This window comes from Hymenobacter sp. FMD4 (genome assembly GCF_058932745.1).
This window is the reverse complement of sequence record NZ_JBZYWH010000024.1, coordinates 1-56,656: the sequence shown is the minus strand read 5'-3', so window position 1 is coordinate 56,656 and position 56,656 is coordinate 1. Positions and strand designations below refer to the sequence as shown.

Genomic DNA, 56,656 nt, shown 5'->3' with positions numbered 1-56,656 from the left:
GCTGAAGCTGGTGGCCGATAACGACACGCTGGTGAGCTTCCCGGATGGGAACATCCTGGCCATCCGGCAGGTGCGCAACGGCGAACCGGAACCGCTGGCCGAATGGACCGCCCGCGCCACCCAAGTAGCCGAAGCGCACTACGTGGCCGAAGGGCAGGATGCCAAGTGGCAGGGCGACTACATGGACTGGCTGCGCGAAACCCAGCGCGTCAACATCGGGGATATCCTTCGCTACCACATCGATCAGGCCCAAAAGATGGGCAAGTTCGTGCGCCTGCCATGATCCTGACCTCATTAGACGGCCGCTACCTCATCGGTTTGGTAGTGGTCGGCATGCTGGCCGTAGTCGGCCTGCTGCTTTATCGGGTCCTCAAAGCCCGCCGACGGTAAGCGGTTCCGTCCTACTGGCCAGCGAGGCATCAGGCTAGCATTGTGTACCGATTAAGCCCGGTACACAATGCTCGACCTGATTAGCGGCTCTGCGTGGGCCCTTGAAACCCGCTACTACAACCTGGCCAAAGAGCGCATTCTGACGCGCTTAGGCAAAGGCCTGCCGGCTCTCTCGCAAGCCGAAGTCGTACCCCGCCGCTACCCGCACGTGGATGCCAACGGCTTCCCCGCCATGTGGGTCACGCAGGCCGGGGAACTGGCCGGCCTCGACGTGAAGCCCCAGGGCCACGGCCTGAACATGGCCACGGCCATGAGCCAGCTGCTGGCCGGCTCCGGCCGCAGCCGCGAAGCCAACACCAGCGGCTCGAAAGTAGCCGTCATTCCGGTGCAGGGCTCGATCCAGAAGCGCGGCGGCATGTGCTCACTCGGTACCAAGGACTTGCTGCAGTCGCTGGCCCAGGCCAACCGCGACCCGGAAATCTCGGCCATCGTGCTCGATATCGACTCGCCCGGGGGCCAGGTCGACGGCACCGAGGAATTCGCCAACGCCGTGCGCACCTCCGGCAAACCGGTGGTGGCCTACATCGACGGCCTCGGCGCATCCGCCGCCTACTGGGTGGCTTCGCAGGCCTCCTACATCTACATCAATTCCGAGACGACCGGCTTTGCCGGCAGCCTCGGCGTGCTCTGCGTGCACGTGGACCAAACCGGGTTCCTCGAAAAGCAGGGCCAGAAGGTCAAGATTCTGCGCTCCAGCCGGGCTACGGACAAGGCACGGTTGAATTCGGTAGAGGCGCTCACGCCCGAGCTGGAAGCGCAGATCACGGCCGAACTCGATGCCATTGCGGCCACCTTCATCAGCACCGTAGAGCGCGGCCGCGCCGGCAAGCTCTCGGCCAAAGAAGACGTGTTCACCGGCAAGGTGTACCCGGGCGCGGAGGCCAAAAAGCACGGCCTCGTCGATGCCATCGGCTCCCTGCAGGATGCGGTGAACAAAGCCGCCTCACTCGCCCGCTCCGGCATCGGGGGCGGCAACTCAGCTACAACCCTCACTTCATCATTTTCCAACGCATGGCATTCGAACTGAAAAGCCTAGCCGCTGCCCTCGGCCTCAAATCGGCAGACGCTACCATCACTGAGGCCAACCTGAAACAGGCCAACGACACCATCGAGGCACTGGAGCGCGACAAAACCGGCGCGGAGCAGCGCGCCCAGACGGCCGAAGCGGACCTCAAAAAAGCCACCGACGAGTTGAAGACCGTCAAGGCTGACCTCACCACGGCTAACGCTGATCTGAAGAAGGCTACCGATAAGGTGGCCACGCTGGAGCAGTGGAAGAAGGAGCAGAAAGCTACCGACGGCCGCGCAGAGGACGCCAGCAACGACCTCGACGACGAGGACAAGCAGCCACTGGCCGGCTTCGAATTGGCTACGCAGCAGGCCGTGAACCGCGTGAAGGCCAAGGTCAACAAGAACAAAGGCAAGTAGCCATACCTGCCCTCAGTAAGTCAACTTTTTCCCACACAACCTTTCCAGGATAACTACCATGGCAGGTATGGATTTCTCGGCACTGCCGAGCCGTTTAAAGGACCACACGGTCCGCGAGTCAGAGAACATTCTGACCGAGGTGCTCATCGACGGGCACTCGTTTCTGGAGTACGTGAACTTGATTCCGGACGTCACCGACGAGATTGATCTGATGCAGATGTACATCGACTCGGTGCTGCAGCCCGGTGGCAAGGATACCTTCGACCCGAAGGGCACCTTCAAGTTCAAGAAGCGCACCGGCAAGGTGCGGGACTGCAAAATCGACTTCACGCTGACCCCGAAGCAAATCAACTCGATGTGGAAGTCCTTCATGGGCCGCATCAAGAAGGCAGCGGCCCGCGGCGACGTGTACGACGTGCCGTTCTGGGGCTTCATCATGGAGACGCTGGCCAAGAAGGGCAAGCAGGAACTGCACCTGGATGCCTTCTTCAAGGGCGTGCACAACGAAGACTCGACCCGCGCCGACCGCGTGTTCGACGGCATCCTGCCGCTGATGGCCGTGGCCGGTGCCATCCCGGCTGGCAACATCTACACCGGTGCGCCCATCACGCAGACCAACGCCATCGACCAGCTCGAAGGCCTGGTGGACAAGGTGCCCTCGCACATGCTGCAGTGGGACATCGTGGCCCTGGTGGAGCCCGAGGTGATGAAGTTCTACAACCGCGACTACCGCGCCACCTACGGCGGCCTGAACTACAACAACGAGTTCAAGCACACGATGCTCGACGGCACGAACGTGACGCTGGTAGCTGAGCCGGGCCTGGCCCAGACCAACGCCGTTATCATGACGCCCCGCGAGAACATCACCTGGCTGACCGGCGAGCTGAATAACTCGGACTCGTTCATCGTGGAGAAATCGAAGCGCACCATCAGCATCATGATGGACTTCCAAGCCGCGCCGGACTTCGCCATTGGCGAGCAAATCTGGACCAACGACCTGGCCCTGACCAAGGGCGCGGCCCTGCGCGCTGCCGCCGCTGCCGAGTAGTCTTCCCTGAACTGACTGAACATTCCCGGTGGCCCCGCGGCCACCGGGAAATTCTTCCACCTGCGTCTTCACTTTCTCAATCCAATGAAATCCTTTATGCTTCGCGCATTGCAGCTGACCGGCATGCTCATGCTGGTGCTGCTGGCGGCCCACACGGTGGCCCCCGCCGAAACCCTTCACGCGTTTCAGGCCGTGCCCTTCGGCCTGGCTGCGCACACGGCCCTGTTTGCCCACGCCTCGGGCATGCTGACGGCCGGCGTCTGCTTGCCGCTGGCCAGCATCGTAGCCGAAGATTGCGGCTCGAACCCGGGCGGCACCACGGAGTTGTTCGCCATTCGCCGGCGCGACATCCAGACCTTCCCCGAACCGGCAGAAGGCAACGTGGTGATTACCACGCCCATCGTACCCAAAGCCGGCAAGGGCTTTGTGCGCTGGGACCACGCAGCCGATACCGGCGACGTAAACCACAAATCGGCTGGCGACATCGGCAACCAGTCGATATCGGTCGAGCAGAACGTGTACATTCCCCGCGGCAACCCGGCCATCGACAAGGTGATTAACGGCGCCTTGAACGGTGACTACGTGTTTATTTCGCGTGATTCGCTGGGCCAGCTGCGCGTGCTCGGCAACAAGTACCGCGGCATCAAGTTCGATTACGACTACAAGTCGGGCAAGAAAGGCACCGACAAGAACGGTTCGGACTTCAAGCTGACCGGCGAGGGTTTCGGCCACGTGCCCTACTACTACGAGGCGGCCATCCCGATGCTCAACGAAGGCGGCGCGGCGTAGCCGTAACGCACCTTATAGTTCGCTTCTGCCCGGTTTCTCAGCCATTTCCCTCTCTCTTTGTTTTAACGATTCCCGATCATGCTTCAGAACTTTAGGCTGGTAAACACGGACGGCATCGGTTCGGTGAACTACGACGGCACCGACTACCCGCTCGACCAGATCGACGACACAATTGCGGCCAAGCTGTACGGCAAGACGCATATCCTGGAAAAGGTGGCCGACGTGGCGGCAGAGGCCACCCCGGTAGCCGACGGCGAAGCCGCCCCGGCTACCACCAAGCGCGGTAAGTAAGCCGCCCTGCTTGGAATAAAAGCCCCCCTCCTCGTTTGAGGAGGGGGGCTTTTTGTTGCTACCTTCGCCACGCGAACACACTCTGGTTTTACTTACCCGAAAGCTCTCGGCCGTGCCATCTGGAAACGGCCGGGGAGTAGAGCGGGGGCATGACCCGTATACTTAGGTCTTTCGGGCCAGAGGTGTTCGCAGCGATTTCCCCGGCTTGTCGCCGGGCGCTGCGTATGCCGGAAACCTCCCTGCCTTCCATCGCCGATACCTTGGCCCGCCACGGCATTAAGCTGAAGGCGCTGGTGAAAGCCATCGACGAGCACGTGGACTTAAGCCACGAGGTGCTGCACGAGCAGGACCCGCACACCGCCCCTTACGATTGGCTCCAGGAGAGCGACCGGCACGAGGTGCTGGTGGCGTTTCTGGACTACCTGCGCCGGGCCTAGTTCCGTCCTATTTCCGCCTGCCGGCCCCCGGTAGCTTCGAGTCCTTATTCACTTGAAGCACCGATAACGCCGCCCGTATGGAGGACATCGTTCAGTGGTTGGAGGCAGGCGCCTCCGCCGATTATGACACTGGAGTGCAGCTGCTGCGCCGGCACTCCAAGAACCGCATCCTGGTGGGCCACCTGGCCAAGAAGGAATCCGCCAACAACCGCGAAAAGCTGACCTACGAGCTGATCAAGCTGGGCGTAGGCGGCGACATTCAGGCTGTGGTAGAAGCCACGAACCTGCTGGCGGCTACCCATGCTGAAAACGCCGCGGCCGTGCAGGCAGCCGTGCCGCAGCCCCAGCCGCAGCCGCAGGCCACTAAGCCGGAGCCGGAAGAGGAGTTGCCGTTGGAGCAGCTGCCTGATGAGGTGCGTGCCAAGGTGGAGGACATCACGCGGCTGATGACCAAAGTGTGGGCCGACCGCTGCGGCTTGTCCAACCAGCTGGCCACGGCCGCCGACGAGCAAGGCGCCGTGCTGGTGCCCGAAATCCTGAAGCTGCAGCAGCAATACAGCGCCATGGCCGTGCGCCGCAAGCAGCTGGCGACCGGCGAGGCCACCGGTGCACCGGACAGCGTATCCGCTCAGCCGGATACCGCGCCCGCCGTAGTCTCCGCCGAAGTGCTGGCCCTGGGTGACGAGCTGCGCAACCTACGCTCCCGGCTTAGCAAGGCCAAACGGAAGCTGGCGAGCAAGCCCGACGACATCGAGCAGGAGCAGAAGGTAGCCAAGCTGGAAATTGAAAAAGACCAGCTGGAACTCAAGCTAAAGCAGCTGAGCGCGTGAGCCACGTGCTGCACCAGCGTGGGCGGGTAACCGGCGTGTTGCTCGCTCTGGTGGGAGTATTAGCGGCCGTGGTGGTGTTGGTCCTGGCGGCCGGCTGCACCTCGGCCGCGCTACCCCACACCCTGCGCCAGGAACGAATTGAACACCGGCAGCGCGCTCAGCGGGCCCGCCGCGGCCGGGTGTCCCCCCAACCCTTGCCTCATTACCGCCGCACATGGAAAAGCAAACCCTAGCGCCGCTGCAGTGGCGCTCCGAGCGGCGTCGGCTCGACACGCTCACGCCCCTCGAAAACAACCCGTTCGGGAAAAATACTGCAGACAAGCGCTGGCGTCAGAGACTGAAGCTCCAAGGGGGCATGATCAATATCCAACCGTTGGGAGCGCCGGTTTAGCACTAGCGTCCTATTACTGCCCCGTGGCTGAGCCGAGTTTGTCGGCTCAGCCATTGTTTTTATGACCAGAAAACTCAAACGGGGCGATAAGCTAGACAAGTACCGCGACCACCTGCTGATCGGGGCCGAACTGAAGGAGGACGAGATACAGATGCTGGCCAAGTACCGCAAAGCTCACAGCCTGCTGTGCATCGGCTACTCCAAGAACCAGGTACTGGCCGCGCTGGAGAAAGAATTCGACGAGTTGAGCACCTCGCACCTCTACGCCGTCATCCGCGACAGCGTGGGGCTGTACGGCAGCATCGAGGAGGTGGACCGCAAGGGGGAGCGGGTCATTGCCATCGAAAACTACAAGCTGCTGGCCAACCTGGCCCGCAAGGCCGGTGACTTCAAGGCTGCCATTCGGGCGCAGGAGCTGGCCGACAAGCTGCAGGGCCTGTTCGAGGCCGAGCAGGGCGGGCTTGATCCGAAAGCCTTCCTGGTGCCGGTGTCGATGATGTTCACCACCGACCCCGCGCAGCTGCGCATCCAAGAGCAAAACGACGAAACGGAGGATGCCGACTATGAAGAGGCGGAGTAATTACGTCGAGGAGCAGCGGCGCATCTACGTGAACGAGAAGCAGCGGCAGTTCCTGAGCACCCGGGCGCCGCGCCGCACCTTCGTGGGCGGGCGCGGCTCGGGTAAAACCACCGTGGCCGGCCACCAGACCCGGCTGGAGATGAACTACCTGCCCAGGGCCAAATTCTTCCTGGCGGGCCTCACCTACAACCAGCTGCTGACGAACACGCTGCCGGCGATGGAACTGGCCTGGCAGAACCACGGCCTGCGCGAGTACAATCCCAAAACCAAGTTCGGGCATTACGTCATCGGCAAAACGCCGCCCGCGCACTGGTACAAGCCGCACATTGCCCCGCGCAACTACGAGAATGCCGTTACCTTCCTCAACGGCTACACCCTACAGCTGCTGAGCATGGACCGGCCCGACGCGGCCCGGGGCGGCAGCTACGACGGCGGGCACATGGACGAATCGGCCCTGCTCAAGGAGGAGCACGTGACGCGCATCCTGATGCCCATGATCCGGGCCAACCGGCTGCGCTATACCCACTACCTGCACCACGGCCTGAGCGACTACACCTCGGTGCCGTGGTTGCCCTCAGGCCAGTGGGTGTTCAAAACCGAGGAGAAGGCCAAGGAGAATTCCGAGGAGTACTTCTACCTGGAATCCACCGCTTACGACAACGTGGACGTGCTGGGGCAGAAGTACCTGACCAACCTGCGGGAGGGCATGACCAAGCTGGAGTGGGACGTGGAGGTGATGAATGTGCGCCTGGCCAAGGTGCCCAATACCTTCTACCCCGACTTCAACGCCGAGAAGCACAGCTGCTGGGATTTGTACTCCTACGAGTACGACGACGTGACCGGGCTCACCCTCCCTACCAAACAGTTCCGCATCGGCAAGAAGCCGCTGGAGGCCAGCTTTGACTTCAACGCCAAGTTCACGTCGATGATCGTGTGCCAGGAGCACAACGACGAATTCCGCTGCATTGATGCGCTGTCGGTCACGCCCTCCGAGGCCGAAACCAACGTGCTCGATGCGCTGGTGAAGAAGTTCTGCGACGCGTACGAGAAGCACGAGAACAAGCTGCTCTACATCTACGGCGACCGGAACGGCAACAACAAGCAGACCAACAGCAACCTCACGTTCTACGAGCAGATCATCCAGGAGCTGCAGAAGCGCGGCTGGGCGGCTATCCTGATGACGGACGGCCTGGACCCCGACCACCGCCTCAAGCACATGATGATTAACGCCATGCTCTCCGAGCGCGATGCGCGCATGCCCAAGGTGCGGATGGATAGGGAGGCCTGCAAGTACCTCATCATCTCCATCAGCCAGTCGCCCATGGACCCGGACTTCAAGAAGAACAAACGCAGCGAGGCCAACCTGGTGGACCAGCGCCTGGCTACCCACTTCTCGGACTGCTTTGACAACATCGTGTACCGTAAGTACGCGCACCTCTACGGGGCGCAAGTAGTAGCGTACCAGGTGCGCTTCTTGGGGCGCGGCTAGGCAGCGGTCGGCAATTGCCACGCGAAAACCCTGTTTCCACGTTGGGAACAGGGTTTTTTGTTGTCCAGACCCCCGTTCATATAACCCAGCAATTGCCGCCTTGGCAATTGCCAAACGCTAAAGGGCGCACTCTCGACTGCGCGTTGGGCCATAAAAATCGGTGGCAATTTTTGGCTAACTGCTTGATTTCGTTTGGCGTCGGTCGAAAACACGCAATAATCGGGGCGCGGTGCTTTTCCGTCCTACCGGGCGGGAGACCAGCGCGGCAATTTGGAGGCAAAACAACCCCTCCGCGCAATGATCCACTGGAAGAAAGTGCTCGACGATATCGACCTGCGTCAGCACGCCGGCGTGCCGCACGTGTTTTCCCTCAGCTACTGGAAAACCAACGGCACGCGCGGCAGCAAAGCCCGCTGCCGCAAGGGCGGCAAGTACGCCCACCTAGGCGAGGTGAAGAATTCCGGCAAGTTCCGCTACCACGTGCAGCACACCGGCGTGCTGCAACTCATCGACGACGCGACCGGGCAACCCTTCGGCGTGAAAATCGCGCTGCTGACCCACTACAACGGTATCCCAATCGAGCACAGCTAAGATGAAAGACAACATTCGTCACCTGGCCGAGGGCGTGTACGTGCTGCGCGGTGCGAAGGCAGTCGTGGAATTTACGGGCGGCAAGGGCCAAGACGTCAACAACGGCGCCGAGGAACTCAAATCGGGCGGCATTGTGATTGCGCCTTGGGGCAAAAACAACCTGCTGCCGCAGGAAATGCTTAAGCTGTACTACGGCAACCACCTCAAGCCGCAGCTCCTGATCACGGCGCGGGATTTCCTGCTCGGGGCCCGCGTGGGCGTGTTTGAGCCCAAGATTGTCGGCGGTAAGCGGGTGCTGGAGCCGGTCCTTGACCCCGAAATGGAGGCGTTTTACGACTTCATCGACGGCGACATGCTCATGCGCTCGACCGCCTTCAACCTCGAATTCAGCGGAAACTACTTCACGGTGTTCGAACTGGAGAACAAAACCAACCTGGCCAGCGTCGATTCCTTCGATTGCACCGACGTGCGAGCCTGCGTGACGCAAAAGCGCTACCCCGAGAAGTACGCCCTGCACCCGAACTGGGCCAATTTCAAAGCGGCGGAGGTGAAAATCCTGCCGGCTTACGACAAAGCCGATCCTGGGCGCTTCGGGCAGTTTTTGTATCACGGCCGCGACTGGACGCCCGGCCAGAAGTACTACGACTACCCGGCGCACTGGGGCGGCAAAGCATGGACCGAGGTCAGCAACAAGGTGCCGAAGTTTCACATCAGCGGCCTTGAGAACGAGTACGGCGTGCGCTGGCACATCAAGATTCCGAAGGACTATTTCCTGCAGTTCGGCGACGCTAAGGCGCAGCAGCAGGCGGAGGACGACTTGCTGGAGGAGATGGACAGCTACCTGGCCGGGGCGGAAAACGCCGGCAAGGCCTTCGTGAGCAAGTACGACAAGGGCGGGGATGGCAAGCCGATGGGCGGGTGGATCATCGAGCCGATTGACTCGAAGATGAACAACCAGGCCTACGAGTCGGTGAACCAGCAAGCCAACATTGCCCACGTCAGTGCGCACGGCATCGACCCCTCGCTGGCCGGCATCGACACCGGGGCCAAGTTCGGCGGCTCGGGCTCAGAGAAGCGCATCAGCTACCAGCTGCACATCGCCCAACGCACGCCCAACAAGCGCAAGATTCTGCTCGAGCAGCTGAACGTGGCCAAGAAGATCCAGGGCCTGAACCCGAACCGGGTGTTCGGCTTCGAAGACATGGACATCACCACCCTGGCGGAAACACCGAAGGGGCAGAAAGAAAAAACCAATCCGCAGTAGCTATGCTGTTTACAAGCACCGACGAGCTAAAGCAGCACTTTAGCACCCTGCACCAGAACCTGAACTTCGAAACCATCCTCTCGCACGTCGAGCAGGCCGAAGCCACGCACCTGGCCCCGTTCGTGGGCCTGGAATTGCTCGAAGAGTTGGCCCAGGTCGACCTGAGCCCGGCGCAGCAGGCCTTGCGCAAGCGGCTGCGCGACCCGCTGGCCTACTACGCCGTGCTCGATGCGGCGCCGTTTCTGGCCATCAGCGCCGGCGAGCTGGGCATGATGGAGCAGCGCACCGACAACGCGGCTCCGACCCGGCAGTGGGTGTACCACAACTTCGTGGATGCCGCGGCCGACAACGGCGATAGGCTGCTGGATGCCGCCCTGGTGTGGTTGGAGTTCAAGGCTGATGACTTCCCGACGTGGCGCGATTCGGACCTGGCTCGGACCAGCCGCGAGCTACTGATCCAGAACGCGCACGAGCTGAGCAAGCACGTGGGCATTCAGGAAAGCCGCCGCACGTTCTGCGCCATGCTGCCGGCGTTGCGCCAAGTGGAAGATCTGGAAATCCGCCCGCTGCTCGGTGACGAAGCCACCGACGCCCTCAAAACCGCCTTGGCCGAGCGCCGGGCGCTGACGGAGGAGGAACGCACTTTGCTGGGGCTGATCCGGCCCGCGCTGGCCTACCGGGCGTACGCCGAGGCCTTGCCGCAGCTGGCCGTGAGCGTGACGGCCCGGGGCATCCGCCTGCTGAGCGAAAACGACGGCATCCGGCAGCGCCTCGCCGCCAAGCCGGACGTGGTGGCCATCCTGGCTAACAAAGCCGACGGCGTGGCCACCCAGTACCTGGAACGGCTGAAGCGCCACGTGGACGCCGGCCGTCCCAATGTAGAACCGTGGGCCGTGGCCCAGCACAGTAACGAGGGCAAGAAGTCCTTCCGCATCCGATGAAAACCCGCGTATCTGGACTGGAAATTGGCAGCGCCTTGCTCGCGGCCGGGTGCGCTTATGCCACCCAATTTGTGGAGGCGCACATCTGGTCGCCCGCTTACACCTACTACCTGCTCATGCTGCTGGTATCGGTGGAGAGCTTCGTGCTGGCCCACCTGGAGCGCAGGCGCTTTCGCCCGGTGCGCCTGGTGCTGCAGCTGCTGGCCTACACGCTGATCCTGGCGTTTGCCCACGGCTTTGCCAAGCACGAAGTGGGGCTGGTGTGGCTGGCGCAGCTGGCCCTGGCGCCGTTCGTGGTGTTTCACCTGCGCCGCCTCATCATCAGCCTCGGCAAGCTGGGTCTGGTCGACAGCGACGTGGCCACGCTGCTGCAGATGCGCATCGGCCAGCGGGCCGACCGCGAAGAAGCCAAACAAGAAACCGCCGACCCGGCTCCTGTGGTGCAGGAGCCGGTACCGGCCGAAACCGAAGCCGCGCATGAAGCAGTTCCGGCTTAACGACAAGCCCTACCAGCTGCCCACCACGTGGGCCGAGCTGACGGCCGCGCAGGTGCTGGCCGTGGTGCCCTACCTGTACGCCGATCCCAACAAGGCCGCGACCCGGCTGGCCGTGCTGCAGAAGTTGTGCACGGTGCCGCCGCGGCGGTTGCGCCAGCTCACGCCCGAGCAGCTGCGCGACCTGTGCCAGCTGGTGCTCTGGGTGTGGACCGAGGAGCCCACCACCACGGCCGTCACCTCGTTCCAGCACCGCGGCCGTACGTACCTGCTGCCAGCCCCCATGCTGGAAGATGCTGTCGCGCTGGAGTACGCCATGGCATCGGTGCATTTCCAAGCCTTCGCCCATCCCAAGCAGCCCAAGCCGCACAAGCTCGATGAGCTGGTGGCCACGCTCTGCCGGCCGGAGCGGGCCGATCTGGACGAAACCGACCCGCATTGGGACGGGCAGCGCCGCGAACGGTTCAACGCCAAGCTGGCCGAGGCCCGGGCCAAGGAGCTGGCCGATCTGCCGGTGGAAATCAAAATCGTGGTGCTGCAGCAGTTCCTGAGCGCCCAACGCTTCATTCACCGCAATTACCACGAGCTGTACCGCAACCAGGGTCCGCAGCGCCGGGGCGCGCCGCCGGCATCCGATGGAACGGAAGTGCTGCAGCTGATCCACACGCTGGCGCAGGAGGGCACCTATGGTACCTACGAGGCCACCGCTTACACCGGCGTGCACACCATTTACTTCAACCTGGCCAAGCAGGCCAAGCGTCGGCGCGAAGAGAAGGAAGATTAGCTAGTAAAGTGATCTTCGTCATCTTACATATGGACGCGCTTGCCGTAACTTGTTGGTAATTTGTGTTAGACCAAATTGTAATGATTACCGCAAAGCAAGTTCCTTTTCCTCCTGGCTCAGCCGAGCATACCTCTCGTTCGCGCTTTGCATTCTTTGCCATAGCGTTTGCCAGGGGCACTGCTATTGAACCCTGTGCTTATGAATTGACTTTGCTCAACCTGTTTGTGGAAGGTATATTGAGCATTGAGCAAGTAAACGTTCGGCTAGACCAGTGGCGTATTAGCCGCGAATACCAAGAGGCCGTTAGGTACTAGTTTCTCGTCCTACGCGCCGGTGCCCATGGGCTGCTGATTGGAGTGATTCACTTCAATCCTCAACCCCATGAGATATTTAGTCCCAGTTCTGGCAATAGCCCTGTTGGGTGCCAGTTGCACCACGGCCTACCACTCCCAAACCCGCGCACCCCGGCCCGAGCCGGTGGCAGATTCCACCGCGGCCCGGCGTGATTCGCTCACGGCCAGCATTGCAGACTCCCTCAAGCAGGTTGAGGCTGATGCCATCCGGCCCACGCTGCTGCAAAAGCTGGGCTTCGGTGCCCCCAGGGCTGCCGGCAGCCGCAAAGTCAAAGACAAGAGCCGCACCACCATCAACGTCTACAACGCCCCCGCCCAGGTGAAGGGCGGCAGCCAGGTCGTCGTGGGCAACAATAACACGCAGGCCGACAACACCAAGGCCCGCGGCCCGGTCGCGGTGGGCGACTCCAGTACCGCCGTCGACAACACCAAGGCCGGGCAGAAAGGCGGCGCCGCGGCCACCGGTGCCGGCAGCACGGCTGCCGTCGTCAGGCCCGATGAGGGCCTGCCCATTTGGTTCTGGTTTGTGGCGGGCTACATCGCCGGCGCGGTGTCGGCCATCCTGGTGGGCGTGTGGTACCTGGTCCGCCGCGCCCGCCGCTACGACCACATCACGCGGCCGTGAGTGAGTTCGATGCTTCGTTTCAGCAGATAATCAACGAGGAGCTAGGCAACTACTCCCGCCTGGTGCTGGAGATGCTCTCGGCGCAGCTGCAGGCCAAGAAACTCGTGCTCAGTCAAGACCTGCTCAACTCGCTGGCCGCCGAAACCACGGCGGCCAGCGAGCGGCACATTGCCGAAATGCGCGTGGGCTTCGAGCAGTACGGCCGCATGAAGGAAATGAAGCGCCTGAATTACACCAAGGGCGCGCCGGTGGAGGAGATGGAAAAGTTCGTGCGCAAGGTCGGCGTGGGCAAGTTCGACTACGTGCCGGGCTACAAGCGCGGGCAGTTTCCGCTCACCCAGGACCAGGCCGTGAACCGCATTGCGTGGGGCCTGTCGCGGGCCAAGAAACGCGACGCCGGCAAGCACAAGCCCAAGGGCTGGTACGCCAAAACCTTCTACCGCTCCCTCAACCGCTTCATCGACGCGGTAACCACGCGCTACGCCGACCAGGCCGGGGTGCAGGTGGCCGCGTCCATTCAGATCTAAGTTATGGCAACCGTTCGGACGGACAACGTCCAGATCAAGCTCGACATCGACGGCTCGCAGTCGAAAACCGAACTCGACAACCTGACCCGCAAAGCCCAGCTGCTCAAGGAGGACATGAAGGGCCTCAAGAAAAGCAGCCAGGAGTACATCGACGCCAACAAGCAGCTGTCGGAAGTCAACGGCCGCATCGAGGAGCTGCGCACGGAGTTGGGGCTGTCGGCCATGAGCTACAACCAGCTCAGCACGCTCTCGCGCCAGCTCAACCGCGAATTGCGCGACCTGACGCCCGGCACCGAAACCTTCATCCAGAAGTCCAAGCAGCTGGGCGAGGTGACGGCTCAGCTGGACAAGGTGCGCGACGAAATCAAGGAAATCGGGGCCGAGATGGGCCAGAGCACCGAGGAGTTCGATGACTTTGTGAAAACCCGCGACAAGCTGGGCCTCGTGGGCCTGACCATTACCCAGCTTAAGGGCCTCACCAGCCAGCTGCGCGAGGAGCTGGGTGACCTGACGCCCGGCACTGAAGCCTTCGTTAACAAATCGAAGGAGTTGGCCCAGGCCGAAAACCGGCTGGAGGAAGTAACCGAGGAAGCGAAGCGCGTAGGGGAGGCCCTGGACAAGTCCGGCAACGGCTTCCTGGACTTCGTGAAAAAATCGGCCACGTTCGCGGGGGTGCAAATCGGGGTAGAGGCCGCCGTGGACAGTATCCGCGAGTTGGGTCGCGAATCCATTGAGGCTGCGGCCAAGGGCAGCGATTCCATTGCCGACATGGAGAAGTCGCTGAACCTGACCACCGAGGAGGCCAGGGCTCTGCGCACTCAGTTAGAAGGCATCGACACGCGCACCAGCCAGGAAAACCTGGAAGGCATCGCCATTGCGGCCGGCCAGCTGGGCGTCGCTGCCGACCGGGCCGACGAATTCACGCAGGCCGTGGACCAGGCCGTGGTGGCGCTGGGCGACGAGTTTACGGGCGGTGTGGAGGACGTGACCAAATCCATCGGCGGGCTGCAGAAGCTGTTTAAGGAAACCAAGGAGCTGGAGCCCGATGTGGCCATCACCAAAATCGGCTCCGCGCTGAATGCGTTGGGGGCCGATGGCAGCGCCACGTCGCCGGTGATTGCCGAGTTCACCAGCCGCATCGGGCAGCTGGGCGACCTGGCTCCGGAAATTTCGCAGACCCTTGGCTTGGGGGCTGCTTTCCAGGAGTTGGGCCTGTCGGCAGAAATTTCATCGGGTGGCCTCACGAACGTGCTGCTGACGGCCTCGAAGGATACGGCGGGTTTCGGCAAGCAGCTGGGCCTGACCAAACAGCAGTTTGAGGAGCTGATCAACAACGACCCGAACGAGGTCATCCTGCGCCTGGCAGAATCCTTCAAGGGCGCCAGCAACACCGAAATTACCAGCACCCTCGACAAGCTGGGCATCAAGTCGCAGGAGGCCACCAAGGTCATGTCGCTGCTGGCCTCCCAGACGGACTTCGTGCGTCAGAAGCAGGAGTTGGCAGCCGTGGAGATGCAGAAGGGGACCAGCTTAACGGAGGAGTTCAACAAGAAGAACACCAACGCCGCGGCAGAGCTGGAGAAGGCCGAGAAGAAATTCGCGCAATACCGGCGTGAGCTTGGGGAGCAGCTGCTGCCGGTGTATATCCGGGGTACGCAGCTGCTGGGCCTGTTCATCGAAGCGCTGCGCGCCGCGCCGGAGTTCCTCAGTGAAAACCGGGGGCTGCTGCTGGGCCTCGTGGTGGCGGTGGCCACGCTCAACGCGGCCAACATCCGCGCCACGGCCAGCACCCTGCTGCAGGTGGCTACCGAGAAAGGCCGGGCCGTGGCCACGCGCGCCAGTGCCGCCGCACAGTGGTTGCTGAATGCAGCCATGACGGCCAACCCCATCGGCCTCGTGGTGGCCGGCGTCGCGCTGCTCATCGGCGGGTTTGTGACCCTCTACGACAAAAGCGAGCGGGTACGGGCCACGGTAGCGGGGCTGAGCGCCGTGTTCCGCAGCGTGTTTACCAACATTAAAGACGTAGCGCTGGCCAGCTTAGGCGGGTTGGCGGATCTGCTGCTGGGCATCGTGACCATGGATAAGGGTCGCATCACGAAAGGCCTGGCATCCCTGCAGGGCGTAGGTACGCAGATGGCCGAAGCCTACCACAAAGGCTATGCGGACCAGACCGCCAAAGAGCAGGACAAGCAGGATAAGCGTGAAAAAGAGCACCAGGAGCAGAAAAAGAAGCAAGAAGAAACCAAGGCCAAGGAGCGGGTAGAAGCCGAGCGGCAATCGGAACTGGAGCGGCTGCGCATCCGGCAGGCTGGCTTGGAGCAGCAGCTGGCCCAGGCCGAGGAGGGCAGCCGGCGCGAACTGGAGCTGAAAAAGCAGCTGGTGCTTGTAGCCCGCGACATCGAGCTGCAGGACGAGAAGAAAACCGCCGGTGAACGGGCCGTCATTCGGTCCAAAGCCCAGGTGGATCTGAACAAGCTCAATCAGGAGTTTGCCAAAAAGCAGGCAAAGGAGCAGCTGGAAGTAGATGAAAAAACGGCTCAGTTGCGGGCCGCGCTGGAACAGGACGAGACTGAGAAGCGCATTGCGCAGCTGCGGGCCGCGGCGGAGAAAGAGAAGGCCACCGTGAAGGGCACCGAGGAGCAGAAGGCCGAGCAGCGCAAGCTGATTCAGCAGAAGCTCGATCAGGACATTGCCGAGGAGCGTCGCAAGCAGGAGCAGCGTGACCTGGAGTCGTCGTTGGACATCGAGAAGCGCCGCAACGCGCTGATCATGGACGAATGGGAGCGGCGGGCCGCGGAGTTGCGTACGGCAGCCAAAGCCGAGGCGGCGAAGATCCTCGATACCGACCGGGATGCAGCCGAGAAACGCCGGCTCATTGCTGCGAAGCTCACCCAGGACTTGGCGGCGCTGACCAAGGCCCGCGCCGACCAGGAGGCGGAAGCCGCCCGGCGCGTGGAGCAGCTGGATGCGGACCTGGCCCTGCGCAAAATCGAAAGGCGCCGGCGCGTCGCCGAAGCCACCGACCCGCTGTCGCCGGCCGCCGTGGCCGCGGCCGAGGCTGAGAAGCAGGCGCTGCTGGCCCGGCTGGAGCAGCAGTTGAACGACGAGTTGGCCAGTGAAAAGCTGACCATCAACGAAAAGCTGGCGCTGATCCGGCAGTACCACCAGGACAAGTCCGACATCGAGGACGAATTTGCCGGCCAGGCCCGCGAGCGGAACCAGGCCGGAGCCGAGTTTCTGCTGCAGGCCACGTCGAGGGGCATTCAGGCCCTGGGGGATTTCTCCAAAATCGCTTCGGATAAGGAGCTGGCCCGGTTGGAGAAGGACAAGAAGGACCGCCTAAAAAAGCTCGACGAGGAGTTCAAGACCGGCAAGGTTAGCAAAGAGAAGTACGAAGCCGAGAAGCAGAGCATCGAATCTACCTACTCCGAGAAGGGCCGGGCGTTGAAGCGCAAAGCTGCGCAGGAGGAGAAGAAGTGGAACATCGCGCAGAGCATCATGCTCGGCCTGTTGGCGGTGCTGCAGGCCAAGAGCATCCCGGAGAAGATCCTGGCGGGAATAACCGCGGCCCTGGCCACGGCCAAGATCATTGCCACCCCGGTACCGGAGTTTGCAAAGGGCGGCGTGCTGGGGCGCATCAGCTCGGCCTGGAGCGGTGTTGCTCGCAGGGCCGGTGATGCGTGGCGTAGTGCGCGCCGCTACGCCAGCGGCGGGCGGATTGCTACGGGTGGCGGCGTGCCCGAGGGGCCGCGCCACGGCAACGGTGGGATTCAGTTGTTTGATGGGGCCAGCGGCCAGCACCTGGGCGAGATGGAAGGAGGGGAGCCGATCATGATCCTGAGCCGGGCCACTTACGCCAACAACCGCGAACTGGTGGATGAGCTGCTTGATACCAGCCTGTACCGGGGCGGGGCACCAGTGCAGCGCCGGCGCGGCGGGTTTTATGAAGACGGCACCTTGATGGGCGGTGCCACGCCCACGCCTGCTCGCAGTGGGACAGAGGTGAACTACGGGCCGCAAATCGTTAGCGCCATTCAGGAGACAACGGCTGCCGTACGCAACATTCCTTCGCGCCTGCATGCCGTGGTGGGCGACGACCAGATTCCGGTGCTGGAGGACAAGCTCCAGGAGCGCGCCGACATCCGGCAGGAATCAGCAATTGGTTAGTTAGCTGCCACCTAATTTGCCACCCAAAAAAGAAAAAGCCCCTCAGTAATGCACTGAGGGGCTTTTATGTGGTCGCGCCAGGAATCGAACCTGGATCAAGAGCTTCGGAGACTCCTATACTATCCGTTGTACTACGCGACCGGTAGTGGCGGGCAAAAGTAGAGATAAAAACCGTCGCTGCAAATTGCCTGGCATGGCTTTCTGCGTAAGACATTCTGCAGGCAAACGGAATACGCGGGCTGACATGGGTACAAAGCCGAATTGACAGCCGCGTCAAACGGGCCTGCGTCAGCCAATTAGCTTAACCAATAGAAGGCTTAGGTAACCAAAAGCCTTTCGATGAAGTTAATCTCTACTTGTACATCCATTTATTACCAAACACCAGAACCCCGATGAAGACCCTGTACACGGCCGAAGCTACGGCCACCGGTGGCCGCCGCGGCCACATCCGTTCCGCCGATGGCATTATCGACATGGAAATGTCGGTACCCGAAGGCTTGGGCGGCAAAAAAGGCGCTACCAACCCCGAACAACTGTTTGCCGCCGGTTATGCTTCGTGCTTTCAGCAAGCGTTGCTGGTAGTATCGCAGAAGCGCGAAGTACGCCTTGACCCTGAATCAACGGTAAAGTGTGCCGTGTCGCTTACGCAAGAGGGAGAAGCGTACGGCTTGGCCGTGCAGCTGGATGTAGACCTGAAAGATGCGTCCGACGCGGAGGCCATGGTGCAGGAAGCGCACCGGATCTGCCCATATTCTATTGGCACGCGCGGCAACATCGACGTGCAGCTGATGGTGAATGGCAAGCCGGCACAAGTATCGCCCGATGATAAAGCCGGTGACGCCGTAGAGCAAAATGGTCAGGCCCAAGCCAACAATGCCTAGCAGAGCTGGGTAGTATACCAAATACTCAATCGTTGAGGCTCAGCGCCTTTGTGCAAAGCAAAAAAGCGCCGCAGGCGCCGACGCTTAGTCGGCTGCTTGCGGCGCTTCCTGTGCCTGGGTAATTTCCTGCGGGTTGGGATAGAAAGTGGCCAAGGAACTGGTGTAGCGCATGGCGTGCAAGCGAATGGTGCGCTGAAATACCGTCAGCTTTTTGGCTCCCGCAGGCAGCAGCATGAGGTTGGACGGCATGGTTTTGGTGCCAAAGCGGTTGTCTAGCGGCGTGTCGAAATAGTAGAGGTAGCGTTGCAGCCACTTGTAGTAAAACTTAATCTTGGTTCCACTGGATGTCTCGCCCTGCAAGCCTGGATCTTGGCGAGCTATAGCTTGTTGTAGTTCTACTGCATTAATAGGCGCGCCATTCAGCGTTGGGAGTACGTCCCACTGGCTGTCTACTACTCCCCATTTCTGGTGCTGGGGCAGCCACACTTCCGTGAGCACATGGCCGGCGGCCGAACCGCGGGTAGCGGCATCCGCCGCCTTCAGGAATAGTGGTCTGGCGGGCAAGCCTACCGCCGTAAGAGCTGCTGCCAGCACCCGCCCAAACTCAGCACATTGCACTTGGCGGCCCAGCATGGCATCTTCCAGGATTTCCATTGGATCGGTCTTGGTAGAGGTTACATGCCCGTTGTGCATTAATCGGTTGTGCACCCATAAAGACATGGCGCGGGCCTTGCCCAAATCGGTAGTTTCCTTGGCTACCACAGCTTCCAGCCCGTACCGGTCGCGCATGGTTTCCAGATACAGCGCGTCGGGAGAGGAGTAAAGAAAGGAATAGCCTAGTGTTTCGGACTGTTCGGTGTGAAACTGAAGCTCAGTGGTAGGTTGGGCCCAAGTGGTGCCGTGGCAAGCTAGGATAAGACAGAAGGAGGCCGTTAAAGCTCTTCGAAACATAACCAGCAAATAAAACGGTGGATGGTTGAGCCAATAGGTTACCCTATCAGCCTGTTGGGCGGAAGCAAAGGAAGCGGGAAGCAGGGTGGTTTGCATGGCCTAAGGCCAGCGGTTATAGCAGCGTTTGAGTGGTGATATAACGGAGGCAATATATGTTATTAATAAATTAACATACAAGATGCTGCGTATTAAATAACTTATATGTAATAATAGAAAAGCAATATATAATCAAGTCAATGGATTGCTCACTAGGTCATTAGCAGCGGATGGCAACGGCAAAAAAAAGCCCACCCGGCAAGGCCAGGTGGGCAGTAATCATAGCGTGCCGGGCTGACTAAGCAGTCTGTTCCTGGCCAGCGAGTACTTCCTTTACTTTCTGAGCTGCGTCTTTCAGCAGTACAGCCGAGAACACCTTCAGGCCTGATTCATCGATGATGCGGGCGCCTTCTTCGGCGTTGGTGCCCTGCAGACGTACGATGATCGGTACGCGGATGTCACCGATGTTCTTGTAGGCTTCCACCACACCGTTGGCTACCCGGTCGCAGCGCACAATGCCCCCGAAGATGTTGATCAGGATGGCCTTCACGTTCGGGTCCTTCAGGATGATGCGGAAACCGGCTTCCACGGTCTGGGCGTTGGCTCCACCGCCTACGTCGAGGAAGTTGGCCGGCTCGCCGCCGCTTAGCTTGATGATGTCCATGGTGGCCATAGCCAAGCCGGCACCGTTCACCATGCAGCCCACGTTGCCGTCGAGCTTCACGTAGTTCAGGTTCGACTGGGAAGCCTCTACTTCCAGCGGGTCTTCCTCGTTGGTGTCGCGCAGGGCGGCGAAGTCCTTGTGACGGTACAGTGCGTTTTCGTCAAGGGTCACCTTGGCGTCTACGGCCAAAATCTTGTTGTCCGAGGTCTTCAACACGGGGTTGATTTCGAACATAGCCGAGTCGGTGTCGTCGTACGCCTTGTACAGGGCCGTCACAAACTTCACCATCTCTTTGTAAGCCTCACCCTCTACGCCGAGGTTGAAGGCAATCTTGCGGGCTTGGAAGCCCTGAAGGCCTACACGTGGGTCTACATGCTCGCGGTGGATTTTCTCGGGATGCGCCTCAGCTACCTCCTCGATGTCCATGCCACCCTCGGTGGTGTAAATGATTACGTTCTTGCCCGACGTGCGGTCGAGCAGTACGCTCATGTAGAATTCTTTCGTTTCCGATTCGCCGGGGTAGTACACGTCCTGGGCTACCAGCACCTTGTGCACCTTACGGCCTTCGGGGCCGGTCTGCTTGGTCACCAGCTGCATGCCGATGATCTGCTCCGAGATTTCACGCACCTGGTCAAGGTTCTTGGCGAGCTTTACCCCGCCGCCTTTGCCGCGGCCGCCAGCGTGGATTTGAGCCTTGATTACGTGCCAGCTGGTGCCGGTCTGCTCGGTTAGCTTTTTGGCGGCTTCAACGGCCTCCTCAGCGGTTTCGGCTACGATGCCTTCCTGCACGCGCACGCCATAACGCTTAAGAATGTCCTTGCCCTGATACTCGTGAATGTTCATACGTCGGACTTGAGGTGGGTTTTCGGGTTCCGGAATTGTCCCGCGAAAGTAGGGAAAATGGGTGACAGGTTACACGTGAGAAGTGATAAGGTGACTAGAGTAAGTGATATGGAGTAGGTTACGCGTCACGCGAAAGGCTGGCACAGCCAGTAATTAAGCAGTAGGAAAGCGGGGCAGTGCCACGCTCTGACGATACTAGCAAATATTCTTCAGACTAGAATACCCAGCGTTGAGCATTCGAGTGAGGCTTGACTATTGGCCGTACCACCGCGCCAAAACTTGCGCCGCCGGGCGGTGCTGGGGCGTAAAATCGGCGCGGCGGCGGACCGAACCATCGGGCGGAAGCCCAGGGTACCACTTCCAGATAAATACGCCCCCAAACCACGGCTGCTGCCAACAGGCCCGAAATAATGCCTCGTAGCAAGCGGCTTGCGTTTGAGAGTCGTCGGGCTGGGGCTTGCGCGGATCGGGCCATTCCCACGGGGCCGCAGCGGCCGTTGGAATGGCCCGGTAGCCGGCTTCGGTGAACACCAGCGGCTTGCGAAAGCGCTGCTGTACGCGGGCCAGGGCCGCCAAGTGCGGCTGCCAGGCCCGGCGCAGCGTGGCCGTGTCGGGCTGCGGCTGCTGGCTAAGTGGGAAATACGCCTGCACCCCTATGAAGTCCAGGGCGTCCCAAAACCGGATGCCTTCGTATTCTTCGTGCCAGTTGGCAGCGTAAGTAAGCTGGCCGTGGTATACCGCCCGAACCTGCCGGATAAGCTCCCGCCATTCGGCCTCGTGCCCCACCGCTGCGTGCTTTAGCTCCGTGCCGATACACAGGGCTTCCATCTGGTGCTGCTCGGCCAAGCGGGCGTAGTGCAGAATAAACGTAGAATAACTGTCAAACCACTTTTGCCAATCAGCCGCCGAGCGCATCTGAATTTGACCCGGCCACTGGCCTCGGGCCCGCAGCCACAGGTGCGGCTTGAGCATCGTCTGCACGCCGTAGCGCCTGGCCAGCCGGGTGGTCTGCACCAAGCCGCTGTCTGATTCGCCCCAGTAGTGGCGTGGGGCCGTGGTGCGTAGGTACACTTCCGGCGAGGCCGAATCGGCCTGCCAGCCAAACGGCGTTTGGGCAATCCAAGTGACGTGGGAGCGGCGTAGGGCCTCAAAATCGGTGCCTGTGACGGAGTCGCCCGCTACCCAACTTACCCCACGATACTTCGTGGCGCTGGGCAGGGCTACCTCTGCCGCCGCAGCCGACTCGGCAGGCGCGTCGCAGCGCGTACTCATCAGGGCCAATGCCAACGGCAACAAGCCACTTCCGCCGAGCTTCCGTATAAGCCGCCATCTACGCATACTGCCAAGATACTAGACAACCGGCATCAAGGCTTTCTGCGTAGCTTTGTCGCTATTCGCCTCTTCTCCTCCTAACCCCCACGTCGGTTTGCTGCAGGCCGTTAACATCCGCAAACGCTACGGTTCGCTGGAAGTGCTCAAGGGCATCGACCTGACCATCGAAAAGTCTGAAATCGTGTCGATTGTCGGCTCCTCCGGGGCTGGTAAAAGCACGCTCTTACATATACTAGGCACTCTGGACACTCCCGATACCGGGGAGGTGCTGTTCGATGGTGAGTCCGTAAGCACGCTCAAGCGCTCCGAGCTTGCCAAGTTCCGCAACCGCCACATTGGCTTCGTTTTTCAGTTTCACAACCTACTGCCGGAGTTTACGGCCCTTGAGAACGTGTGCTTGCCCGCGTACCTGGCCGGCCGCTCCGAAACCGAAACCCGCGTACGAGCCCGTGAACTGCTGGGCATGCTGAACATGGAGCGCCGCGCCGACCACAAGCCCAGTGAAATGTCGGGCGGGGAGCAGCAGCGCGTGGCCGTGGCCCGGGCCCTGATCAACTCGCCCGAAATCATCTTCGCCGACGAACCCTCCGGTAACCTCGATTCGCAGAATGCGCAGGAACTGCACCAAATCTTTTTCCTGCTGCGGAAAGAGCTAGGTCAAACTTTTGTCATCGTGACGCACAACGATCAACTGGCTGAAATGGCAGATCGGAAGATTACCATGAAAGACGGCCACATTCTAGAATAGCAGGCTTTTTCACAGGCTTCAGCCAAGCTGCTTTTCGGCTAGTAGCGCCGACTTAAGCTGCCGAAATCACCAACCCACGGTCACATAACCGTGGGTTTTTTTGTTGTTCGACATGCCGACAAAGGTCAAATCAGTGGTTGAAGCATCGGTAAAAGTGCCTTTTCGGATGTTTGACTAACATGGTTAGTTTTAATTATTTTTAATTGTATTGTAATGCACTGATAATCAAAGATAAAATTTACTAATAAACGACCTTTATTTTGCACCAAACGTATACTCCTTCTGTTATCTTCACGTATCACAAAACGTATTACAGGGATAAAAGAAGAAAGCCATGACTGAGGCACAAAAGGACACCAAAAACCAAGTTCGTAAAATGAAAGCGGAGAGCTTTGACATCTCGCGTTCAGACGAGACGTTGGCGTTGGCCAAGGACCTGGCTAACTTCATCAAGGAAAACAAACTCTCGACGACGGTACAAGGCAAAGAGTTTGTGAACGTGGAAGGCTGGCAATACGCTGGCTCGCGCTTGGGCATTGTGCCCATCGTGGACCACGTCATCAACATGAGTACCGACTCGGAGATTAAATACCAGGCCAAGGTGACGCTGTTTGACATGCGTTCGGAGCACACCGTAGGCGCCGGCTTTGCTATCTGCTCCAACAAAGAGCAGGGCAAAAAATTCTATCAGGAGTTTGCTATTGCCTCCATGGCGCAAACGCGCGCTATCGGCAAGGCTTACCGCAATATTCTGGCATGGATTATCCGGGCCGCCGGTTACGAACCTACTCCGGCTGAAGAAATGGAGTATGGTGGCAACACGCCTGAAGTTCGTCAGCCCGCTGCTGAGGCCTCGCCCATGAAAGCGGTGAAGGTGGAAGCCGCTCCGGCCGCTGAACCTGTAGCCCCTGCTGCCAGCAACCCGGCGTACGCCACGGCCCAGCAGAAAGAGGAAATCATTCGTCTGCTGAACCACCCGGTGGTTACGCGTCAGGAGAAGACTAAAATGCTCCTGAACATCAACAAGCTGGATCAGGAGCGTGCTACGCAGGCTATTGCTAACCTGAAGAAGACCATCGACGACCGTGAGAACGGTCAGGTAGCTGCTTAAGCTGCCAAATCAAATAAGTTCTAAAAACCCGGTTCCAACAGGAGCCGGGTTTTTTTGTGGCCTTGCTGCCGCTATCAGGTCATGCCGGGCGTGAGCGATACAGCCGCGGGGCATATGTGCTTACCTGGATGTCTTGCTCACGCTCGACATGACCGAGCGCTGCTTAACTTCGTAATCCGAAAACCGCATCTATCGTGGCCGCACCTACTGAAGATATTCTTTCCGTTCTCCGCCAGCACTGGGGCCACGCGGCCTTCCGGCCGGGACAGGAAGAAATCATTCGCTCGGTGCTGGCGGGGCAGGACACCTTGGCGCTGCTGCCCACAGGCGGCGGCAAAAGCATCTGCTTTCAGGTACCCACCTTAGCGCAGGACGGCTTATGCCTGGTCATCTCGCCGCTGATTGCCTTGATGAAGGACCAGGTAGAAAACCTGCGTAAACGCGGCATCAAGGCCGAAGCGGTGTACGCTGGCATGAGCCACCGCGACATCGACCAGACGCTTGATAACTGCGTGTATGGACCAGTGAAGTTCCTGTACGTGTCGCCGGAACGCTTGCTGACGGAGATGTTCCGGGCCCGCGTGGGCAAAATGCGTGTCAAGCTCGTTGCGGTGGATGAGGCGCACTGCCTGTCGCAATGGGGCTACGACTTCCGGCCGCCTTACCTGCAACTCGGTGCCTTGCGCGAGCTGTTGCCCGGCGTGCCCGTGCTGGCTCTCACTGCTACGGCCACCGAGGAGGTGCGCGTGGATATTCGGGATAAGCTGCGGTTCGGCTCAACGGGGCAAACGTTTCAGCGCAGCTTCCAGCGGCCCAACCTGTCGTACTCGGTGCTCGATACCGAAGACAAGCTGCAACGGCTGCTGCAGGTGCTGAAGGGCGTAGGGCCCGGTAAGACGGCCGTGGTGTACGCCCGCACCCGCAAGCAAACCGAAGAGGCTGCCGCCTGGCTGCAACAGCACGGCCTGAGCGCCGCAGCCTACCACGCCGGCCTGCCCGCCGACCAGCGGACCCGCGTGCAGCAGGAGTGGACCGCCGACAAAACCCGTATTGTGGTAGCCACCAACGCTTTTGGGATGGGTATCGACAAGCCGGACGTGCGCTGCGTGGTGCACCTGGAAGCACCCGATTCGCTGGAGGCGTACTACCAGGAAGCCGGCCGCGCAGGTCGCGACGAACTCTACGCCTTCGCCGTGCTGCTTTGGGGCCCAAACGATGCCGACGAGATGCGCCGTCGCGTAACGCTCAGCCATCCAACCATTGACGTGGTGAAGCGGGTGTACCAAGCGTTGGCCAACTACTCCGGTACAGCTGTGGGCGGCGGGGAGTTGGTCGCGTTTGATTTCGACTTGCAGCAGTTTGCTCACACCTACCGTCTCAAGCCGCTGGACGTGCACAATGCCATGCGCACGCTGCAAAAAGAAGGCTTGGTGCAGCTAAACGAGGCCGTATTCAATCCTGCCAAAGTCTTCATTCCCATCGATGCCCGCGACCTGTACCGCTACCAAGTGGCCAATGTGAGGCACGACCAGCTGATCAAAGCCATTCTGCGGCTCTACGGTGGCGAGGTATTTACCTCCTTTCAGAATATTTCCGAAGGGGCTTTGTCGCAGCAGCTGCGCTGGAGCACCGTGGAAGTGCGCAAGACGCTGGAGTTTCTGCAGAAGTCGGGCATCTTGCAGTACCAACCGCGCCATGATTCGCCGCAGGCGCTGTTTACTACGCCCCGGCTGGATGCTGAACGCCTGCCAATAGATGTAAAAGCTCTTCAGAAAGCCCGGGAACGGGATTTGCAGAAAACCGAGGCCGTCATTCGCTATGCCAGCGGTACGCGCTGCCGGCAGCAGCTCCTGCTGGAATACTTTGGCGAGCTGGACAGCAAGCCCTGCCGCATCTGCGACCAGTGTCTGGCCGAAAAGCGTCGGCAGCAGCAGCAACCTGCCGTGGGCACTGATTTGCGGGAGCAAGTCCTGGTGCAATTGCGTACTGCCCCGCGTACACCGCGGGAGTTGCTGGCAGGCTTTCAGCCCGCGCAAGTGGATGCCGTGACGGCGCTCGTCCGGGATTTGGTAGACGTAGGACAACTGCGCTACACCGATGCCGGGCAACTGATTCTGGCGTAATGGGACCAGAAAAAGAAAGGCCCGCGCCATAGTGCGGGCCCACCTTTAAGGAATGTTTGGCTGGTTGAAAGCCTAGGGCTGGAGCCTAACCAGCATTGTAAGCGGTGATGCCGCCCAGCAGATTGCGCACTTTCTGGAATCCGTGCTGCTGCAGCAGAGCCTTGGCCGTGGCCGAGCGGCCGCCGCCTTTGCAATGCACCACAATTTCTTGGTCTTTCATAGCCTCCAGATCCTCGATTTTGGTAGGCAGCTCACCCAGCGGAATGTTCTGGCTACCGTCGATGCGGCTTTCTTCGTGCTCCCAGGTTTCGCGCACATCAATAATGATGGGCGCTTGATTTTGCTGTTGACGCTCTTTTAGCTCGGAGGGGGTGATGTCGTTCATGGGGAATGATGAGGAAGAGAACTAGGCGCTAATAAAGCAGATGCGAAGCGCCCTCGCTGCTAAAAAACGGAATTCTGCTTACTCCAGCCGCATTAGCGCTGCAATACCAGCCGGTGCGTACTCAAAGCGCCATCTGGCATGCTCAGGCGTAGCAAGTATACGCCCACCGGTAAGTGTTGCAGATCGAGCGAAGCTTGGCCGGCTTGGCTAGCTGGTTGCTGCCACACTTCCCGGCCCAAGGCATCGAGGATGGCAGCGCGGGCATACCGGCCGGCTATCTGTACATGGCCCGAACTGGGATTGGGGTAAACTTGGACTGCGGCGGCGCTTTGGCTGTTGCGGCTATTGGTAATAATGCCCGTCATGATGGGGCGCATTACCGGTACCACGTTGCGGTTCTGGAATACCGTCCACACGCCAGTTTCATTATCGTAGAACGCGTTGCGCGGCTGTTCACTGTTTAGATCAGCTCCGAACTGGATAAACAGGTTGGTAGCAGGCTGGGTGTAGCCGATGAAGAAGGTGCCGCTCACCGGCACTGGCGCATCGAAAACAACTTCTTGAAAACCGCCTGCCGCCACGGTGGTCGGCAGTGAAACTACTTTGGTGGCTTTGGGCTGCGCCGCTGGTAAGCCGTTGCTGCCCGCTTCCCACACCGCGAAGGTCAGCGAGATGGTGGGCGGAATGGTTACCCCGGTGGCTGCCGTTGCACCGGCGTAGTAGAAACGCAGACGCTGCACTTGGTCGGGGCGGTTGAGCACGAAGCGCATAGCGCGGGAAGTAGACCGGGCTTCGTTCTGGCGCAGCAGGGTAGTGGCCTCCGCAGTGCCGTCGTCATAGGCAAAGTAATTGGAGAGTTCGGTGATGCGGCGCACGGTATCGTTGGGTGCCGTGCGCGGATTCGTGGGTTGGTTCAGCAGCGAGATATAAATGCTGTGTTGCACCCGTTTCGGGTCCGACGATACCGGGATAGGGGTACTGCGAGCCGAGCCGCCAATGTAAAACTGTCGGGTGCCGGCAGCCTGCGTGCTGTTTCCGCTCAGAAATTGCGTTTCAGCACCGCCGGGCAATACGCGCACCACCCCGCGCCACGAAAAGGGCGTGGGCGGCACCGCGCCGGCATCCAGGTTATTGAAGGTGGTGGAGGTGCTGTCGTTAAGCTCAAGCTCAGGATTGGGAGCAGCATTGTATTGCCACACCGGCATCGCCGAATAGCGCTTCAGCAGCGATGATAAGGGCCGGCTCAGCACCACATCGGCGTACGAAACGTTGGTGGTGTCGCGGTTGCGGTCCAGTACCAGGTAATCAAGGTTCCAAGTGTCGCGGGTACCAAACTGATTGCCGGCGCTGCGGAAGCGAAACCGGAAGCCGGCGTGGAGGAAGCGTGCTTCGTTTACCGCAATAAAACGCTGCGCAAAATCGGTGCGCACCCCCTCGCTGGTGCGGCGCCACACGCGTACCCAAGCGCCGGTATTGGTCAGGAATTCTAACTCCAGGTACACCGAGCGGCTGCTGCTGTGCGCCGAAGGTGCCCCTACGATGCTCCCCGCCTGCCAAAAAAAGCTGAGGTAGGCGCGGTCGGTAGGCCGAACGCCACTCAGGTCGATGGGCTGGGAGGTGAGGGTGTCGGTAATGTTGTAGGCCGCTGGCACACCGTAGGGCTGACCGTTGGCTTTCAGGCCATCGAAGGTGACCACGCCGCGGGAGGGAGGTGCCTGCGCAAAACGCTCGTTGACCAGTGCGCCGCCCTTGGTTTCCCACCGGTCGGCGCTAGGGCTGCCTTCGCGTTGCCCGGCAAAGTCTTCAAAGAAAGGCAGCGTGATCAGCGTGGTGCGTTGCTGCTCTGTGGTAGCCTTGTGCTGTTGGGCACGCGCCGGATCGGCGGGCAAAGGCATCAGGCCGTCCTGCTGGGCCTGCAGCGTCAGCGGGCTCAGCCCCAAACCAAGCAGCAGACCCCAAACAATAACTGGTAAGCGTAGCTGAAAAGTCATAGGCGGGTAAGTTACACACCCCAAACGAGCCACTACCAGAAAAGATTATCTGAAACGCGCTATAATCTCCGTCTGGACGCAATAAAAAAGCAGCCAGGATTTCTCCCGGCTGCTTTTTTATTGCTCATACTCCCGTTACGGCTACTGCACAGCCTTGATCGGCTCCTGACCCGCAACCCACAAGTCGACGAGCTGGCCCGAGCGGATCGTGGCCCCGCCAGAAGCTTCCGGGCGCTGTTTCACCACCGTACCTTCCGTTTGGCCGGCCTCGGGAGCTTGATAGAATATTTCACCGATTTGCAGGCCCTGGCCTGCTAAGAGCGTAGTCGCCTCATCAGCAGGCATGCCTACCACACTGGGAACGGGGAATTCCTGGTTGCCGAGCCCGTCGCCTACTACCAGATCTACGCGGGTGCCTTTGGCAATAGGGTCGCCGGGCGCTATTTCCTTGCCGTTGACCACTTGCTTCAGCACTGCGTTCTGCCGCAGATCAGGCACGAGCGTAATGGTTCCCACCTGCAGGCCATAGCTGCTTAGAATCATTTGCGCGTTCTTTTGCGAGCCTTCCGTCAGCTTGGGCATCTTGATGACGGGGGGATTTTTCATCGCCACCGAGATGTAAATCTTGCGGCCCTCCTTCACCTTCTCCCCCGGCTTAGGCTCCTGCGTCAGCACCGTGCCCGGACGAATACCCGGCGTGTAGCTGCTATCATCCACAAAGTAGGCAAGGTCGCGCTCATCCAGATAATCCTCCAGATCAGCCATTTGCATACCCGTCACCTTCGGCACCGGTATGGTTTCGCCGTGATTGGTGGTAATGGGCAGGTACACGAAGAAAAACAGGAACAGCAGCAGCAACGACACCAGCCCAATCACCACAAGGTGCTTGACGAGGTCGAACCAGGTATCGGATTTAAGGAAAGCCATTTAAGGTGAGAGGTGAGAAGTGAGAGGTGAGATTGGGTGAGAAGGAAGCTGAAACGAAGTCTAACTTCTCGCTTCTAACCTCTCACTTCTGCTCTTGCCGTACTCCAGAATGCGGTCGATGAAGTCGTAAGGGGTGTAGCCGGCCAGGGCCGTCTGGTGGAAGATGCAGGTGGCGGGCGTCATGCCGGGCAGCGAGTTTACCTCGATGATGAGCACTTCCACGGCACCGGTCTCGCGCACCCGCACGAAAGCATCGATGCGGGCGTAGCCTTCGATGTTCAGCACCTCGGCCACCCGGCGCAGTTCCTCCTTCACCTCATCCGAGATGCGCTGGCGTTCTACAGCATCGGCTGCGTAACGCGCAGGCGTAATGTTCTGGCCTTCACCAGCCAGAAATTTCTCTTCCAGGCTGAGTACTTCACCGGTAGCCAACGCTTCCGAAGCTTCGAACACTTCGATGTCACGGCCGCCGTCTTGGCGACGGTGGGTGAGCAGGCCGCCGGTGATTTCCAGGAAGTGCTTGGCGCCGTCGCGGGAGATGAGCGTTTCTACCAGGAACACTTCCTTGCGCGGAAACTCTTCCTTGAAGCCTAGGCTCAGGGTGCGGGCGCTGTCTTCGAACAGGTCTTCCTGGTCGCGGAAGATCAGACGGCTGAAGGCTTCCAGCTCGGCGCGGTTCTTAATCTTCTTCACCGCCGATGAGCAGCCATCGTCGGAGGGCTTGGCGATGAAGGGGTAGTGAAACTGCTCTTCGAGCGAACGGTAGAAACCTTCCGGGTCGGCTTCCCATTCCAGCCGCGAGGCCAGGCGGTGTTCGGCCACGCGCAGGCCGGCTTCGCGCAGGCGGCGGTTGGTTTCGAACTTGTTGATGGTGATGCTCGATGACTCCACCCCCGAGCCGTTGTAGGGCAGGCCCACACGCTCCAGCTGCTGCTGCAGGGCGCCATCTTCGCCGGGGCGACCGTGCAGGGCAATGAATACCTCGTCTACGCGCTCCTTCAACTGCTCAAAGGTCAGTTGCTCGGGTGTAGCAACCGACAGGGCGGCGTAGGTGTGGGTGATTTGCGAAGCTTCCTGCCGAATGCGCTCCAGAATGGGATGCTGGCCTTGGCCCGCCTCGTAATGCCGCACTTTGTCGCGGATATCGTCGGCGTTGTCCTTCAGCATCACGTTGATGGGCAGCACGTACAGCTGGTAGTTCTCGGACGAACCGGTGAGGAACACCGGTACCGGCTCGTACTTCGCCGATGACGACAGCTTCTCGTAGATGTTGCGGCCGCTTTCCACTGAAATGTGGCGCTCCGACGAGTAGCCGCCCATAATCACGGCTACCTTCGTACGCTGGCGCTGTTCCTGCTGGCGGCCAGCTACGGCGGCATCCAGCTGCTTGAGCTGGCGGCCCAGCTTTACCGGCTGCAGCCCCGCCCGCCGACGCGCAGCCAAGGAAGTGCGAATCAGGTAGGTAAGGAATTGCGAGGGGTTCAGGCCGATTTCGGCTGCCTGGTGGAAGAAAAACGAGGCAGGCAGCATGCCCGAGGTGGTGTTCGGGTCATTCAGGAAAATATCGCCGCTGGCGGTAATGAAGCCGTCGAGGCGGGCATACACCTGGAAGCCGAAGGTGCGGAATAGCTGTTCGCACTGTTCGCGGATACGCTGAATGTCGGCCTCGGGCAGGTCGATGGGCGTAATCTTGCGGGCCATGCCCGGCAGATACTTGGAGCGGTAATCAAACATCTCCTCGCCCTTCACAATCTCGGTGGGGGGGAGGGCCAGGGGCCGGCCATCTACGTCTTCCACCACGATGCACGAAAACTCGCGGCCCTGCACGAAGGCTTCCACCAGCACTTGCTGCTCGCCCTGCACATTGGTCAGCCGCACGGAGTCCTGCAAAGTCAGGCGCCCATCAATGGCACGTAGCAGCTCCTCGGGCGAGTAAATCAGTTTATCGTCATCAGCATCCAGAATCACCGGCAAGCCGATGCCTTCGCGGATGTCGGTTAGCTGCTGTGCCCAGGCAATGCGCTCGTGCGCGCCGAGGTGCTGCCAGTAATCTTTCTGGATGGTGCGCCGGAACAGGCTGCGCTCTACGGCGGCCACAAACTTGGCTGGGTCGGCATCGCGCACGATGCTCACGCCGATGCTCGAACCCTGGCGCGGGGCCTTCACCACCAGTGGCAGGCTCAGCTCCTTTTCAAGGTAAGCCAGCAGGGCGTCGGGTTTAGCCGCGTCAAACTCCTCGGCGGTGAGCACGCGGAAGGCCGGTGAAGGCAGATTGAGCGCATGCAGTAGCGTCTTCTGCGCAATCTTATCGATGCCGAAGGCTGAGGGCAGGATGCCGGAGCCGGAGTAGGGGACGCCGTACCATTCGAGCAGGCCCTGGATGGCGCCATCTTCGCCGGACGGGCCGTGCAGGGCCAGGAAGGCGAAGTCCATGAGCTCAGGCAGCTCGTCGGGACGCAGGCGGCGGCCTACTTCCGCGATAATACGGTCCTGCTCGTCGCGGCTCAATTCGCCGAGGCTCTCCAGGTACACCTGCAGCTTCAGGTCGGAATGCGGCAAAGCCGACACCGGGGGATAGAAGTCGCGGATGGTACCTTTGTAGAGGTACTGCCAGTCGAGCAGGATGAAGTTGCCGTGGCTGTCCACGAACACCGGGACGGCCTGAAACAGCGACTTGTCGAGGTTGTCGTAAACCGTGCGGCCCCCCGCAAAGGAAATTTCCCGTTCGCGCGACGGGCCACCGAAGAAAATGCCAATTCTCATGCTGCTGCAAAGTTAGGCGAAAAAAGAGCGGCCCGCAGCAATCTGCGGGCCGCTCGGCGCCAAACAACGAAGTAGGCGAAAACGTTACTGCTGGCCACCGAAGAGGTAGCTTACTTGGGCATGCAGCACGGAATTGCGCTTGCCCTTGAAGCCGTTGCCGCGCATCACGCCCGTGATGTCGCCGCTGTAGCGCAGCGTCATTCCTAAATTTGGGAATACATCGTAGCTCAGGCCCGCGGCGTAGCCCAACTGGAAGGCGGCATAGTCGCTTCGGTCGAATCGGCGGCGGGTGTACGCGTCGGTAGTTAGGTGGCGGTGCATCGGGGTCGATAACGAACTGATCTGCGGACCAGCTTCGACTGCGAACCGGTTAAGGTCGAGATGACCGCCTGCCAGCACCGGCAAGCTGAAGTGCCGCAAGCTTACTCGGGCTAGGACGGGCAGTTCGTAGTAGTGCAAACGAAAGGAGCTTTCGCCCTTGCCGACATAAAGCAGCTCAGGTTGGAGGCTTACGGTACCGGTCGGGTTCAGGTCATAACGCATGAACAGACCGCCGCTGGCCCCTAAAAGCCGCTGACTGGCGTCTTGGGCGGCAGGGTTGGAAGCGTACGTGTGCTTCGCATACGTAGCGCCCAGCTTTACGCCGTAGCGGATTTGCTGCGCCGCGGCAGCTTGGCTTAACAACAAGCCAGCAAAGGCAAGTAGATAAATGCGGTTCATAAATAAGGAATATAATGGAGCGTGGAGCCGGGTCCGGATGGGCGCGGTTGGGAAGCAAATTTTAATGCTGGCAAATATAGGCTTGCCTTAATCCAGTTGAGTGCCAGGTTATGTAAATAGTAAATCTTGCATCCCTACCAAAAAACCGCGAACTACGCGGCGCTGCTGCGTATAACGGCAGCATTTCCGTTCCCCAACCCCCCGTCAGCTTATGCAGACTATTGACCAGTACAACTTCGCCGGCAAGAAGGCCTTGGTGCGCGTTGACTTCAACGTACCCCTCGACAAAGACTACCGCATCACCGACGACACCCGTATCCGGGCCGCCACGCGCACCATTCGTAAGATTTTGGCCGACGGCGGTTCCGTTATCCTGATGTCGCACCTGGGCCGTCCCAAGGGCGGACCGGAGGAGAAGTACTCGCTGCGCCACCTCGTAAGCCGCCTAAGCGCTGAGTACGGCATGGACGTGAAGTTTGCACCCGATGCCATCGGTCACGATGCGGTGGAAATGGCCGCTGCGCTGCAGCCCGGTGAAATCCTGCTGTTGGAGAACCTGCGTTTTTACCCCGAAGAAGAAAAGGGCGATGCTGCGTTTGCCCAGCGCCTCGCCAGCCTCGGCGACGTGTACGTGAACGATGCTTTTGGTACGGCACACCGCCGGCACGCTTCCACGGCCGTGGTAGCAGAGTCGTTTCCGCAAGCCCGCGTGGGCGGCTACCTGCTGCACAGCGAAGTAGAAAACGCCGACCGCGTGCTCAACAATGCCGAGCGGCCCTTCACGGCCATCATGGGCGGTGCCAAGATTTCGGATAAGATCGAAATCATTGAGCAGCTGCTGGACAAAGTAGATAATCTGCTTATCGGGGGCGGTATGGCCTATACCTTCGCCAAAGCTCAGGGTGGCGAAATCGGGGCTTCGCTGCTGGAAGCCGATAAGATGGACCTGGCGTTGAGCTTGATGCAGAAGGCCAAGGAAAAAGGCGTAAACCTGGTGCTGCCCGTGGATAGCCTAATTGCCGATAGGTTTTCGAACGATGCCAATATAGATGTGGCCAGCAACCAGCACATTCCGCCCACTTGGCTCGGCCTGGACATTGGCCCGGCCAGCCGCGAGCTGTTCGCTGAAATTATTCGGAAGTCGAAAACCATTCTGTGGAACGGGCCGATGGGCGTGTTCGAAATGAGCAACTTCTCGCTCGGCACTGAGTACGTGGCCCGCGCTATTGCCGAAGCCACCGAAGAGGGAGCCTACTCGCTTATCGGCGGCGGCGACTCGGCGGCGGCTGTAAACCAGCTCGGCTTTGCCGACCGCGTGTCGTACATCTCGACGGGCGGTGGCGCTTTGCTGGAATATATGGAGGGCAAGACCTTGCCCGGCGTAGCGGCGCTGCGTTAAGATTCTGCGCAATGCAAAAGGCCTCGCGGACACACAGTCCGCGGGGCCTTTTTGTATTAGTTCAAGCTGAAGCCTATGGGCCCGACAACCGCAGTGCTTTGACCAAATAATTGTTGTTTGAAGTGCTCCAGCTCAGCAGCCGTTATTATGCCGTGGTCGTGCAGCCAGGAGAGGCGCTCCAGCTGCCCTTCGGCCGGTAACAGCGGATCAGCGCGCAAATACTTACGACGGAGGTACTGAGCAGTATGCGCCTGCAACTCCCGTACAATTTCGGGTAGCCGTTGGTGGCCTGGGCCCAAGTCGATCAGGCTGATGTTGCCGCGGCCGGTGGTAATCACAAAGTGCCACTGCCACAGCTTGGCGGCATAGGCTATGACTACGCCCAGCAAACCCAGCAGGATAAGCAACAGCCACGCGGCGCTGTCGGGTCGGTCGCCGTGCAGCACGTAATCGTAGAAAACCTTACCGCAGCCGAACGCCAGAAAGCAACTGACCAAGGTGAGGCGTACCGGCACGCGCCTAAACTTGGCTGTGCCTATGGGTAGTAGGTCCTCGTACGGAATCGTCAGCTCGTTATAGGCATTGAGCGTTTGCTCCTTGAAAAGCAAGCCTTCGGGCTGCAGCGTCAGGGAGCGAGAGGTAAACAGAATACGCTGTTTAAACACGGGACCTCGCGGTAAATTAAGGGACGCTTAAAGATAGCGCGCGTAGGTCTCGGAGTGCTTATAGCTAAGAGCAAAAAGAGCCTAGACGGGCAGCTTTTCCTCTTCATCCGGCCGGCTGTACAGGTTGATCCATACTAGCTGGCGAAAGAAGTTGAAGGTAGTGCAGCATTCGGGGTCGTCGGAGGTAGCTGCACCGCGGGCGTGCCGGACAAATAGCTCGCGGGCCTGCTGATCGGGCAGCACCGTGAGGCTGCGCACATAAGAAGCATCGTCCTTGGGCAAGGCGGCGTGCGTGATGACGTCGTCGGGCGTAGTGGCTTCGCTCACGTCGCGGTGGCTCAGGCCGGCTTCGAGCATGTGGCCGGCAATGCGCTCGGCCAGAGTCCAGCGGAATTCAGGGGAGGTACGGTCGGGGTTAGCCATGGGCACAGGTACGGGGCTGGAAGCACGGTGTTGCGCCGATAGTGGCTAAGGCAGCAACCTGTGTTAGCGGAACGGCATCGATGTGAAGCACAGGAAGAAGATCAGTACCATCACCCAGCCCAGCACTTTGCGGCCGGTGGAGAGGGGGCGCTCATCGGTGGCCGGTGGGTGATAAATGCCCGTAAAGCGGCCCAGCAGCAAGCCAAACAACAGCCAGCCCGGGTTACCTTCTGCCGCTGGAAAGGCAGAAGCCACAGCCAGCTGCGCCGAAAACATGGCTAGCACCAGGAGCAGGACCCGGCGCCGGGTGGGCAATACTCGCTGGAGCACGCCAAACAAGTAAAGCAAGTAGAGCGGCCCACCATATAGCCACACTTCCCGCGATGAGGTGAGCGTGAACAGGCCCAGACCAGCGTAGAAAATGAAGCCCAAAAAAAGCACCGTCGACAACCGATTGAAGCGATGAAAGCCTAGCAGACCATAGAGTATGTGGCCGCCATCGAGCTGACCGATGGGCAGCAAGTTCAGGGCCGTGAAGAACAAGGCCAGCGAACCAGCTACCAGCAGCGGATAGTGTAGCAGTTCATTGGGATGGGGGAGGCGGGCTGGGTCGGCCAGCCACTGCTCCAACAGTTGGTACAGCAGGGGCCGCCCGAGGGTCATGCCCTCCTGGCCCTGGTACACGAAACGGGCATAGTCGGCGCCGTAAAAGCGGTACTCTGGGTGTAGCTGAAACACGTATTCCGCCGGCGGCAGCGTAAGGAAGCCGTACGCCAGCAACGGTACAGCTACGGCAAAGCCCGCCAACGGCCCGGCCAGCCCGACATCAAAAAACTCACGGCGCGAGTAGATCTTTTCCTTGATGCGGATGACGGCCCCAAATGTGCCGATACCAAATGGAACCGGCAGGAAGTACGGCAGCGAGGTGCGTATCTTATTGTAGCGGGCCGTGAAGTAATGGCCAAACTCATGCACGGCCAGTACGCCCAGAAAAGGCAAGGAAAACCAAAGGCCCCGCGAAATCTCAGCCCAACGCTGCGCGGCTGGTAGCTCAAACAGCTCCAGCGGCAGCCACGACCCGCTAACCCCCGTGAGCATGGCACCAGAAAGCGTGGTGGTCACGAGGGTGACCAGAAACAGGGTAATGTGTAGCAGTGCCGTGCGCCACAAAGGTGGCTCGGGCCGCTCGTAACGGCGCCAACGAGCCGCCGGAAATAAACGCCGTAGCGGAGCGGGCGTCGGCTCGCCGTCGTTAGGAAGCAGGCTCGGGAAAGGCACGGAGGGCAGCGGGGAGGGCTTGGGTGAGGGTAAGTGGCGGCTGCAGAAACAAGGTGCGAATCCCTAAGGCTTCGGCCGTCCGGATGTGTTGGATACTATCTTCAACGAAAAGAGTTTCCTCCGGCCGCCAGTTCATTTCGCGCAGCACATGCTCAAAGATTTCGCGGCCAGGCTTGCGCAAGCCTACCTCCTGTGAGTAGAATACGCGGTCAAGAATATCGGCAATGCCTTGCTCCATGCCGTATTGGCGGCGCAGCATCTCGTTGATGACGGCAATGTGGATGCTGTTGGTATTCGACAACAACGCAGTCTGGTAGCCTTCGCGGCGCAGCTCGCGGATGTACTCCAAGCGCTCTAGCGGCACATCGAGCAGCATGGCATTCCAGGCCGCATCCAGTTCGGCGTCGGTGGCGTGATTCAGGTCGTAGTGATGGCGCAGGCCGTTACGGAAGTCGCCGGGCGTGAGGCGACCAGTTTCCAGATCATCGAACAGGGCTGATTGGGCAGCTTGCGTAAATTCGATGGTAGAACCCTCGCGGCTCAGGGCACGCATAGCCTCTAAGGTCCGGTTGTAGTCGATGTTGATGATGACCCCACCGAAGTCAAATAACAAGTGAGGCAAACGGCGCGTAGCAGACATAAGCAGCAGAATTTGCAAATGAAGCCGCGAAATTGGTAGATTGCGCCGCCGAAACCAATTAACCTACCTTCAGGAAAGGGGTTTCAGCCGGGCCTATAGCTCAATCGGTTAGAGCAGCTGACTCATAATCAGCAGGTCGCTGGTTCGATTCCAGCTGGGCCCACAAAACCCCTTCACATCCATGTGAAGGGGTTTTTTTATTGACTATAAGTATCTTAGCTGAGCCTGTAACCAGTTGTGGCATTCAGTTCACAGTGCTGGTCGCCGTAACCCCTGCCGCATTTTCTGAACGGGGTTTGCAAAATGTGACGTCTACGGGTGGGCCGCTTAATACGCCGCATCGTGCGTGAGCCATGATTGCCAGTGGTTGACTGGGCGTGTTACTCAACTTTTAGCTGAGGGCCAAGGGAGCGTTGCCCAACAGCCCGGTATGGTGAGCCAAGCAACAGGAGAGGCCAAGCAGCAGGCTTTTACTGTCAGTGCATTAGATATAGGCCGCGTATAGGCCGCAAGGGCCTAAGCCTATCGAAGTAGAGTGTTAAACATACGCTCCTTTCCTTTTCCTAAAAGACTGCAGAAATGTGTCCTGGACAAGTTAAGGCGTACACGTTTCCGAAAGGCAACTTCGACCCAATAGACCCAACGGTGTGGGACATCCGTTACCCCCAAGTAACCTTCACCCGACTCTAAGTGGCCATGGAACCGCCGGGCTACGCAAGGGGCGAGTATTACTGCCGAAGGAAACCCTGCGTGTTTAAATATTGGAGCATGCTAAAAATCAAAAAGCCACTTTCCCTAAATAGGAAGTGGCTTTTTGATTCAGTCTCGGCAGTGAGCTACAAAATGCCTGTTGAATTGCGGCTGCTAGTTATGCCCTTTTTCATCTGCGTCACCAAGGCTTTGTTGGAGAGCGAAACTACTCCGTTGCCCTGACCCATGGTGCCGAACACCATGCTGACCACTTTACCGTCCCAAGTGTGCGTGTTGCCTTCCGCCGAGCCGGGGCCGTAGGACTGCTGTAGGGTGCGCAGAACACCGTCGTTGTTGGCCTGCCCCGACACGTTGACCATGATGGAGCACAACTGGTCATTGTAGAAAGTGTAGTGAATCCGGGCTACTGGGTAGCTGCCGAAGGTTACCCGCTTGGTGGAGCGCTCGTACACCTGTTTGGCGCCCACACTGCTCACGAGCTTCAGGCCTTCGAACTCTCTGGCCGACATTCCGAACGTGGCATCAAGCAGGCCGTTCTTCCGATCCAGTGCTGCTACTGATGGTTTGTTTTGGGCTGCGGCAGTGCCCGAAACAAGCATCAAGCACAGCAAACTGAGTAAGAAAAAATGTTTCATACCAGCAAGCTATCCAAAAACGGCCGCGCGGCCCAGCTTTGCCAGTCATTTTGTTGAGCTCCGAGACCGGAAAGCTTTAGCTGGTAACCGGTATGGAAGCATGGACCCGTCCACTAAGTGCAGGTGCTAGCCAATGCCTTGGCAGGGTGAGAATGGAGAGAAGATAGAAATAGTTGAAAAAAACCTTAATGGGAAGATCAGAGGAAAGCCAAAAGAGCTGCGGAGTAACACCTTTGTAGATGCTGGTGGTCCCTTTGGCTACAAATGGCTAGTGTTCAGTACATTGTAGGGTTAGGCTCAGACCAATTCGTAGATAAATCGGATATGCATGATAATGCATTAATGTTATTAAAAATTATACAAAACCATGTACAATTACACTGTTTATAAAATAAGTAATAAATTTTATAGCTTAAGGTATAAACAACCTTTACTTTGTTCGTATTAGTCCCTGATAAGCGGGCAAACGGCCTGACTTGTCCTATGCTTCGCCACCACTGCATACGTTAATATGGAACGGTACCGCCACTACTCTGACGCTTCACGCATAATCTTACCCCTTACTGATGTAGCCCTAATGTTCGGCGCTTTCCGCTGCGCCGGTTACCTGACGTCCGGTGATTGGGACTTTGAAGGAATGTATCCGGCGTTCTTCGCCGTATTTGCCTTACTCTGGTGGATCCTGTCGGGTCAATACGCCAATATTTACCGGGTCGACAAGCTTATTACTTACCCCGAGAAGCTGCTGTACTTAGTACGCACCTTCCTGCTACATGCCGTGCTATTGCTCACGGCCGCCGTGCTGATGCAACAGTACTGGGTACCAGCACGCTTTGTCTTTTCAGCTTATAGTTTCTCGCTGATGGCTGTGGTAGCCGGGCGGTTCCTGCTGGCCTTCTCATACCGCAAGTACCTACAAAACTTTGCCCGTCCCCGGAGCCGCTACACCATTATCGGAGCCGGCGAAAGTGGCCAGAGCCTGTACCGCTTCCTCGCCTCGCATGATCCAGTCGGCAACGAGTTCGTAGGCTTCTTTGCCGACGAGCCAGTAGCTAATGGCCTGCGCAACCTGGTTCGAGGCGGAATTTCCGATCTGAAGGAGTTCTGCCAACACAACCAAGTAGACGAAATCTACTTCGCTATGCCGCTCGACCGGCGTGACCTGATCGAGGAACTGTCACAGTTTGCTGATCAGCACTTCCTCTCGTTCCGCATCGTGCCCGACTTCCGCGGCACCGTACGCAAGGACGTGAATGTGTACTTCTATGACCACATGCCCATCCTCACCATCCGGCATGAGCCGCTGGGCATTCGTACCAACTTGCTCCTGAAGCGCCTGTTCGACATTGCCTTCTCTTTGTCGGTTATCTGCTTGGTGTTCCCCATCATCATGCCCATCCTAGCGTTGCTGATCAAGATGGACTCGCCCGGCCCGGTCTTCTTCAAGCAGATGCGCCCTGGTAAGCGTAACCAACTGTTCCCCTGCTACAAGCTGCGCACCATGAGCGCCGCCCACGGCCGCACCGAGTTGCAAGCCACCAAGAACGACCCGCGGGTGACTCGTGTAGGTGCTTACCTGCGCAAGTACAACTTGGATGAGCTGCCCCAGTTCTTCAACGTGCTGCTGGGTCATATGTCGGTAGTAGGTCCGCGCCCCAACATGGTGTCGCAGCTAGAAGAGTACTCCAAGCACATCAGCCACTACCAACTTCGTCATGCTGTAATGCCCGGCATTACCGGCTACGCCCAAGTGAATGGCTACCGCGGTGAAACCCGCGAAGCCGGTACCATGGAGAAGCGCGTGGAGTACGACCTGAAGTACATGGAGAACTGGTCGTTCGGCCTCGATATGAAAATCATCGGCCAGACCGTGTGGAACATGGTCCGCGGCGAAAAGAACGCCTACTAGCGGTGATACCGTGCATGGGAAACAGGGGCGTTTCGGCTCGGCTGCACCTCTTGTTTCCCATCCACTTGCTTTCCTCCACCTTCCAGCCACTCCACCGTGCTGCCCCGTCATCCTGTTCTGAATACCTGGATTTCTACCGGTACCTCTGAAGCTTTTATCGATAACATTCTGAAGCTAGGCGCGGCCCGAACCTCCGACTATGTGTGCTTTGCCAACGTGCACATGGTGGTAGAGGCTTACCGGGAACCCCGTTTCGGTGCCATTGTAAACAACGCTGCCTTAGTTGCCCCCGACGGTAGCCCCGTTGCTGCCGCCGTCCGGTGGTTTGGTGGCCCAGCCCAGCCCCGCGTAGCCGGCATGGATGCCCTGCCACTCTTACTCGAAGAGGCAGCCCGGCGCGGCCAATCGGTTTATTTCTACGGCACCACTCCTGAAGTGCTTAGTGCCATCGAGCAGCGTGCCCAACGCGAACTGCCTACGTTGCGTATCGCCGGCATGTACTCGCCGCCCTTCCGGCCGCTTACGCCCGAAGAAGACGAGGCCGATGTAGCCCGCATCAACCAGGCCAATCCCGACTTAGTGTTTGTGGCCTTAGGTTGCCCGCGCCAGGAGCAATGGATGGCGGCTCATCAGGGCCGCGTTAAGGCCTGCATGCTGGGTGTGGGTCAGGCCTTTCTCGTGTATGCTGGAATGGAGCGCCGCCTGCCAGCTTGGGCCCGCCGCTTATGGCTAGAGTGGGCTTACCGACTATGGCTGGAGCCGCGCCGTTTGTGGCGCCGTTATCTGGTTACCAATTCCCGCTTTGTATGGCTGATTTCCAAACGTGCTGTGCAGCATCTAGTTGGAAGACCGATTGACTCGGTACCGCCCAATAATGTGGGAATGGTGTAACAAAATTTTGCACTGAACGAATACTTATTATACTTCTGAAAATTTATAGTCGTATTTTTAATAAAAAACATATAATAAAAAATATCTTTCGTCATACTGAGCCGGACGTAAGATCTACCCATCAATTCCTAAGCATATCCCCTTAAGCGGCTCAGGTCTCCTCCACCAAACCTCCTCCACCTTTTATGAAAGCTGTTATACTGGCGGGCGGCTACGGCACCCGTATTAGCGAAGAAAGTGGCATGCGCCCCAAGCCCATGGTTGAAATCGGCGGTCGTCCGATCCTGTGGCATATCATGAAGCTGTATTCCGCGCACGGTATCCGCGATTTTGTGATTTGCTGTGGCTACAAAGGCCACATGATCAAGCAGTATTTCTCCGACTACTTCATGCACAATGCAGACATGACGTTCCGGCTCGACCGCAACGAAATGCAAGTGCACCGGAATAACTCAGAGCCCTGGACGGTAACGCTCGTGGACACCGGCCAAGAAACCATGACCGGCGGCCGCTTGCGCCGCGTGCGGGAGCACATCGGTAATGAAACCTTCTGCATGACTTACGGCGACGGCGTGGGCGACATCAACATCCGCGAAGCCGTTCGCTTCCACCGCCAACAAGGCACGCTGGCCACGCTCACGGCCGTGCAGGTGCCGGGCCGCTTTGGCGTATTTACGCTGGGTGAGGGCGAGGGCCAAGTCAATTCCTTTACCGAAAAGCCTGAAGGAGGTGATTCGCCCTGGGTAAACGGTGGCTTCTTCGTGCTAGAGCCAGAAGTGCTCGACTTCATCGATGGCGACGATACGGTGTGGGAAAAAGGGCCACTGGAGCGCCTGGCTACTATGGGCATGCTCAGCGCTTACCGTCACCAAGGCTTCTGGCAGCCTATGGACACGCTGCGCGACAAGCACTTGCTGGAAGGCATGTGGGAGCGGGGCGAGGCCAAATGGAAAATCTGGACTGATCAACCCGAACTGCACCAAGCCGACCCGGTGCTGGAAGAAATTCTCTCGTCGCCGGTGCGGGCTCCGTACGGACAGCGCGTAGCGGCGCCCACGGTAATGCCCCGCGACTAAGGGCTGTACTGCTCTCTTTCCTGGCCGATCCTCCACCTTCTGCCTTCACCTCATTAATGAAACCGCTCCGCCTCCTTATCACCGGCAACATGGGCTACGTAGGCCCTGGCGTGGTGCGCCACCTTCGCCAGGCCTTTCCCCAAGCCGAGCTGATCGGATACGACATTGGCTTTTTTGCGCACTGCCTCACTGGAGCTGTGTGCCTTCCCGAAACGCGCCTCGACCGGCAGGTATTCGGCGACGTGCGTCAGCTGCCTGCCGAACTGCTTGAAGGCATCGACGGGATAGTGCACCTGGCTGCTATTTCCAACGACCCCATGGGCCACGCCTTCGAGGAGGTGACCCTGGAAGTAAACTACCGCGCCGGCATTCGCATTGCCGAGCTGGCCAAGGCAGCTGGCGTGAAGTCCTTCGTGTTTGCGAGCAGTTGCAGCATGTACGGCGCCGGAGCCGATGCGCCCCGCACCGAAACCTCCGAGCTGAACCCACTCACGGCCTACGCCCGCTCCAAAGTGTTCAGCGAGCAGGATTTGCAGCCGCTGGCCGATGACGACTTCCGCGTGACCTGCTTACGCTTCTCCACCGCCTGTGGCTGGAGCGACCGACTGCGTCTTGACTTGGTCCTCAATGACTTCGTGGCCGGCGCCGTAGCCAGCCAAGAAATCAGCATCCTGAGCGACGGTACGCCGTGGCGCCCGCTGATTCACGTGGATGACATGGCTCGCGCCATAGAGTGGGCCATTCAGCGCCCATCCGACAACGGTGGAGCTTTCCTAGCCGTAAACGTGGGCGCCGATGAATGGAACTATCAAGTGCGTGACCTGGCCCAAGCCGTGGCCGCTGCCGTACCCGGCACCCGCGTGATGCTCAATGCCAGTGCCCCGCCCGACAAGCGTTCCTACCGCGTCGATTTCAGCCTGTACCGCCAACTAGCTCCGAGCCATCAGCCCCAGCGTACCCTCGCCGACGCCATCGAGGAACTGCGCGACCGGTTGGCGGCCATGAACTTCCGCGACGCGGATTTCCGTAGCTCGCAGCTGATGCGCCTGCGGGTGCTCACGGCGCTGTCGGAAAGCGGCCATCTCACCAAGAATCTTGACTGGAAGCGCCCCGCCGCCACCGTGGCGCAACCTGAACCGGCTGTTGAGTCGGCCTTGCCCGTAGCCTAGCGTCGCCACGCGCTATTCTGCTCCTCCACCTATTACCTGATTAGCCATGATTTTCTTCGAGACGGAATTGCCCGGCGCCTACATCATCGATGTGGAGCGTATGGCCGATGAGCGAGGCTTCTTTGCCCGCTCGTGGTGCGAAGAAGAGTTTGCGGCCCACGGCATCGTGGCGCCGCCCTTGCAAGCCAACGTATCGGCCAACCCGAAGAAGGGCACCCTGCGCGGCATGCACTACCAGATGGCCCCGCACGAAGAAACCAAGCTGGTGCGCTGCACCCGCGGCGCCATTTACGACGTCATCGTGGACCTGCGCGAGGAGTCGCCCACCTACGGCCAGTGGCTGGGCGTGGAGCTAACCGCTGATTCATTCCGCATGCTGTACGTGCCGGCCCGCTTTGCCCACGGCTTCATCACGCTGCAGGACAACTCCGACGTGTGCTACCAGGTATCGGCCCGTTACGCCCCGGGCTTTGAGCGCGGTCTGCGCTGGAACGATCCGGCCATTGGCATTCAGTGGCCCATGGAACCTGTGATTATCTCCGAAAAAGACCAACGTCACCCCGATTTCTCCCTGTTGGTGTCGCAGTAAGGCTCACTGCCCTTTGCCCACCAATCTCCACCTCTTCCGCCTAGCCTTTCTGAGCCATGAATTGCCGCCACTGCGACACCGAGCTACATCACGTATTCGCTGATCTGGCCCATTGCCCGCCATCGAATGCCATGCTTACGGCCGCCCAACTTGATGAGCCCGAGTTGTACTACCCGCTCAAGACCTTTGTTTGCCACAGCTGCTACCTAGTGCAGATTGGGGAAGTCAAAAAAGCCGTCGAAATCTTCGATGGTGAGTACACCTACTTTTCATCATACTCTACCAGCTGGCTGGCTCATGCTCGCCGCTACGTGGATAAGATGATGGACCGCTTCGGCTACGATGAGAATTCCTTGGTAATCGAAGCCGCCTCCAACGACGGCTACTTGCTGCAGTACTTCCACCAGCGCGGCGTGCCGGTGTTGGGTGTCGACCCCACGGCCAATACGGCTGAGAAAGCCGCTGAGAAAGGCGTGCCGACGCGCGTTGACTTCTTCACTACTGCGCTGGCCGAGGACCTGGCCGCCACCGGCAAACAGGCCGACCTGCTCATCGGCAATAACGTGCTGGCCCACGTGCCCGACATCAACGACTTTGTGGGCGGCATGAAAGCGGCCCTGAAGCCCACGGGCGTGGTCACGATGGAATTTCCGCACCTGCTGAATCTGGTAGAGCAGTGTCAGTTCGATACTATCTACCACGAGCATTTCTCATACCTCTCGCTGAGCGCCGTAACGCGCATCTTCGCCTCGAAAGGCTTGACCATTTTCGACGTGGAGGAACTGCCCACGCACGGCGGCTCGCTGCGAATCTTCGCCCGCCATACCGCTGACGAAACCAAGCCGGTAACGGCGGCCGTGACTGAGCTGTTGGCCCGTGAAGAGGCTGTAGGTACGCTAACCCTGGAGTACTACCAAGGTTTCCAGCCGCGCATCGATGCGGTGCGGGCCGGCTTCCTCGAGTTCCTGCTGGAGCAGCGCCGCGCCGGCAAGAAAGTCGTTGGCTACGGGGCCGCTGCCAAAGGCAACACGCTCATCAACTACTGCGGCATTCAAGGCAATGGCATGATTGAGTTCGTAGCCGACGCCTCGCCCTACAAGCAAAACAAGTATTTGCCCGGTAGCCACATTCCGGTGATGGCGCCGCAGATGATTCGGGAAGCGAAACCCGATTATGTGGTCATTTTCCCGTGGAATCTGCGCGAAGAAGTAGCCGAGCAGCTGTCGTTTATCAGCGAGTGGGGCGGTCAATTCGTGGTTGCTATTCCGGAGCTTCAAGTATTCAGCCCCACCCATGCACTCCGCGCCGACGCTGTCTGCTGAGCCTGAGGTAGCAGAAGCTGCCGCGCCCACTGTCGCTCACAGCGGCCAGGCACTGCACGCCCTGCTCACCGAGCTCTACCCGCTGCCGCGGAGCCTTACCGGCGACGGTGTACGCCAAACCCTGCGCCTGCTGCAGGAGCGGCTGCTACCCGGTCTGGTGCTGCACGAGGTGCCCAGCGGCACACCCGTGCTCGACTGGACCGTGCCCGCCGAATGGCGCATTCGCGACGCTTACATTAAAAACTGGTCGGGCGAGCGGGTAGTAGATTTTCAACAGCACAACCTGCACGTGCTGGGCTACAGCACTCCGGTGGATGGATGGTTGTCGATGGAAGATCTACGTCCTCATCTCTACACGCTGCCTGAGCAACCCGATTTGATTCCGTACCGCACCTCATACTATCAGCCCAACTGGGGCTTTTGCCTGACGCAACGTCAGCTGGAAGCCTTGGACGAGCCCGGCTACGAGGTGTGCATCGACAGCGAACTGGACCCGCACGGCTCGCTCACATACGGTGAACTGCTGCTGCCAGGCGAGGAAGAAGCCGAAGTGTTGATTTCTTGCCACGTGTGTCATCCATCGTTGGCCAACGACAACCTCTCGGGCCTGGTGGTGGCAGCCACTTTGGCGCATGAGCTAAGTCAGCGGCCGCACCGGTTGTCGTACCGCTTCGTGTTTGGGCCGGGTACCATCGGCTCCATCACCTGGCTAAGCCGGCAAACCCCGGAAGGGCTAGCTCGCATCAAGCACGGCCTGGTGGCCACGCTACTCGGCGGCCCCGGCGCTTTCACTTACAAGCGTACTCGCTTGGGCAAGGCCGATATCGATAGGGTAGTGGCCAGCGTGCTGCGCCTGAACGGTTATGCCCACGAACTTCGCGACTTCGTGCCCTACGGTTACGACGAGCGGCAGTACTGCTCGCCTGGCTTCGACTTGCCGGTGGGCTGCCTGTCGCGCACGCCGCACGCCGAATTCCCGGAGTACCATACATCGGCTGACAACTGCGACTTCGTGCGGCCCGAACAGCTGGCCGAGTCGCTGGAACTCTACAAACAGGTGGTAGCGGTGCTGGAAGGCAACGGCCGTTACCGCAACCTGCAGCCCTACGGCGAGCCGCAGCTAGGCCGGCGCGGCCTCTACGGAGCCGTAAAGGGCCAAGGCAACCCGCGCGAGGCCGAAATGGCTTTGCTCTGGGTGCTGAGTTACTCTGATGGGCAGCACGATCTGCTGGCCATTGCCGAACGAGCTAACCTTCCTTTTGCGGCCATCCGCCGTGCGGCTGATCAACTTCTCACTGCCGACTTACTATCTCCAGTGACGAATTCCAACTAACTGCGCTTCCCTCTACCTACCTCGCTCCACCCTTTTCAACGCCTACTAGTATGGAAACCGATCTGCTAGTTGCCGTGACGGATAACTCCGCCGCGTCCAAAGCTTGCCCGGTATGTGGCTCTACTTCCGGTGAGATATTTTACGAAGTATCAGGAGTACCCACCCAGTCGGGTATTCTGTGGCCTACTGCTACCTCAGCTCGTCAAGCTCCCGTTTCAGATATTCGGCTGTCGTTTTGCCCGCATTGCCACTTCATGGGCAATGAGGCTTACGAGGCTTCTAAAATTACCCATACCCGCAACGACTTTTCGCTCGAGTTTTCGCCGTCCTTTCGGGCTTTTACGCAAGGGCTGGCCACTGACTTGATTGAGCGCTACAACCTGCGCAACGGCTACATCGTAGACATCGGCTGCGGCAACGGGGACTTCCTGCGTACGCTGTGCCGGCTTGGCCAGAACACTGGCCTGGGCATCGATCCTGGTCATGCCTTGCCTCCCGGTCTGCCTGAAGGAACCGATAAAGAACTAGGCGTGGCGTTTATCAAAGATTTCTTTGGGCCAGCCACGGCACACATTGTGAAAGGTGCCAGCCTTATTAGCTGCCGCCACATGCTAAATGTGATGGCCGGCAACCCAGGTGACTTTGTGCGTGGCCTGCGGGTTTCGATTCCAGAAGGCGAACAGCCGCTCGTGTATATCGAAGTGCCTAATGCACTGTATGATATAGGAGAACAAGTAGTGTGGAATATTGTAAACGAGCACGCCTGCTGGTTTACGCCGGCCTCTTTGGCTTACCTGTTCCGATGCAATGGCTTTGAAGTGTTGGAGGTTCATCCTTGCTGGCACGACGAGTACATCGGGCTGGTAGCACGCCCCGTAGCCATTCCTAATTCTGAAGATGTTTTGCCAACGTATGACCCTACCACGCCCGATGCCGTACAAGCATTCGGAACCTCTGCCCGACAGGTAATCGCAGAATGGCAGGCCCGCGTGACGGAGCTGCAGCGCAGCGGCCGCCGGGTAGTAGGCTGGGGTGCCGGTTCGCGGGCTATCAGCTTTCTGACCACCTTCGATCTGAACGATACCGTGGTGGCTATTGTCGACATCAATCCCCGTCGTCAGGGGCAGTTTCTGCCACTTACAGCGCACCCCGTCATTGCGCCTGAAGAGCTGGCGGCTTATAAGCCTGATGTGTTGCTGATTACCAACCCCACTTACGCCGACGAAATCAAAGCTCACGTACGCCAGATGGGCATCACTTGCGACTTTCTGGTGCTTTAGTACCCCGCAGGTTCCGCCTCTTGTTGTAAAGTAGCTTCTACTCCTTCCGCCATGACTCCCGCTTTGCTCTCCGTTTCTGCTTCTTCCGCTGAGGTGTCCGCTGTCGACGGGCCTGCCGGCTCTGAGCCGACCGTGCCACAGCTGGCCCTGAGCCACGCTGAGCTTACGGAGCGTTTTCATAACGCTATTCCGGGAGGGAGCCATACTTATGCCAAAGGCGACGACCAATTTCCCGAGGACATGGCGCCTTACATCGTGCGCGCCAAAGGCTGTCGGGTATGGGATACTGAGCACAAGGAATATCTGGAGTACGGCATGGGGCTACGTGCCGTCACGCTTGGGCATGCTTTTGGTCCTGTAATGCGGGCAGCCCAGCGCGAAATGTTACGGGGCACTACTAACGTGGGCCGTCCTACGATGCTGGAGCTAAAAGCTGCCGAAGATTTTCTGCAGACCACCGGCGCCGGCGACATGGTGAAATTCGCCAAAAACGGTTCTGACGTAACTACTGCCGCTGTGAAGCTGGCCCGCGCCGCTACTGGCCGATCTTTGGTAGCTATCTGCAAAGAGCATCCGTTCTTTTCTACCGATGACTGGTTTATCGGCACTACGGCGGTAGGAGCGGGCATTCCGCAAGCTGTCAAGGACCTTACCCTGACCTTTCACTACAACGACCTCGCTAGCGCCGAGCGGCTTTTTCAAGAACACACCGGGCAAATTGCCTGCCTGATTCTGGAGGTAGAAAAAGACGTACCGCCTATGCCTGGGTTCTTGCAAGGGCTGCGGCAGCTTTGCGACCAGCACGGCACGGTACTGATCTTCGATGAAATCATCACCGGTATGCGGTGGGATGTAGGCGGTGCCCAAGCGGTGTACGGCGTGCGCCCCGATCTGAGTACCTGGGCCAAGGGACTGGGTAACGGTTTCAGCGTGGCGGCCCTCACAGGCCGGCGCGAACTAATGGAGCTAGGCGGACTGCGCCATGATAAAGAGCGCGTGTTCTTGCTATCAACCACTTACGGTGCCGAGAGCCATACCTTGGCTGCTATGCGTGCCGTACTTGCTACCTATCGCAACGAGCCCGTAATTGAGCACATGCGCGAAGCCGGCGGATACCTGCGGCGGCTGGTGGCACAATCCATTGGAGAGCATGGCCTCACTGGCCACTTTGCGCTGATGGGCCCGCCACAGTGCTTGCTGTACGGCACCCGCGATGCGCAACAACAGCCTTCGCAAGGCTTCAGAACCTTATTCCTGCAAGAAACCTTGCGTCGCGGCCTCATGTTGCCTTCTCTCATAGTAAGCTACGCGCACCAGCCCGCCGACATTGAAATCACCGCCGAGCGCATCCACGAAGTGCTGGCCATCTACCGTCGTGCCATCGATGAAGGATTAGAGAAGTATTTGCACGGAAGACCCGTGCAGCCAGTGTACCGGGTACGAAACTGAAAGGTGGAGCAGTTTCGTCACTTAGGTGCCGCCCCGTCGGGCCCGCAAGGGACCGGCGGGGTTGTTATTTTAAGGCAATCCTGATCCAACTCTGTCAAGGCATAATGCCGCCAGCCCCTGACAAGAGCTGATGTTATTTTCTCGTGATAGAGAGCCATCAATGGGCGTTCGTTCACCGAGATGCCATTAATAGCCCTTCACGTCACATCTGGCCCATCTCTTGTCAGATGGTAAATTCCTGATTAAGGCTACGCCGGTAAGCACGCCTAATCATTGGCAAGCTGAACATGACCAATTGTGAGGATCGTCGTATATCTATCTACTCACCCACATCCAGTTCTTCTGTTATTAAGCTCCTTTAATTGTCTCTTGACCCCGCCAAGGCCTCCCAAAGAACTTCTGAAAATGAGAATTTCTCGGTCATACTAAAACGGAAAACGCCCGGCTCATAAGTGCCGGGCGTTTTCCGTTTTATAGTCAGCTTAAGCTGTGCTGGATAGGAGTGCCGAACTGAGCTTCAGTAGCAAGTAATACCTGAGACAGGCATTATACGGTAGGCAGAGCTGGTAGTAGGGGGCGTACCATGCGCTCATCCATCCAGGTAATTAGGCGGAAGGCCGTACGTACAGGCAGCCAACGGAGCGGTACGCGCAGCTCGCCAAGCTGTGGGAGGGAGAGTAGTTTAAATGCCTGACGCGCACTGCCAATGTCGCCGCGGTGCAGAGCCCGGTACGTACCCGCCAATATAAACTGGTGAAAGAAAAGTGCTTTGGCCTGAGACAGTTGCTGCGGCGACAACAGTTTTTCCTTTTCAATCTTGCCGAAGATGCGCAGCAGTTGGCCTACGGTATTCTCGTTGAAGATATAGGCCGTGATTGCCCCGTCGTGCAGAGTATAGGCCCCGGTGCACGCTGGAATGCGCAGCACGCCGTGGGTGGCAAAGATGCGGGCCCACAGGTCGGTGTCGCCGGTGCTGCCCTGCAGTTCATCGAGGCAGCCAGCCTCCATGTACGCGTCGCGGGTGATAATAATGGCGGGGATGCGCACAAAGGAAGAGTCGGTCAGCACGCGTTCCAATGCGTGCGTTGGCGACATGTACGTTTCATGCGCTACCTGCTGACGGCGAATTACGCGCTTTTCGATGTCAACCAGCTCTACCCCGAATAACAACACCTGATGGGTATTCCGTACGCGGCGCAAAGTTTTAATCATCTCTTCCAGACCACCTGGCAGCAGGTAATCGTCGTCGTGCAGGTGCATGATATAATGTCCCCGGGCACGCTCTACGCAGATGTTAAAGTTGGTGACGGCATTGCCGCCGGGCGCGTTGCGGTAATACCGCCACTGGTTGCGGGGCTGATCAGCCAGCACTTCGTGCGCTACTTGGCCGCACAGATCGTTCTCCACGGAGTTGTCGGACACGATTATCTCCACATCGGCGGGCAAAGGGCCAATGGAGCGGAGTGAGCGGGCCAGCAACTCGGGCCGGTGGTAGCACGGTACACAAATGCTCAGCAGTGGCTTCTCGGGTTCAGTTGGTGGCTGTGACTTTACCACAGGCTTCCAGCCCCGGCGCGCACGTCTCTGAATGAGGCGTCGGCTGTGCAGCACATCGCGGCGATGCTTCCACACATAGCGGTAGGCGCTCAGCGAGCGACGCTCCATCATCAGGGTGTACAGTAGAATACCCATCTGGCGCGGTAGGGCGCGCAACCAGAATTGCCACTTGCCCGATTCGGGGGCGTTTTTCATCATCATCAACAGCTGATTCTTTACCGCATCAGCTTTGATGGCTCCCGCCAGGCGACGGCGCAGGCCTAGGTCGCCGGGGCGGAATACGCGCGGGTGAATAGCCCGGCAGGTGGGCTCAAACCAGCTGCGCCAACCGTATATGCTGCCGCGCCAGGATATATCCCAGTCTTCTTTATGGGCAAAGAAACGTTCGTCAAAAAACTCTCCTTCCACGCGCAAGTCATCAATAAAGCGCCGGCGGTACAAGGGCAGTGCGCCGTCTACGCCGTCAACGAACCGGCCCACGAGAGGCACTTCGCTTAAGCGTTTGCCGTGGTGGCACAACTGATAACGACCATTGGGAAGGCAGTTCATGCCGGCCGAATCCACGATTGGGTCCTCTTCGGCGCTCTGCGTAAGCAGGCCGCATACGATGCCAATGGTTTCGTCGCGTTCCATGGCAGCTACGGCGCGCTCCACGTAATCGGGCTGAAGCACTACATCGGGATTCACTAAGAGCACAAATTCCGACTCGGTGCGGTCGAGCACATAGTTATGACCGCCGCAGAAGCCGGTGTTCTTGGCCGAGCGGTGCAGGTGGACACGGGAATCGTTGGCTGCCATGCGCTCTACCAGTGTGCAGGTAGCATCAGCAGAGGCATTGTCAACTATCCAGATTTGGATATCGGTATACGTTTGCGCTAGCACCGAGGCCAGACATGCCTCGATTGTGTCAGCGCTATTCCAGGTGACGATGGAAAGCAGGATCATGTAGAAAAAACAGCCAGGTGGAGGAGGCAGGTAGAGAAGCTGCACCGATTGGGGGCAGCTTAAAGGCAGTGGCGCAAAAGCTCTTGTGGCGCAAGCGGCTCCAGCGTCAAATAAGCGGTAAGCAGTTGATTGGTAGCCGCTAGGCCGGGTAATAGTCTATGGACGCAGTTGTTGGGCTTCTACGTAGGCAGGACGTTGTCCTCCGTCAGCAAAAGTCGACATCGTAAAGGTGTATGGAAGGCAGAAAGTCAAGTTGTTGCATACTGAACTGCGGTGAAGTGGAGCCATTGACAGTTTGATTTGACTTTACTCACAAATTATTGTATTTGTTTCGGTATAAGCAAAGTAGTTTGTTTAAATAATTATTGCGCGTATGTGTTAATTTATATTAATGAGCTAAAAAGCCTATGCCGGCATTGTTTGAATGACTACACTCTATTTTCATCAAGTGCTCATGAAAATTGAACACGCTAAAACGCCCACCGGGGCCAGTAACTGATGCTGGCCGGTGGGCGTTTTAGTTTAGTAGCCCTAAAGCAAAAGCTTAAGGCAAGTCGACGGTAGCTTTTTGGGAAGTTGGTGTGCTACTTGTTCGCAGCTTTGGCGCAGCGGCGGGGCGTGTGGGGGCTTCTGCCTTTGGCTGCTGCTGAGGTACCACCTCAAAGAGCGAAACGGTGTACGGGAATTTTTGAAAGTAGCTGACTGGCCTGCCGAAAGTGTCGAAATGCTGTTCCACCAGGACTGAGGGAGTGAACGAGGGGTCGTGATACCATTCAGGTTGCAGTACATAGTCGCCGATGGCATCCCGGTTGATGTAGTCGTACACGAACCAGATCCTTTTCTTATTCTTGAACGAAGCAAAATCCGGCTGCAGGTTGGCTAGATAGTGCTGCGGGTTATGCGAGCTGTTTTTGACGTAGCTCCCCAGTACCGCGTCGTACTTCAACTGATACGCCACCTTGTAGTAATCGTAAGCATGGCGCATATTCCAGAACACGTAGACTACGTCGCCGGGCTGGTAGTGCTCATTGACATACAGTAACGCTTCCCGGTTGTACTCGCCGTTCATCATCAGGTATGGGTTGCGCACTTGGCGCGCCGCATTGACTACTGCAGGCAGCAAGAGCAGTGCGATGGCCGCAAAAGCCAGCTTTCGGTTTCGGACGAACGCCGCAAATAGCTTGTCTACACCTACGCCCATCACCACAAGCAGCATAGGAGCAATGAACAGGGTGAAGCGGCCGTAAATAGGGTACTGTTTGAAAGCGGAGGCTGCAAATATTAGTAGGATGGGCAGCAGCAGCATGGCAAAGTGCAGCCGGTTCACTTTGTATAAGCCAACCAAGCCCACTATCATTACCGTCGATTGCAGCCAGCCTAACTTTATAAGGTGCTTAATGTCCGTGCTGTTCAGGTATTTGATGTCGCCGTCGAGGAGTAGCAATGAGCCCAGCGGGTGGATGAAAAAGTTGTAAGGCTTATTGAAGTACCACGACAGGCGCAGATCAGACAAAGACGTAGGTGGAACAGGCATAAACCCATCGTACACCTTATAAAAGAAGTAGATGAGCCAGCCAGATTCGCTGTATTTGCTGATGAAGAAAACGTACTGCAGGCCGAAACTCAGCACCCAGATAGAGAACGGAATGGCATAGCGAAAAGACTTTTTCCACTCTTTATTCAGCAGCGCATTGGTGTACAGCACAAGGGCGATGCTGGCCAGCACGAAGATCAGCGAAAATGAAAACCACAGTGCCAAGCCGCCCAGCACGCCCCACTGTAGCATCGCACCGGTATCGTAAGTGCGGTTGCGGTAGCGGATATAAAGCCAAAGCGCCAGCACCGAGGTAAAGAGCTCGGCGCAGTACTGCTTGGCTTCTACCGAGTGGTAGATGGCCGGCGACGAGAAGGCTAGAATGGCCACGGCTGCCAATGCTCCCCAGGGTTTGAGAAAATGCTTCGCAACGGGCACAAACAGGAATAATGACCCAATGCCGAGGAGCAAGGAAAACAAACGCAGTGCTTTTTCCTGCGTGCCAAACAGCAAAGTGATAAGCTTCACTGACCACAGGTAACCAATAGGCGCCTTCTGCTGATAGTCGAAAGGCGCGGTGGCCAGTTCCCAGAAGCTCATCTTGATGACGTTGACGTTCAGGTACAACTCATCAATGAAGAAAGACCGATTGTAAAAGAAATGGTAAAGCCGTAGTAAAAGCCCCAGCGTTACGAACCCGTAAAGAATAACTTCTAGATGCCGAGGCACAACAACCCCTGCACTATGGGCTGGTGCAGGGGTGCCAGGATGCTGTTGGGCAGGTAGGACGTAGCTAGAGTTACTAGTTTTATAGGATAGCTGCATCGCACGACTGTTTATAGAAAAGAAGCCACAGTACCCTAGCCGCCATTAGCGGCTAAGGTGGTAGTGGTCTTCGAGCAGGTTATGCAGCCAGGGAATATCAATGAACATGAGCCCGGTCAGCAGCGCGCAGAACAGCACCACGTACAGCATAAACCAGTAGCGGGTATACAGCTTCTCGGAGCCTTGTACGGGCGAGTTTTTCAGCAGCCCAATGCGTAGGTACCATGCAAACAGCAACGCAAAGAAGGGGAAGCTGATCAGCAGCTCTACGCGGTTCTTGATCAGGAAAATACCAAGGAAGAACGCCGATGTAAGGGCGTAGAAGAACATGGAAATGAGCAGGCTGTGCTCAGTATAGAACTTGAACGAGCGGCGGTAGAGACCAGCCAATTCAGGGTTATCGATAAGACGATATTCGGCAAAGCGCTTCGTCGCCATCAGGAAGGCACCACCCATCCAGTACGCCAGCAAAATGCTGGAAGGAGGGAAGCTATTGAGCAACTGAAAGCCATCGATGTTGTGAATGGTAATGGCCGGAGCCACCGTAAACCAGCCCAGTGCCAAGCGGATCGGGTTGTTCACTGATTCCGAGAGTACATCGATATACGGACGCTCTTTGGTGCGAAACGGACGCACGTTATACATCACGCCCATGAACAGCAGAAAGACCGACACCAGCAAAAACTGCATGCTGATGAGGTAGGCAATGCTGAAGCCCACTGCCGCCAGGGTAAACCACTCCAGGTATACCACTACCGGGTTTACCACGCGTACCACGGAGGTGCGCTTTTTCTTGAGGGGATGAAACTTGTCGAATTCAGCGTCGAGGTACTCGTTGATTACATAGTTGGCCGATGCCACTAGGCAGGTGCTTACTATGCCCAGAACTATATTGGTAATCAGACGGCTGTCAAAAGGAGTGTCATATACCAGCAGCGCAAAAAGCACGCCTGGCAGCATGAACACGTTCTTCACCCAGTTGTCGGGGCGGGCAATAGCAATGTAGTCTTTGAGACCGGCAGGGACCAGTGTCGGCTGATCCGTTGCAGCGGCATCAGGAAGCAAAGATGCTTGGCTCATAGCGGTTTTTGGAAGAGGTGGTGGAGAGGAAATTAGCTTTCAGATTGTGGTAGAAATCGAAAAGCTCAAAGGGTTTTTTATCAACTATTAAGTGTGGCATATTGGCGCGTATGGCACACTCACCGTCTAGTTCGGGTCGGTCGCCGATAAAGAGACACTGCTCGGGCGACAGGTTTAGGCGCTCTGCTACGTGCAGCAAGCCCCGCGGATCAGGTTTCAGCCGGTCGACCTCCGCATCGGTCGAGCTTACGACGATATCGGCCTCAAGACCCATGGCCGCCAGCTTAGCGTGGGCTTTGTAGTCTGAATAAATTCCGATTTTGATGCCCTGGGCCCTTAGCGCTTCAAAAAAGGCCTGGGTGCCAGGGTAAGTGCACTTGGTCAGGTACTGATTAGGATGCTGAAAAATCCACTGCTCCACCACCCTTTTGATGATGGGAATGCTGTAGCTGGTGTTTTCGGCGCACCAAGCGTACTGGGCCTCTTCCAGATTGCTGCCTGCATAACCGTGACGTTTCTCCCGCTCCTTACGAAAGCGCTGCAGAATCATCATTTCTTTGATTCGCCACGGACGCAGAGCGTAGTAGCCAAGCAGTGCTACCAACATCTTCCGCCGCAATTTGGACTGGGCATAAAGGGTCCCATCCACATCAAAAATTACCGCTTTGGTTTGGGCTAGATCCGGGTATTGGTTTGTCGTCATTTCAGCGGATTAGATGTATCCTATACGGTTAAGCTCTACTGATGGCTAACTGGGTTTAGCAATTTTATCTAATACTACCTTCTTATAATCATGGGCTTAGTCCACGATGATAACATTTTATGCTTTAAACAACAAATAATTGTACATACATAAAAAACAAGGCTTGCTCTGGCAGGAAGGACTGCAGAACATGCCTTGTTTTCTAAGTGATGCTAGCTACTGAGGAATACGCAGCCGACTAAACGACTGCCTATCCTTGTATTAGCTGATGTTGTTAATCTCTAGCCAC

Annotated in this window: 51 protein-coding genes and 2 tRNA genes (1 of these 53 cut by a window edge); 35 read left to right on the top strand and 18 right to left on the bottom strand. The window is 58.6% G+C overall.

Translation table 11 applies throughout. From position 1 onward, the window contains the following. From AC5FXY_RS18250 to AC5FXY_RS18155, 20 genes are all read left to right on the top strand, one after another. Positions 1-283 carry the 3' portion of a hypothetical protein gene (locus AC5FXY_RS18250; protein WP_493558147.1) on the top strand. Its footprint begins 218 nt before the window's first position, so the window shows 283 of its 501 coding nt (coding positions 219-501); its start codon lies beyond the left edge, outside the window; its stop codon occupies positions 281-283. 174 nt (positions 284-457) lie between these two features. Next, the gene (locus AC5FXY_RS18245; protein ID WP_493558146.1) at positions 458-1,477 is read left to right on the top strand and encodes a S49 family peptidase; all 1,020 of its coding nucleotides are present in this window, start codon (positions 458-460) and stop codon (positions 1,475-1,477) included. After that, a complete protein-coding gene (locus tag AC5FXY_RS18240) occupies positions 1,462-1,878 on the top strand; it encodes a hypothetical protein (RefSeq protein WP_493558145.1) in 417 nt (138 codons plus the stop codon). Before AC5FXY_RS18245 ends, AC5FXY_RS18240 begins: the two co-directional genes overlap by 16 nt. A 58-nt stretch (positions 1,879-1,936) precedes the next feature. Then, the gene (locus AC5FXY_RS18235; protein WP_493558144.1) at positions 1,937-2,926 is read left to right on the top strand and encodes a hypothetical protein; all 990 of its coding nucleotides are present in this window, start codon (positions 1,937-1,939) and stop codon (positions 2,924-2,926) included. A gap of 84 nt (positions 2,927-3,010) precedes the next feature. Further along, positions 3,011-3,715: a hypothetical protein gene (locus AC5FXY_RS18230; RefSeq protein WP_493558143.1), complete on the top strand. Its 705-nt coding sequence runs from the start codon at positions 3,011-3,013 to the stop codon at positions 3,713-3,715. Between the two features lie 78 nt (positions 3,716-3,793). Further along, on the top strand, positions 3,794-4,006 hold the full coding sequence (locus tag AC5FXY_RS18225; RefSeq protein ID WP_493558142.1) for a hypothetical protein: 213 nt from the start codon (positions 3,794-3,796) through the stop codon (positions 4,004-4,006). A 224-nt stretch (positions 4,007-4,230) separates the two neighbouring features. Then, the gene (locus AC5FXY_RS18220; RefSeq protein ID WP_493558141.1) at positions 4,231-4,443 is read left to right on the top strand and encodes a hypothetical protein; all 213 of its coding nucleotides are present in this window, start codon (positions 4,231-4,233) and stop codon (positions 4,441-4,443) included. 77 nt (positions 4,444-4,520) lie between these two features. Next, positions 4,521-5,273 (top strand): hypothetical protein, encoded by a 753-nt coding sequence (locus tag AC5FXY_RS18215; protein ID WP_493558140.1) that lies wholly within the window; start codon positions 4,521-4,523, stop codon positions 5,271-5,273. Then, positions 5,270-5,506: a hypothetical protein gene (locus AC5FXY_RS18210; RefSeq protein WP_493558139.1), complete on the top strand. Its 237-nt coding sequence runs from the start codon at positions 5,270-5,272 to the stop codon at positions 5,504-5,506. The genes AC5FXY_RS18215 and AC5FXY_RS18210 overlap by 4 nt, the downstream gene beginning before the upstream one ends. Beyond that, complete coding sequence (locus AC5FXY_RS18205) at positions 5,488-5,664, top strand: hypothetical protein (protein WP_493558138.1); 177 nt, start codon at positions 5,488-5,490, stop codon at positions 5,662-5,664. Before AC5FXY_RS18210 ends, AC5FXY_RS18205 begins: the two co-directional genes overlap by 19 nt. Positions 5,665-5,725: 61 nt before the next feature. Beyond that, the gene (locus AC5FXY_RS18200) at positions 5,726-6,244 is read left to right on the top strand and encodes a hypothetical protein (protein WP_493558137.1); all 519 of its coding nucleotides are present in this window, start codon (positions 5,726-5,728) and stop codon (positions 6,242-6,244) included. Continuing rightward, positions 6,228-7,733, top strand: a complete 1,506-nt coding sequence (locus tag AC5FXY_RS18195) for a terminase large subunit domain-containing protein (protein WP_493558136.1) — start codon at positions 6,228-6,230, stop codon at positions 7,731-7,733. The genes AC5FXY_RS18200 and AC5FXY_RS18195 overlap by 17 nt, the downstream gene beginning before the upstream one ends. 297 nt (positions 7,734-8,030) lie before the next feature. Beyond that, on the top strand, positions 8,031-8,324 hold the full coding sequence (locus AC5FXY_RS18190) for a hypothetical protein (RefSeq protein ID WP_493558135.1): 294 nt from the start codon (positions 8,031-8,033) through the stop codon (positions 8,322-8,324). A 1-nt stretch (position 8,325) separates the two neighbouring features. Further along, the gene (locus tag AC5FXY_RS18185; RefSeq protein ID WP_493558134.1) at positions 8,326-9,588 is read left to right on the top strand and encodes a hypothetical protein; all 1,263 of its coding nucleotides are present in this window, start codon (positions 8,326-8,328) and stop codon (positions 9,586-9,588) included. 2 nt (positions 9,589-9,590) lie between these two features. Further along, positions 9,591-10,529, top strand: a complete 939-nt coding sequence (locus tag AC5FXY_RS18180; protein WP_493558133.1) for a DUF6712 family protein — start codon at positions 9,591-9,593, stop codon at positions 10,527-10,529. Further along, complete coding sequence (locus tag AC5FXY_RS18175) at positions 10,526-11,026, top strand: hypothetical protein (RefSeq protein WP_493558132.1); 501 nt, start codon at positions 10,526-10,528, stop codon at positions 11,024-11,026. Before AC5FXY_RS18180 ends, AC5FXY_RS18175 begins: the two co-directional genes overlap by 4 nt. Further along, positions 11,007-11,807 carry a hypothetical protein gene (locus AC5FXY_RS18170; RefSeq protein WP_493558131.1) on the top strand — a complete coding sequence of 267 codons (801 nt, stop codon included), beginning with the start codon at positions 11,007-11,009 and terminating at the stop codon, positions 11,805-11,807. The genes AC5FXY_RS18175 and AC5FXY_RS18170 overlap by 20 nt, the downstream gene beginning before the upstream one ends. 381 nt (positions 11,808-12,188) lie before the next feature. Then, a complete protein-coding gene (locus AC5FXY_RS18165) occupies positions 12,189-12,785 on the top strand; it encodes a hypothetical protein (protein WP_493558130.1) in 597 nt (198 codons plus the stop codon). Then, complete coding sequence (locus tag AC5FXY_RS18160; protein WP_493558129.1) at positions 12,782-13,312, top strand: hypothetical protein; 531 nt, start codon at positions 12,782-12,784, stop codon at positions 13,310-13,312. The genes AC5FXY_RS18165 and AC5FXY_RS18160 overlap by 4 nt, the downstream gene beginning before the upstream one ends. Before the next feature lie 3 nt (positions 13,313-13,315). Then, positions 13,316-17,479, top strand: a complete 4,164-nt coding sequence (locus AC5FXY_RS18155; protein ID WP_493558128.1) for a phage tail tape measure protein — start codon at positions 13,316-13,318, stop codon at positions 17,477-17,479. A gap of 69 nt (positions 17,480-17,548) precedes the next feature. On the opposite strand, the gene AC5FXY_RS18150 is transcribed toward AC5FXY_RS18155, so the two are convergent. After that, positions 17,549-17,620: transfer RNA gene (locus AC5FXY_RS18150), tRNA-Arg, on the bottom strand. A gap of 251 nt (positions 17,621-17,871) precedes the next feature. Between AC5FXY_RS18150 and AC5FXY_RS18145 the strand changes: the two genes are divergently transcribed. Further along, positions 17,872-18,360 carry an organic hydroperoxide resistance protein gene (locus tag AC5FXY_RS18145; protein ID WP_493558127.1) on the top strand — a complete coding sequence of 163 codons (489 nt, stop codon included), beginning with the start codon at positions 17,872-17,874 and terminating at the stop codon, positions 18,358-18,360. A gap of 84 nt (positions 18,361-18,444) precedes the next feature. Here the strand turns inward: AC5FXY_RS18145 and AC5FXY_RS18140 are convergent, their stop codons facing one another. The 3 genes from AC5FXY_RS18140 to AC5FXY_RS18130 form a co-directional block, all read right to left on the bottom strand. Then, entirely contained in the window at positions 18,445-19,311 is an 867-nt protein-coding gene (locus AC5FXY_RS18140; protein ID WP_493558126.1) for a transglutaminase-like domain-containing protein, read from the bottom strand. Between the two features lie 334 nt (positions 19,312-19,645). Next, complete coding sequence (sucC, locus tag AC5FXY_RS18135) at positions 19,646-20,854, bottom strand: ADP-forming succinate--CoA ligase subunit beta (RefSeq protein WP_493558125.1); 1,209 nt, start codon at positions 20,852-20,854, stop codon at positions 19,646-19,648. A gap of 252 nt (positions 20,855-21,106) precedes the next feature. Next, positions 21,107-22,126 (bottom strand): glycoside hydrolase family 113, encoded by a 1,020-nt coding sequence (locus AC5FXY_RS18130; protein WP_493558124.1) that lies wholly within the window; start codon positions 22,124-22,126, stop codon positions 21,107-21,109. A gap of 154 nt (positions 22,127-22,280) precedes the next feature. Between AC5FXY_RS18130 and AC5FXY_RS18125 the strand changes: the two genes are divergently transcribed. The 3 genes from AC5FXY_RS18125 to AC5FXY_RS18115 all read left to right on the top strand — a co-directional run bounded on the left by AC5FXY_RS18125 (position 22,281) and on the right by AC5FXY_RS18115 (position 26,168). After that, entirely contained in the window at positions 22,281-22,934 is a 654-nt protein-coding gene (locus AC5FXY_RS18125; protein ID WP_493558175.1) for an ABC transporter ATP-binding protein, read from the top strand. Between the two features lie 334 nt (positions 22,935-23,268). Next, positions 23,269-24,045 carry a hypothetical protein gene (locus AC5FXY_RS18120; protein WP_493558123.1) on the top strand — a complete coding sequence of 259 codons (777 nt, stop codon included), beginning with the start codon at positions 23,269-23,271 and terminating at the stop codon, positions 24,043-24,045. Positions 24,046-24,239: 194 nt separating this feature from the next. Further along, entirely contained in the window at positions 24,240-26,168 is a 1,929-nt protein-coding gene (locus AC5FXY_RS18115) for a RecQ family ATP-dependent DNA helicase (protein ID WP_493558122.1), read from the top strand. A gap of 85 nt (positions 26,169-26,253) precedes the next feature. Here AC5FXY_RS18115 and AC5FXY_RS18110 read toward each other — a convergent pair whose 3' ends face one another. From AC5FXY_RS18110 to AC5FXY_RS18090, 5 genes are all read right to left on the bottom strand, one after another. Next, entirely contained in the window at positions 26,254-26,553 is a 300-nt protein-coding gene (locus AC5FXY_RS18110; RefSeq protein WP_493558121.1) for a rhodanese-like domain-containing protein, read from the bottom strand. Positions 26,554-26,645: 92 nt separating this feature from the next. Further along, a complete protein-coding gene (locus AC5FXY_RS18105) occupies positions 26,646-28,544 on the bottom strand; it encodes a T9SS type A sorting domain-containing protein (RefSeq protein ID WP_493558120.1) in 1,899 nt (632 codons plus the stop codon). A 141-nt stretch (positions 28,545-28,685) separates the two neighbouring features. Beyond that, complete coding sequence (locus AC5FXY_RS18100) at positions 28,686-29,471, bottom strand: PASTA domain-containing protein (RefSeq protein ID WP_493558119.1); 786 nt, start codon at positions 29,469-29,471, stop codon at positions 28,686-28,688. Positions 29,472-29,531: 60 nt separating this feature from the next. Beyond that, entirely contained in the window at positions 29,532-32,234 is a 2,703-nt protein-coding gene (locus AC5FXY_RS18095) for a D-alanine--D-alanine ligase family protein (protein WP_493558118.1), read from the bottom strand. An 84-nt stretch (positions 32,235-32,318) separates the two neighbouring features. Continuing rightward, on the bottom strand, positions 32,319-32,954 hold the full coding sequence (locus AC5FXY_RS18090; protein ID WP_493558117.1) for a porin family protein: 636 nt from the start codon (positions 32,952-32,954) through the stop codon (positions 32,319-32,321). Positions 32,955-33,165: 211 nt separating this feature from the next. On the opposite strand from AC5FXY_RS18090, the gene AC5FXY_RS18085 reads away from it, so the two are divergent. Then, positions 33,166-34,353, top strand: coding sequence for a phosphoglycerate kinase (locus tag AC5FXY_RS18085; protein WP_493558116.1), 1,188 nt, complete (start codon positions 33,166-33,168; stop codon positions 34,351-34,353). A gap of 56 nt (positions 34,354-34,409) precedes the next feature. On the opposite strand, the gene AC5FXY_RS18080 is transcribed toward AC5FXY_RS18085, so the two are convergent. From AC5FXY_RS18080 to AC5FXY_RS18065, 4 genes are all read right to left on the bottom strand, one after another. Beyond that, positions 34,410-35,018 carry a hypothetical protein gene (locus AC5FXY_RS18080; protein ID WP_493558115.1) on the bottom strand — a complete coding sequence of 203 codons (609 nt, stop codon included), beginning with the start codon at positions 35,016-35,018 and terminating at the stop codon, positions 34,410-34,412. An 81-nt stretch (positions 35,019-35,099) separates the two neighbouring features. Further along, complete coding sequence (locus AC5FXY_RS18075) at positions 35,100-35,441, bottom strand: hypothetical protein (protein WP_493558114.1); 342 nt, start codon at positions 35,439-35,441, stop codon at positions 35,100-35,102. A 63-nt stretch (positions 35,442-35,504) separates the two neighbouring features. Beyond that, positions 35,505-36,719: a site-2 protease family protein gene (locus AC5FXY_RS18070; RefSeq protein ID WP_493558113.1), complete on the bottom strand. Its 1,215-nt coding sequence runs from the start codon at positions 36,717-36,719 to the stop codon at positions 35,505-35,507. Further along, positions 36,694-37,359: an HAD family hydrolase gene (locus AC5FXY_RS18065; RefSeq protein WP_493558112.1), complete on the bottom strand. Its 666-nt coding sequence runs from the start codon at positions 37,357-37,359 to the stop codon at positions 36,694-36,696. Before AC5FXY_RS18065 ends, AC5FXY_RS18070 begins: the two co-directional genes overlap by 26 nt. A gap of 89 nt (positions 37,360-37,448) precedes the next feature. On the opposite strand from AC5FXY_RS18065, the gene AC5FXY_RS18060 reads away from it, so the two are divergent. Further along, positions 37,449-37,522 (top strand) — tRNA-Ile (locus tag AC5FXY_RS18060). Positions 37,523-38,195: 673 nt separating this feature from the next. Here the strand turns inward: AC5FXY_RS18060 and AC5FXY_RS18055 are convergent. Beyond that, positions 38,196-38,705 (bottom strand): hypothetical protein, encoded by a 510-nt coding sequence (locus tag AC5FXY_RS18055; RefSeq protein WP_493558111.1) that lies wholly within the window; start codon positions 38,703-38,705, stop codon positions 38,196-38,198. A gap of 511 nt (positions 38,706-39,216) precedes the next feature. Between AC5FXY_RS18055 and AC5FXY_RS18050 the strand changes: the two genes are divergently transcribed. From AC5FXY_RS18050 to AC5FXY_RS18010, 9 genes are all read left to right on the top strand, one after another. Next, a complete protein-coding gene (locus AC5FXY_RS18050; protein WP_493558110.1) occupies positions 39,217-40,614 on the top strand; it encodes an undecaprenyl-phosphate glucose phosphotransferase in 1,398 nt (465 codons plus the stop codon). Between the two features lie 96 nt (positions 40,615-40,710). Further along, positions 40,711-41,505 (top strand): WecB/TagA/CpsF family glycosyltransferase, encoded by a 795-nt coding sequence (locus tag AC5FXY_RS18045; RefSeq protein WP_493558109.1) that lies wholly within the window; start codon positions 40,711-40,713, stop codon positions 41,503-41,505. A 185-nt stretch (positions 41,506-41,690) separates the two neighbouring features. Continuing rightward, positions 41,691-42,581 (top strand): glucose-1-phosphate cytidylyltransferase, encoded by an 891-nt coding sequence (rfbF, locus tag AC5FXY_RS18040; protein ID WP_493558108.1) that lies wholly within the window; start codon positions 41,691-41,693, stop codon positions 42,579-42,581. Positions 42,582-42,637: 56 nt separating this feature from the next. Beyond that, on the top strand, positions 42,638-43,750 hold the full coding sequence (locus tag AC5FXY_RS18035; protein ID WP_493558107.1) for an NAD-dependent epimerase/dehydratase family protein: 1,113 nt from the start codon (positions 42,638-42,640) through the stop codon (positions 43,748-43,750). 46 nt (positions 43,751-43,796) lie between these two features. Then, on the top strand, positions 43,797-44,339 hold the full coding sequence (rfbC, locus tag AC5FXY_RS18030) for a dTDP-4-dehydrorhamnose 3,5-epimerase (RefSeq protein ID WP_493558106.1): 543 nt from the start codon (positions 43,797-43,799) through the stop codon (positions 44,337-44,339). Between the two features lie 56 nt (positions 44,340-44,395). Continuing rightward, positions 44,396-45,661 carry a methyltransferase domain-containing protein gene (locus AC5FXY_RS18025; protein ID WP_493558105.1) on the top strand — a complete coding sequence of 422 codons (1,266 nt, stop codon included), beginning with the start codon at positions 44,396-44,398 and terminating at the stop codon, positions 45,659-45,661. Continuing rightward, positions 45,633-46,994: a DUF4910 domain-containing protein gene (locus AC5FXY_RS18020; RefSeq protein WP_493558104.1), complete on the top strand. Its 1,362-nt coding sequence runs from the start codon at positions 45,633-45,635 to the stop codon at positions 46,992-46,994. Before AC5FXY_RS18025 ends, AC5FXY_RS18020 begins: the two co-directional genes overlap by 29 nt. Positions 46,995-47,044: 50 nt before the next feature. Continuing rightward, positions 47,045-48,274 carry a class I SAM-dependent methyltransferase gene (locus tag AC5FXY_RS18015; protein ID WP_493558103.1) on the top strand — a complete coding sequence of 410 codons (1,230 nt, stop codon included), beginning with the start codon at positions 47,045-47,047 and terminating at the stop codon, positions 48,272-48,274. Between the two features lie 51 nt (positions 48,275-48,325). Then, positions 48,326-49,723, top strand: a complete 1,398-nt coding sequence (locus tag AC5FXY_RS18010; RefSeq protein ID WP_493558102.1) for a glutamate-1-semialdehyde 2,1-aminomutase — start codon at positions 48,326-48,328, stop codon at positions 49,721-49,723. 546 nt (positions 49,724-50,269) lie between these two features. On the opposite strand, the gene AC5FXY_RS18005 is transcribed toward AC5FXY_RS18010, so the two are convergent. The 4 genes from AC5FXY_RS18005 to AC5FXY_RS17990 all read right to left on the bottom strand — a co-directional run bounded on the left by AC5FXY_RS18005 (position 50,270) and on the right by AC5FXY_RS17990 (position 56,367). Continuing rightward, entirely contained in the window at positions 50,270-52,225 is a 1,956-nt protein-coding gene (locus AC5FXY_RS18005; RefSeq protein ID WP_493558101.1) for a glycosyltransferase family 2 protein, read from the bottom strand. 544 nt (positions 52,226-52,769) lie between these two features. Next, positions 52,770-54,488 (bottom strand): glycosyltransferase family 39 protein, encoded by a 1,719-nt coding sequence (locus tag AC5FXY_RS18000; RefSeq protein WP_493558100.1) that lies wholly within the window; start codon positions 54,486-54,488, stop codon positions 52,770-52,772. 141 nt (positions 54,489-54,629) lie between these two features. Beyond that, positions 54,630-55,664, bottom strand: coding sequence for a UbiA family prenyltransferase (locus AC5FXY_RS17995; protein ID WP_493558099.1), 1,035 nt, complete (start codon positions 55,662-55,664; stop codon positions 54,630-54,632). Further along, positions 55,639-56,367: an HAD family hydrolase gene (locus AC5FXY_RS17990; protein ID WP_493558098.1), complete on the bottom strand. Its 729-nt coding sequence runs from the start codon at positions 56,365-56,367 to the stop codon at positions 55,639-55,641. The genes AC5FXY_RS17995 and AC5FXY_RS17990 overlap by 26 nt, the downstream gene beginning before the upstream one ends. Positions 56,368-56,656 lie beyond the last annotated feature (289 nt).

What these genes read in the sequence shown, in the direction of transcription:
- AC5FXY_RS18230 (WP_493558143.1), top strand. Translation starts at nt 3,011, where the DNA reads ATGAAATCCTTTATGCTTCGCGCATTGCAGCTGACCGGCATGCTCATG.
- AC5FXY_RS18110 (WP_493558121.1), bottom strand. Translation starts at nt 26,553, where the DNA reads ATGAACGACATCACCCCCTCCGAGCTAAAAGAGCGTCAACAGCAAAAT.
- AC5FXY_RS18010 (WP_493558102.1), top strand. Translation starts at nt 48,326, where the DNA reads ATGACTCCCGCTTTGCTCTCCGTTTCTGCTTCTTCCGCTGAGGTGTCC.
- AC5FXY_RS18075 (WP_493558114.1), bottom strand. Translation starts at nt 35,441, where the DNA reads ATGGCTAACCCCGACCGTACCTCCCCTGAATTCCGCTGGACTCTGGCC.
- AC5FXY_RS18055 (WP_493558111.1), bottom strand. Translation starts at nt 38,705, where the DNA reads ATGAAACATTTTTTCTTACTCAGTTTGCTGTGCTTGATGCTTGTTTCG.
- AC5FXY_RS18025 (WP_493558105.1), top strand. Translation starts at nt 44,396, where the DNA reads ATGAATTGCCGCCACTGCGACACCGAGCTACATCACGTATTCGCTGAT.
- AC5FXY_RS18085 (WP_493558116.1), top strand. Translation starts at nt 33,166, where the DNA reads ATGCAGACTATTGACCAGTACAACTTCGCCGGCAAGAAGGCCTTGGTG.
- AC5FXY_RS18005 (WP_493558101.1), bottom strand. Translation starts at nt 52,225, where the DNA reads ATGATCCTGCTTTCCATCGTCACCTGGAATAGCGCTGACACAATCGAG.
- AC5FXY_RS18140 (WP_493558126.1), bottom strand. Translation starts at nt 19,311, where the DNA reads ATGTTTCGAAGAGCTTTAACGGCCTCCTTCTGTCTTATCCTAGCTTGC.
- AC5FXY_RS18190 (WP_493558135.1), top strand. Translation starts at nt 8,031, where the DNA reads ATGATCCACTGGAAGAAAGTGCTCGACGATATCGACCTGCGTCAGCAC.
- AC5FXY_RS18200 (WP_493558137.1), top strand. Translation starts at nt 5,726, where the DNA reads ATGACCAGAAAACTCAAACGGGGCGATAAGCTAGACAAGTACCGCGAC.
- AC5FXY_RS17990 (WP_493558098.1), bottom strand. Translation starts at nt 56,367, where the DNA reads ATGACGACAAACCAATACCCGGATCTAGCCCAAACCAAAGCGGTAATT.
- AC5FXY_RS18065 (WP_493558112.1), bottom strand. Translation starts at nt 37,359, where the DNA reads ATGTCTGCTACGCGCCGTTTGCCTCACTTGTTATTTGACTTCGGTGGG.
- AC5FXY_RS17995 (WP_493558099.1), bottom strand. Translation starts at nt 55,664, where the DNA reads ATGAGCCAAGCATCTTTGCTTCCTGATGCCGCTGCAACGGATCAGCCG.
- AC5FXY_RS18050 (WP_493558110.1), top strand. Translation starts at nt 39,217, where the DNA reads ATGGAACGGTACCGCCACTACTCTGACGCTTCACGCATAATCTTACCC.
- AC5FXY_RS18235 (WP_493558144.1), top strand. Translation starts at nt 1,937, where the DNA reads ATGGCAGGTATGGATTTCTCGGCACTGCCGAGCCGTTTAAAGGACCAC.
- AC5FXY_RS18170 (WP_493558131.1), top strand. Translation starts at nt 11,007, where the DNA reads ATGAAGCAGTTCCGGCTTAACGACAAGCCCTACCAGCTGCCCACCACG.
- AC5FXY_RS18165 (WP_493558130.1), top strand. Translation starts at nt 12,189, where the DNA reads ATGAGATATTTAGTCCCAGTTCTGGCAATAGCCCTGTTGGGTGCCAGT.
- AC5FXY_RS18245 (WP_493558146.1), top strand. Translation starts at nt 458, where the DNA reads ATGCTCGACCTGATTAGCGGCTCTGCGTGGGCCCTTGAAACCCGCTAC.
- AC5FXY_RS18205 (WP_493558138.1), top strand. Translation starts at nt 5,488, where the DNA reads ATGGAAAAGCAAACCCTAGCGCCGCTGCAGTGGCGCTCCGAGCGGCGT.
- AC5FXY_RS18180 (WP_493558133.1), top strand. Translation starts at nt 9,591, where the DNA reads ATGCTGTTTACAAGCACCGACGAGCTAAAGCAGCACTTTAGCACCCTG.
- AC5FXY_RS18195 (WP_493558136.1), top strand. Translation starts at nt 6,228, where the DNA reads ATGAAGAGGCGGAGTAATTACGTCGAGGAGCAGCGGCGCATCTACGTG.
- rfbF (WP_493558108.1), top strand. Translation starts at nt 41,691, where the DNA reads ATGAAAGCTGTTATACTGGCGGGCGGCTACGGCACCCGTATTAGCGAA.
- AC5FXY_RS18130 (WP_493558124.1), bottom strand. Translation starts at nt 22,126, where the DNA reads ATGAGTACGCGCTGCGACGCGCCTGCCGAGTCGGCTGCGGCGGCAGAG.
- rfbC (WP_493558106.1), top strand. Translation starts at nt 43,797, where the DNA reads ATGATTTTCTTCGAGACGGAATTGCCCGGCGCCTACATCATCGATGTG.
- AC5FXY_RS18240 (WP_493558145.1), top strand. Translation starts at nt 1,462, where the DNA reads ATGGCATTCGAACTGAAAAGCCTAGCCGCTGCCCTCGGCCTCAAATCG.
- AC5FXY_RS18215 (WP_493558140.1), top strand. Translation starts at nt 4,521, where the DNA reads ATGGAGGACATCGTTCAGTGGTTGGAGGCAGGCGCCTCCGCCGATTAT.
- AC5FXY_RS18185 (WP_493558134.1), top strand. Translation starts at nt 8,326, where the DNA reads ATGAAAGACAACATTCGTCACCTGGCCGAGGGCGTGTACGTGCTGCGC.
- AC5FXY_RS18145 (WP_493558127.1), top strand. Translation starts at nt 17,872, where the DNA reads ATGAAGACCCTGTACACGGCCGAAGCTACGGCCACCGGTGGCCGCCGC.
- AC5FXY_RS18095 (WP_493558118.1), bottom strand. Translation starts at nt 32,234, where the DNA reads ATGAGAATTGGCATTTTCTTCGGTGGCCCGTCGCGCGAACGGGAAATT.
- AC5FXY_RS18225 (WP_493558142.1), top strand. Translation starts at nt 3,794, where the DNA reads ATGCTTCAGAACTTTAGGCTGGTAAACACGGACGGCATCGGTTCGGTG.
- AC5FXY_RS18090 (WP_493558117.1), bottom strand. Translation starts at nt 32,954, where the DNA reads ATGAACCGCATTTATCTACTTGCCTTTGCTGGCTTGTTGTTAAGCCAA.
- AC5FXY_RS18105 (WP_493558120.1), bottom strand. Translation starts at nt 28,544, where the DNA reads ATGACTTTTCAGCTACGCTTACCAGTTATTGTTTGGGGTCTGCTGCTT.
- AC5FXY_RS18020 (WP_493558104.1), top strand. Translation starts at nt 45,633, where the DNA reads ATGCACTCCGCGCCGACGCTGTCTGCTGAGCCTGAGGTAGCAGAAGCT.
- AC5FXY_RS18120 (WP_493558123.1), top strand. Translation starts at nt 23,269, where the DNA reads ATGACTGAGGCACAAAAGGACACCAAAAACCAAGTTCGTAAAATGAAA.
- sucC (WP_493558125.1), bottom strand. Translation starts at nt 20,854, where the DNA reads ATGAACATTCACGAGTATCAGGGCAAGGACATTCTTAAGCGTTATGGC.
- AC5FXY_RS18155 (WP_493558128.1), top strand. Translation starts at nt 13,316, where the DNA reads ATGGCAACCGTTCGGACGGACAACGTCCAGATCAAGCTCGACATCGAC.
- AC5FXY_RS18015 (WP_493558103.1), top strand. Translation starts at nt 47,045, where the DNA reads ATGGAAACCGATCTGCTAGTTGCCGTGACGGATAACTCCGCCGCGTCC.
- AC5FXY_RS18175 (WP_493558132.1), top strand. Translation starts at nt 10,526, where the DNA reads ATGAAAACCCGCGTATCTGGACTGGAAATTGGCAGCGCCTTGCTCGCG.
- AC5FXY_RS18220 (WP_493558141.1), top strand. Translation starts at nt 4,231, where the DNA reads ATGCCGGAAACCTCCCTGCCTTCCATCGCCGATACCTTGGCCCGCCAC.
- AC5FXY_RS18100 (WP_493558119.1), bottom strand. Translation starts at nt 29,471, where the DNA reads ATGGCTTTCCTTAAATCCGATACCTGGTTCGACCTCGTCAAGCACCTT.
- AC5FXY_RS18035 (WP_493558107.1), top strand. Translation starts at nt 42,638, where the DNA reads ATGAAACCGCTCCGCCTCCTTATCACCGGCAACATGGGCTACGTAGGC.